This window comes from Vibrio sp. 10N.237.312.B06, assembly GCF_041464685.1.
Lineage (GTDB): Bacteria > Pseudomonadota > Gammaproteobacteria > Enterobacterales > Vibrionaceae > Vibrio > Vibrio tasmaniensis_A.
Window position 1 is genome coordinate 1 of record NZ_JBFSPI010000002.1, and the last position, 57,671, is coordinate 57,671.

48 protein-coding genes, 1 tRNA gene and 1 pseudogene (1 of these 50 running past the window's edge) are annotated in these 57,671 nt (G+C 44.8%); 31 read left to right on the forward strand and 19 right to left on the reverse strand.

Annotated features, from left to right (window positions below; genetic code table 11):
- The first annotated feature begins 93 nt into the window (after nucleotides 1-93).
- The 10 genes from AB6C75_RS00650 to luxS all read left to right on the forward strand — a co-directional run bounded on the left by AB6C75_RS00650 (nucleotide 94) and on the right by luxS (nucleotide 11,094).
- Nucleotides 94-170 (forward strand) — tRNA-Arg (locus tag AB6C75_RS00650).
- Between the two features lie 375 nt (nucleotides 171-545).
- Entirely contained in the window at nucleotides 546-803 is a 258-nt protein-coding gene (locus tag AB6C75_RS00655; RefSeq protein WP_004741884.1) for an oxaloacetate decarboxylase subunit gamma, read from the forward strand.
- Between the two features lie 31 nt (nucleotides 804-834).
- Nucleotides 835-2,619, forward strand: a complete 1,785-nt coding sequence (oadA, locus tag AB6C75_RS00660; RefSeq protein WP_009847618.1) for a sodium-extruding oxaloacetate decarboxylase subunit alpha — start codon at nucleotides 835-837, stop codon at nucleotides 2,617-2,619.
- Between the two features lie 9 nt (nucleotides 2,620-2,628).
- Complete coding sequence (locus AB6C75_RS00665) at nucleotides 2,629-3,759, forward strand: sodium ion-translocating decarboxylase subunit beta (RefSeq protein ID WP_009847617.1); 1,131 nt, start codon at nucleotides 2,629-2,631, stop codon at nucleotides 3,757-3,759.
- A 173-nt stretch (nucleotides 3,760-3,932) separates the two neighbouring features.
- A complete protein-coding gene (locus AB6C75_RS00670) occupies nucleotides 3,933-4,886 on the forward strand; it encodes an NADP-dependent oxidoreductase (protein WP_372106401.1) in 954 nt (317 codons plus the stop codon).
- A gap of 6 nt (nucleotides 4,887-4,892) precedes the next feature.
- Entirely contained in the window at nucleotides 4,893-5,354 is a 462-nt protein-coding gene (locus tag AB6C75_RS00675; RefSeq protein WP_017097357.1) for a YqaA family protein, read from the forward strand.
- A 9-nt stretch (nucleotides 5,355-5,363) separates the two neighbouring features.
- Entirely contained in the window at nucleotides 5,364-8,222 is a 2,859-nt protein-coding gene (locus AB6C75_RS00680) for a M16 family metallopeptidase (protein ID WP_372106403.1), read from the forward strand.
- Nucleotides 8,223-8,321: 99 nt separating this feature from the next.
- Entirely contained in the window at nucleotides 8,322-9,890 is a 1,569-nt protein-coding gene (gene gshA, locus AB6C75_RS00685) for a glutamate--cysteine ligase (protein ID WP_372106404.1), read from the forward strand.
- 10 nt (nucleotides 9,891-9,900) lie between these two features.
- Nucleotides 9,901-10,551: a hypothetical protein gene (locus AB6C75_RS00690; protein WP_372106406.1), complete on the forward strand. Its 651-nt coding sequence runs from the start codon at nucleotides 9,901-9,903 to the stop codon at nucleotides 10,549-10,551.
- Nucleotides 10,552-10,575: 24 nt separating this feature from the next.
- Nucleotides 10,576-11,094 carry an S-ribosylhomocysteine lyase gene (luxS, locus tag AB6C75_RS00695; RefSeq protein WP_372106408.1) on the forward strand — a complete coding sequence of 173 codons (519 nt, stop codon included), beginning with the start codon at nucleotides 10,576-10,578 and terminating at the stop codon, nucleotides 11,092-11,094.
- Between the two features lie 148 nt (nucleotides 11,095-11,242).
- Here luxS and AB6C75_RS00700 read toward each other — a convergent pair whose 3' ends face one another.
- Both AB6C75_RS00700 and AB6C75_RS00705 read right to left on the reverse strand, forming a co-directional pair.
- Entirely contained in the window at nucleotides 11,243-12,514 is a 1,272-nt protein-coding gene (locus tag AB6C75_RS00700) for an HlyC/CorC family transporter (RefSeq protein ID WP_009847611.1), read from the reverse strand.
- A gap of 127 nt (nucleotides 12,515-12,641) precedes the next feature.
- On the reverse strand, nucleotides 12,642-13,436 hold the full coding sequence (locus AB6C75_RS00705) for an inner membrane protein YpjD (RefSeq protein ID WP_065678058.1): 795 nt from the start codon (nucleotides 13,434-13,436) through the stop codon (nucleotides 12,642-12,644).
- A 200-nt stretch (nucleotides 13,437-13,636) separates the two neighbouring features.
- Here AB6C75_RS00705 and ffh point away from each other — a divergent pair, with 200 nt between their 5' ends.
- The 5 genes from ffh (at nucleotide 13,637) to rplS (ending at nucleotide 17,253) form a co-directional block, all read left to right on the forward strand.
- A complete protein-coding gene (gene ffh, locus AB6C75_RS00710) occupies nucleotides 13,637-15,031 on the forward strand; it encodes a signal recognition particle protein (protein WP_004735506.1) in 1,395 nt (464 codons plus the stop codon).
- A gap of 212 nt (nucleotides 15,032-15,243) precedes the next feature.
- Nucleotides 15,244-15,492 carry a 30S ribosomal protein S16 gene (gene rpsP / locus AB6C75_RS00715; RefSeq protein ID WP_004735508.1) on the forward strand — a complete coding sequence of 83 codons (249 nt, stop codon included), beginning with the start codon at nucleotides 15,244-15,246 and terminating at the stop codon, nucleotides 15,490-15,492.
- Between the two features lie 26 nt (nucleotides 15,493-15,518).
- Nucleotides 15,519-16,073: a ribosome maturation factor RimM gene (gene rimM, locus AB6C75_RS00720; RefSeq protein ID WP_009847609.1), complete on the forward strand. Its 555-nt coding sequence runs from the start codon at nucleotides 15,519-15,521 to the stop codon at nucleotides 16,071-16,073.
- Between the two features lie 26 nt (nucleotides 16,074-16,099).
- Nucleotides 16,100-16,840 carry a tRNA (guanosine(37)-N1)-methyltransferase TrmD gene (trmD, locus tag AB6C75_RS00725; protein ID WP_372106412.1) on the forward strand — a complete coding sequence of 247 codons (741 nt, stop codon included), beginning with the start codon at nucleotides 16,100-16,102 and terminating at the stop codon, nucleotides 16,838-16,840.
- A gap of 59 nt (nucleotides 16,841-16,899) precedes the next feature.
- Nucleotides 16,900-17,253 carry a 50S ribosomal protein L19 gene (gene rplS / locus AB6C75_RS00730; RefSeq protein WP_009847607.1) on the forward strand — a complete coding sequence of 118 codons (354 nt, stop codon included), beginning with the start codon at nucleotides 16,900-16,902 and terminating at the stop codon, nucleotides 17,251-17,253.
- Between the two features lie 312 nt (nucleotides 17,254-17,565).
- Here the strand turns inward: rplS and yacG are convergent, their stop codons facing one another.
- The 8 genes from yacG to nadC all read right to left on the reverse strand — a co-directional run bounded on the left by yacG (nucleotide 17,566) and on the right by nadC (nucleotide 24,689).
- Nucleotides 17,566-17,763: a DNA gyrase inhibitor YacG gene (gene yacG / locus AB6C75_RS00735; protein ID WP_102249162.1), complete on the reverse strand. Its 198-nt coding sequence runs from the start codon at nucleotides 17,761-17,763 to the stop codon at nucleotides 17,566-17,568.
- Nucleotides 17,764-17,843: 80 nt separating this feature from the next.
- Entirely contained in the window at nucleotides 17,844-18,584 is a 741-nt protein-coding gene (gene zapD / locus AB6C75_RS00740; protein WP_017101235.1) for a cell division protein ZapD, read from the reverse strand.
- A 26-nt stretch (nucleotides 18,585-18,610) separates the two neighbouring features.
- Nucleotides 18,611-19,225, reverse strand: coding sequence for a dephospho-CoA kinase (gene coaE / locus AB6C75_RS00745; protein ID WP_372106415.1), 615 nt, complete (start codon nucleotides 19,223-19,225; stop codon nucleotides 18,611-18,613).
- A 2-nt stretch (nucleotides 19,226-19,227) separates the two neighbouring features.
- Nucleotides 19,228-20,097 (reverse strand): A24 family peptidase, encoded by an 870-nt coding sequence (locus AB6C75_RS00750; protein WP_086048774.1) that lies wholly within the window; start codon nucleotides 20,095-20,097, stop codon nucleotides 19,228-19,230.
- 68 nt (nucleotides 20,098-20,165) lie between these two features.
- Nucleotides 20,166-21,392 carry a type II secretion system F family protein gene (locus AB6C75_RS00755; protein ID WP_372106417.1) on the reverse strand — a complete coding sequence of 409 codons (1,227 nt, stop codon included), beginning with the start codon at nucleotides 21,390-21,392 and terminating at the stop codon, nucleotides 20,166-20,168.
- A 15-nt stretch (nucleotides 21,393-21,407) separates the two neighbouring features.
- Complete coding sequence (pilB, locus tag AB6C75_RS00760; protein WP_372106419.1) at nucleotides 21,408-23,093, reverse strand: type IV-A pilus assembly ATPase PilB; 1,686 nt, start codon at nucleotides 23,091-23,093, stop codon at nucleotides 21,408-21,410.
- Nucleotide 23,094: 1 nt separating this feature from the next.
- Entirely contained in the window at nucleotides 23,095-23,544 is a 450-nt protein-coding gene (locus AB6C75_RS00765; protein ID WP_372106421.1) for a prepilin-type N-terminal cleavage/methylation domain-containing protein, read from the reverse strand.
- 254 nt (nucleotides 23,545-23,798) lie between these two features.
- On the reverse strand, nucleotides 23,799-24,689 hold the full coding sequence (nadC, locus tag AB6C75_RS00770) for a carboxylating nicotinate-nucleotide diphosphorylase (protein ID WP_102249157.1): 891 nt from the start codon (nucleotides 24,687-24,689) through the stop codon (nucleotides 23,799-23,801).
- Between the two features lie 83 nt (nucleotides 24,690-24,772).
- Between nadC and ampD the strand changes: the two are divergent.
- The 5 genes and pseudogenes from ampD (at nucleotide 24,773) to lpdA (ending at nucleotide 32,932) form a co-directional block, all read left to right on the forward strand.
- Nucleotides 24,773-25,373, forward strand: a pseudogene (gene ampD / locus AB6C75_RS00775) (1,6-anhydro-N-acetylmuramyl-L-alanine amidase AmpD).
- A 482-nt stretch (nucleotides 25,374-25,855) separates the two neighbouring features.
- The gene (gene pdhR / locus AB6C75_RS00780; protein ID WP_029225519.1) at nucleotides 25,856-26,617 is read left to right on the forward strand and encodes a pyruvate dehydrogenase complex transcriptional repressor PdhR; all 762 of its coding nucleotides are present in this window, start codon (nucleotides 25,856-25,858) and stop codon (nucleotides 26,615-26,617) included.
- A gap of 62 nt (nucleotides 26,618-26,679) precedes the next feature.
- Nucleotides 26,680-29,343, forward strand: a complete 2,664-nt coding sequence (aceE, locus tag AB6C75_RS00785; protein WP_017101226.1) for a pyruvate dehydrogenase (acetyl-transferring), homodimeric type — start codon at nucleotides 26,680-26,682, stop codon at nucleotides 29,341-29,343.
- Nucleotides 29,344-29,369: 26 nt separating this feature from the next.
- Nucleotides 29,370-31,262 (forward strand): pyruvate dehydrogenase complex dihydrolipoyllysine-residue acetyltransferase, encoded by a 1,893-nt coding sequence (gene aceF, locus AB6C75_RS00790; protein ID WP_372106423.1) that lies wholly within the window; start codon nucleotides 29,370-29,372, stop codon nucleotides 31,260-31,262.
- Between the two features lie 242 nt (nucleotides 31,263-31,504).
- A complete protein-coding gene (gene lpdA, locus AB6C75_RS00795; RefSeq protein ID WP_004735450.1) occupies nucleotides 31,505-32,932 on the forward strand; it encodes a dihydrolipoyl dehydrogenase in 1,428 nt (475 codons plus the stop codon).
- A gap of 389 nt (nucleotides 32,933-33,321) precedes the next feature.
- Here the strand turns inward: lpdA and AB6C75_RS00800 are convergent, their stop codons facing one another.
- Nucleotides 33,322-33,927, reverse strand: coding sequence for a LuxR/HapR/OpaR family quorum-sensing transcriptional regulator (locus AB6C75_RS00800; protein WP_372106425.1), 606 nt, complete (start codon nucleotides 33,925-33,927; stop codon nucleotides 33,322-33,324).
- Between the two features lie 337 nt (nucleotides 33,928-34,264).
- Here AB6C75_RS00800 and hpt point away from each other — a divergent pair, with 337 nt between their 5' ends.
- Nucleotides 34,265-34,795 carry a hypoxanthine phosphoribosyltransferase gene (hpt, locus tag AB6C75_RS00805; protein WP_009847591.1) on the forward strand — a complete coding sequence of 177 codons (531 nt, stop codon included), beginning with the start codon at nucleotides 34,265-34,267 and terminating at the stop codon, nucleotides 34,793-34,795.
- 95 nt (nucleotides 34,796-34,890) lie between these two features.
- Here the strand turns inward: hpt and can are convergent, their stop codons facing one another.
- Nucleotides 34,891-35,550, reverse strand: a complete 660-nt coding sequence (gene can / locus AB6C75_RS00810) for a carbonate dehydratase (protein ID WP_009847590.1) — start codon at nucleotides 35,548-35,550, stop codon at nucleotides 34,891-34,893.
- A gap of 286 nt (nucleotides 35,551-35,836) precedes the next feature.
- On the opposite strand from can, the gene AB6C75_RS00815 reads away from it, so the two are divergent.
- From AB6C75_RS00815 to AB6C75_RS00825, 3 genes are all read left to right on the forward strand, one after another.
- A complete protein-coding gene (locus tag AB6C75_RS00815; protein WP_372106476.1) occupies nucleotides 35,837-37,468 on the forward strand; it encodes a SulP family inorganic anion transporter in 1,632 nt (543 codons plus the stop codon).
- Between the two features lie 322 nt (nucleotides 37,469-37,790).
- A complete protein-coding gene (locus AB6C75_RS00820; protein ID WP_372106428.1) occupies nucleotides 37,791-38,708 on the forward strand; it encodes an ABC transporter ATP-binding protein in 918 nt (305 codons plus the stop codon).
- Between the two features lies 1 nt (nucleotide 38,709).
- The gene (locus tag AB6C75_RS00825) at nucleotides 38,710-39,480 is read left to right on the forward strand and encodes an ABC transporter permease (protein ID WP_009847587.1); all 771 of its coding nucleotides are present in this window, start codon (nucleotides 38,710-38,712) and stop codon (nucleotides 39,478-39,480) included.
- A gap of 152 nt (nucleotides 39,481-39,632) precedes the next feature.
- On the opposite strand, the gene panC is transcribed toward AB6C75_RS00825, so the two are convergent.
- The 7 genes from panC to sfsA form a co-directional block, all read right to left on the reverse strand.
- The gene (gene panC / locus AB6C75_RS00830) at nucleotides 39,633-40,523 is read right to left on the reverse strand and encodes a pantoate--beta-alanine ligase (protein WP_122045977.1); all 891 of its coding nucleotides are present in this window, start codon (nucleotides 40,521-40,523) and stop codon (nucleotides 39,633-39,635) included.
- 8 nt (nucleotides 40,524-40,531) lie between these two features.
- Nucleotides 40,532-41,326, reverse strand: a complete 795-nt coding sequence (panB, locus tag AB6C75_RS00835; RefSeq protein ID WP_009847585.1) for a 3-methyl-2-oxobutanoate hydroxymethyltransferase — start codon at nucleotides 41,324-41,326, stop codon at nucleotides 40,532-40,534.
- A 22-nt stretch (nucleotides 41,327-41,348) separates the two neighbouring features.
- The gene (gene folK, locus AB6C75_RS00840) at nucleotides 41,349-41,834 is read right to left on the reverse strand and encodes a 2-amino-4-hydroxy-6-hydroxymethyldihydropteridine diphosphokinase (protein WP_009847584.1); all 486 of its coding nucleotides are present in this window, start codon (nucleotides 41,832-41,834) and stop codon (nucleotides 41,349-41,351) included.
- Complete coding sequence (gene pcnB, locus AB6C75_RS00845; protein ID WP_372106431.1) at nucleotides 41,831-43,186, reverse strand: polynucleotide adenylyltransferase PcnB; 1,356 nt, start codon at nucleotides 43,184-43,186, stop codon at nucleotides 41,831-41,833. Before pcnB ends, folK begins: the two co-directional genes overlap by 4 nt.
- A gap of 156 nt (nucleotides 43,187-43,342) precedes the next feature.
- Nucleotides 43,343-44,245 carry a tRNA glutamyl-Q(34) synthetase GluQRS gene (gluQRS, locus tag AB6C75_RS00850; RefSeq protein ID WP_372106432.1) on the reverse strand — a complete coding sequence of 301 codons (903 nt, stop codon included), beginning with the start codon at nucleotides 44,243-44,245 and terminating at the stop codon, nucleotides 43,343-43,345.
- Between the two features lie 148 nt (nucleotides 44,246-44,393).
- Nucleotides 44,394-44,840 (reverse strand): RNA polymerase-binding protein DksA, encoded by a 447-nt coding sequence (dksA, locus tag AB6C75_RS00855; RefSeq protein ID WP_009847581.1) that lies wholly within the window; start codon nucleotides 44,838-44,840, stop codon nucleotides 44,394-44,396.
- 135 nt (nucleotides 44,841-44,975) lie between these two features.
- On the reverse strand, nucleotides 44,976-45,734 hold the full coding sequence (sfsA, locus tag AB6C75_RS00860) for a DNA/RNA nuclease SfsA (protein ID WP_017097331.1): 759 nt from the start codon (nucleotides 45,732-45,734) through the stop codon (nucleotides 44,976-44,978).
- 94 nt (nucleotides 45,735-45,828) lie between these two features.
- Between sfsA and hrpB the strand changes: the two genes are divergently transcribed.
- The 7 genes from hrpB to AB6C75_RS00895 form a co-directional block, all read left to right on the forward strand.
- Nucleotides 45,829-48,267: an ATP-dependent helicase HrpB gene (gene hrpB / locus AB6C75_RS00865; RefSeq protein ID WP_269335786.1), complete on the forward strand. Its 2,439-nt coding sequence runs from the start codon at nucleotides 45,829-45,831 to the stop codon at nucleotides 48,265-48,267.
- Nucleotides 48,264-50,663, forward strand: a complete 2,400-nt coding sequence (gene mrcB / locus AB6C75_RS00870) for a penicillin-binding protein 1B (RefSeq protein WP_017103851.1) — start codon at nucleotides 48,264-48,266, stop codon at nucleotides 50,661-50,663. The genes hrpB and mrcB overlap by 4 nt, the downstream gene beginning before the upstream one ends.
- A gap of 38 nt (nucleotides 50,664-50,701) precedes the next feature.
- Nucleotides 50,702-53,041, forward strand: coding sequence for a patatin-like phospholipase family protein (locus AB6C75_RS00875; protein ID WP_372106435.1), 2,340 nt, complete (start codon nucleotides 50,702-50,704; stop codon nucleotides 53,039-53,041).
- A 272-nt stretch (nucleotides 53,042-53,313) separates the two neighbouring features.
- Complete coding sequence (acnB, locus tag AB6C75_RS00880; RefSeq protein ID WP_029223086.1) at nucleotides 53,314-55,902, forward strand: bifunctional aconitate hydratase 2/2-methylisocitrate dehydratase; 2,589 nt, start codon at nucleotides 53,314-53,316, stop codon at nucleotides 55,900-55,902.
- 267 nt (nucleotides 55,903-56,169) lie between these two features.
- A complete protein-coding gene (locus AB6C75_RS00885) occupies nucleotides 56,170-56,538 on the forward strand; it encodes a YacL family protein (protein ID WP_029223087.1) in 369 nt (122 codons plus the stop codon).
- A gap of 226 nt (nucleotides 56,539-56,764) precedes the next feature.
- Entirely contained in the window at nucleotides 56,765-57,103 is a 339-nt protein-coding gene (gene glnK, locus AB6C75_RS00890; RefSeq protein ID WP_004738200.1) for a P-II family nitrogen regulator, read from the forward strand.
- Between the two features lie 27 nt (nucleotides 57,104-57,130).
- Nucleotides 57,131-57,671 carry the beginning of an ammonium transporter gene (locus AB6C75_RS00895; protein ID WP_017097325.1) on the forward strand. 689 nt of this gene lie beyond the right edge of the window, so 541 of the gene's 1,230 nt are visible here — the first part of the coding sequence; the start codon lies at nucleotides 57,131-57,133; its stop codon lies beyond the right edge, outside the window.

The window sequence follows — 57,671 nt, forward strand, 5'->3', positions numbered from 1 at the left end:
TCGAATCCTCCAGGGCGCACCACTATTTAGGGTTTTCATTAATCCTGATGTTGAATGTTTAGTTTTAACTTCATGCTCAATATCGAAACCGTTGCGCCCTTAGCTCAGCTGGATAGAGTACCTGGCTACGAACCAGGCGGTCGGAGGTTCGAATCCTCCAGGGCGCACCACATTATTAGAGAAAGCCTCGTTTTTACGAGGCTTTTTTTATGTTCGCTATAAATTTGTTGCAACAATGTTAAATTTGTGATGTTTTTAACTTGTTGTATTTAAAGTAATTCTTGATTGCTTCTTTGTTATTCTACCTTTCTCATATCAATTCTCAGAAAAGCCCCGTTTAAGTCACAGTTTAAATATCTAAAAATGACTCATTTGACAGATTTATGTGATCTGATAGGCGAATAATTAACCTTATGTGTGCGTTATCCGTAACAGAACCTTAAACAAAATTGACAAACTTTTACCAATCGAGATAATCCATGGGTCGGGATCACTATTCGCTGAAATCCTGTACGTATGTCAGGATGACGAAGAAAGGAAGCAACATGACTAATATTGGAAGCCTGCTAGGAGATGCGGCGACTCTAATGATAACGGGGATGTCCGTTGTCTTTATTTTCTTAACTATTCTAGTTTACCTCGTTCGGTTGATGTCAAAACTGGTACCAGAAGAAGTACCGGAGCCGATCGCTGCACCTAAAAAAATTCAAAAATCACAATCAAACCCTTCAGCTGTTAGTCCACAGGTAGTGGCAGCAATTTCGGCCGCGGTTCATCAATACCGTGCGTCTACTGCTAAGTAGCATTTAAAGGATTAAAAAGGAGTTTATGAGCATGTCTAAACCACTAGCTATCACAGATGTGGTACTTCGTGACGCGCACCAGTCACTATTTGCTACTCGTATGCGTATCGAAGATATGCTGCCAATTGCGGCAGAACTGGATAAAGTCGGTTACTGGTCACTTGAGACTTGGGGCGGCGCAACGTTTGATTCGTGCATCCGTTTTCTTGGAGAAGATCCGTGGGAACGTTTACGAGAGCTGAAAAAAGCGATGCCCAACACACCAATGCAGATGCTACTGCGTGGTCAAAATTTATTGGGTTACCGTCACTACGCGGATGATGTAGTAGAAAAGTTTGTTGAACGTGCCCATAGTAACGGCATGGACGTATTCCGTATTTTTGATGCGATGAATGACGTACGTAACTTTGAAACCGCAGTGAAAGCAACGATTGATGTTGGCGGCCACGCTCAAGGTACGTTGTCTTACACAACCAGTCCGGTTCACAACTCAGATACGTGGGTTGATTTGGCTAAGCGCCTAGAGGATCTAGGTTGTCATTCACTATGCATCAAAGATATGTCAGGTTTATTAAAGCCTTATGAAGCGGAAGAGCTAATCACTCGCATCAAAGCGTCTTGTGATGTGCCTCTAGCGCTGCATAGCCACGCGACAACGGGTCTATCAACCGCTACAGCCGTTAAAGCTGTTGAAGCGGGTATTGATATTCTAGACACTGCAATCTCTTCTATGAGCTGTACTTACGGCCATACACCAACCGAAACGGTTGTTGCTATGCTAGAAGGCACAGAGCGCGACACGAATCTCAAACTAGACCAAATCGAACCAATCGCGGCTTACTTCCGTGATGTACGTAAAAAGTATGCGAAATGGGAAGGCCAGCTAAAAGGTGTCGATTCTCGAATCTTGATCGCTCAAGTTCCTGGCGGCATGTTAACCAACATGGAAGGCCAGCTTAAAGAGCAAGGCGCTGCCGATCGCATGGATGAAGTTCTAGAAGAGATCCCACGCGTACGTAAAGAGTTGGGTTACATTCCTTTGGTAACACCTACTTCTCAGATTGTCGGTACTCAAGCGGTTATCAACGTTCTAACGGGTGAGCGCTACAAGAGCATCACTAAAGAGACTGCGGGTCTACTGAAAGGCGAATACGGTCAAGCTCCTGCTGAGGTTGATGCTGAACTGCAAGCGAAAGTGTTAGATGGTGCTGAGCCAATCACGTGTCGTCCTGCTGATTTACTTAAGTCTGAAATGGATACGTTAACGACTGACCTTTTAGAAAAAGCGAAATCAGATGGTATTTCACTCGCTGAAGATACCGTTGATGATGTACTGACGTACGCACTATTCCCACAAGTGGGTCTTAAGTTCCTTAAAAACCGTCACAACCCTGAAGCGTTTGAACCTGTACCAACGGCTGAAGCTGCAACTCCTGTTACGGCTGCACCACAACCTGCTGCTGGCGGCATTGAGAGCTACAGCGTGAAGGTTGATGGTCAAGTTTATGATGTTGAAGTTGGCCCTCAAGGTGAACTGACATCGGTATCTCCATCAGCGAAACCAGCACAAGCGGCTCAAGCAGCACCTGCTGCGGCTTCTGATGCAGAAGCGGTTCCAGCTCCATTAGCCGGCAACATCTTTAAAGTCATCGTTCAGGCGGGTGCTGAAGTGGCCGAAGGTGATGTTCTGCTGATCCTAGAAGCGATGAAAATGGAAACGGAAGTACGAGCTGCTCGCAGTGGTATCGTTCAAGAATTGAATGTTAAAGAAGGCGATGCAGTTACTGTAGGCGCTCCACTACTAAGCTTAGCGTAAGGGAGTACCATGGAAGGATTGATGACCTTATGGTCTGAAACAGGGATTGCTAACTTTGAGTTCGGCCAGATCTGTATGATGTTGGTTGGTTGCTCACTGTTGTTTTTGGCAATTCGCAAAGGGTTTGAACCTTTACTGCTGTTACCTATTGGTTTTGGTGCTGTATTAGCCAATATTCCAAATGCTGGATTCACGGATCCCGGCGGTTTGCTTTACTACGTTTACTACATTGGTATTGAAACTGGCATTTTCCCACTGCTGATCTTTATGGGTGTTGGAGCGATGACGGACTTTGGTGCGTTGATTGCTAACCCTAAAACACTGTGGCTCGGGGCTGCTGCTCAGTTTGGTATATTCGCAACGCTATTTGGCGCGATCTTGCTGAACTATGTACCAGGAATGGAGTTCTCAATGGCAGATGCTTCGTCAATTGCGATCATTGGTGGTGCCGATGGCCCAACCGCGATCTTTTTGGCGAGTAAGTTATCTCCTGATCTATTAGGTGCGATTGCGGTAGCGGCGTATAGCTACATGGCTTTAGTTCCTATTATTCAGCCACCAATCATGAAAGCGTTAACGTCTCCTGAAGAGCGCCAAATTAAGATGGCTCAACTTCGTCATGTAAGCAAAGCTGAGAAGATCCTTTTCCCGCTAGCTGTACTGCTGATGACGATTTTGTTCCTACCTTCAGCAACCCCTCTAGTAGGTATGTTCTGTTTGGGTAACTTAATGCGCGAAGCGGGTGTGGTTGATCGTCTTTCAAAAACAGCCCAAAACGAACTGATTAACGTTGTGACTATTTTCCTTGGCCTAGGTGTTGGCTCTAAGCTTCAAGCAGACACGTTCTTGAACTTAGAGACGTTAGGTATCCTTGGGTTAGGTGCGGTGGCGTTTAGTATTGGTACGGCTGGTGGTGTATTGATGGCGAAGCTGCTGAACCGCTTCTCGAAAGAAGACATTAACCCACTGATTGGCGCCGCTGGTGTATCAGCGGTTCCGATGGCGGCTCGTGTTGTGAATAAGGTTGGACTTGAGGCAAACCCTCAGAACTTCCTGTTGATGCATGCGATGGGTCCGAACGTAGCGGGTGTACTTGGTAGTGCCGTTGCTGCGGGTATTCTATTAGCTCTCGTAGGTTAATGAGTTACTTGGCTATGCTGCTAGTTACGTTAATTGGTCGTCAATTTACGCATGAGCGGTTAACTTCGCCTTATTAAATGGTTTATAGTCAAAGGGATGCTTTCGCATCCCTTTCTTTTTATTAATTAGGGTGCTTACTCATCAGGGCTTCTATCAATCAAGGAAATGTGGAAATGGAAAATAAACAGATTGCGATTACTCAATTCGGCGGCGTCGAAAACCTCAGTATTCAAACCAGTACTATTCCTGAGCCTAAGGCCGGAGAAGTGGTGGTTAAAGTTTCCTTTTCAGGCGTTAATCCGATTGATGTGAAAACCCGTGCTGGCCTTGGTTGGGCGGCAGCACAAAACAAAGACAACCTTCCTTGGGTTCCTGGTTACGATATTTCAGGGCAAATTGTCACGCTAGGCGAACAGGCAGAGCGTTTTACTGTTGGTGATAACGTAGCCGGCTTTATTGGTTTTCCACTGCAAGGTGGCGGTTATAGCCAGTATGTGTGTGTTCCAGAGGTCGCATTAAGTATGGTCCCAGACTCGGTTGCGTTAGAAGCGGCTGCAGCTTTACCACTCGCTAGCCAAACCGCAGCACAAGCGCTTAACAAAGCGGAAGTGAAAGAGGGCGATCGCGTACTCATCTTAGCGGGTGCTGGCGGCGTTGGTCATCTTGCGGTTCAAATCGCAGTGGCTGCAAAAGCTGAGGTCTACACGACCTGCAGCGAGGCCAACCTTGATTACCTTGCTACGTTAGGCGCTCATGCGATTAACTATAAATTTGCGCCAGCATCGGAAAGAATCTCTGATGTTGATGTACTGATTGATTTAGTGGGGGGTGATACCGCGCTTGATGCGTTGAAGTGTTTGAAAGATGGTGCGAGAGTGGTAACGGTGCCTACGCTGTCTGCTGAATTAATTTGCGAGAAAGCGACATTATTGGGTTTCACTGCTTCAGGTATGCTCGTTGAGCCAAATCCAGAGCAAATGGACACTATGCTTTACATGGTTAGCGTAGGATTGCTCAAAACAGAAATTCAAACTATCTACCCGTTAGATGAAGCACAGTCGGCGCATCTACAAGTAGAAACCGGACACACCAGAGGCAAGGTACTACTTAAAATGCAAGAAGGTTAATATGCAGTGCTAGAGTTCTTTAATTCTCTTTTTGAAAACATAGCGTTGTGGTTTTCTGACTCGGCGCTGTGGGTGCTCTTCATTAGTGGCTTCTTGAGTGCCACATTGTTACCAGGGGGCTCAGAAGCAAGCCTTGTGGCAGCATTGAGCTTAGAACAGTTCTCAACATCATCAATCATTCTTCTGGCGACACTCGGTAATACTTTAGGCGGGCTGACCAACTATTGGATTGGTTTGTGGCTGCCTAATCGAACTCAATCTGAAAAGCATGGTCATAAGGCTATGGCTTGGCTGAGCCGCTATGGCTATTGGACACTGTTATTCAGTTGGTTGCCGATCATTGGTGACCCTTTGTGTTTAGCCGCGGGTTGGTTAAGAATGAAATTTATCCCTAGCGTTATTTTGATAGCGATTGGCAAAGCCGCTCGCTACAGCTTACTTGCTGCTATCTACTTCGGTTTTTTCTAAGGAGAACCTATGAAAAAGGTTTTACTTGGTACATTTTCTCTTATCGCCATTGCAGGCTGTTCTTACAATGTACCTAGCTCAACACCCTTCTTTTCCTCGTTACCTGAAGGTGTCACTCTGTTAGAAGAGGTTAAGCCTTCTAAAGATAAAGTTGTGATCCCTTACACCAAATATCAGCTTGAAAACGGCCTGACAGTTATTCTTTCCCCTGATGATTCTGATCCTCTTGTACATGTGGATGTGACCTATCATGTCGGCTCAGCTCGTGAAGAAATAGGCAAATCGGGCTTTGCTCATTTCTTCGAACACATGATGTTCCAAGGCTCTGAGAACGTCGGTGACCAGCAGCACTTTAAGATCATTACCGAGGCGGGTGGCTCGTTAAACGGCACGACTAACCGTGATCGTACTAACTACTTTGAAACCGTTCCATCTAACCAACTTGAGAAAATGTTGTGGTTAGAATCAGACCGAATGGGTTTTTTATTGGATGCGGTTTCTCAGAAGAAATTCGAAGTTCAAAGAGGCACGGTTAAAAACGAACGTGCTCAAAGTTATGAAAACCGTCCTTATGGCTTGATGTGGGAACGCATGGGTGAAGCGCTTTACCCTGAAGGTCACCCTTACTCATGGCAACCAATCGGTTATGTGGAAGATCTAGACCGTGTTGATGTGAATGACCTTAAGGCGTTCTTCCTACGTTGGTACGGCCCAAATAATGCGGTACTGACTATCGGTGGTGATATCGACGTTGATGACACGCTAGAGTGGGTTAATCAGTACTTTGGACCAATCCCTCAAGGTTCGGAAGTTAAGGCTGCTGAGAAGCAACCAGCTGTTCTAACAGAAGATAAGTACATCACGTTAGAAGACAACGTTCGTCAGCCGATGGTGCTTGTTGGTTGGCCAACAACCTACCGGGGTGAAGATACGCAAGCTTCACTGAATGCGCTGTCTAACGTGTTAGGTTCAGGGACCAACAGTTATCTGTACCAAAACCTCGTAAAAACGCAAAAAGCGGTGAGTGCTGGCTCTTTCCACGATTGTGCTGAGCTCGCTTGTACTATGTATGTCTATGCGATGGGTGACTCAGGTGAAAAAGGGGATTTGACGGTTCTAAATAAAGAACTGCTGGAAACCCTAGAACAATTTTCGAAAGGCGGTGTGGAACAAGATCGTCTAGATCAAATTACCGGCATGGCTGAAGCGAATGCGGTGTTTGCACTGCAAAGTGTTAGAGGCAAGGTTTCACAGCTCGCGTCAAATCAAACCTTCTATGGCCAGCCTGATCGTATTGAATCACAACTCGATCAAATCCGAGCTGTTACCCCTGAAAGCGTAAGCAAGGCGTATCAAGATTTTATCGAAGGTAAGCACAAGGTTACCTTGAGTGTGGTTCCTAAGAAAAAACTCGACTTAGCGGTTCGCGAGGCTACATTTAGCACTCCTGCTCGTACCCTTCCTGAATACAGCAAAGTGACAGAAGAACAATTGGATTTCAGAAAGGCACCGAACACATTTGATCGCAGCGTGATGCCTGAAGTGAACTTTGGTGTTGAAGCGACCATGCCTGAGCTGTATCGCATGCATTTTGCTAATGGTACTGACTTGATTGGTACTGTGACTAGCGAAACGCCGACAGTGCAGCTACAAATTCAACTCCCTGCGGGTGAGCGCTATGTTGGTAAAGGTCAAGAGGGTTTGGCGAACCTAACTGCATCGATGATGGAAGAAGGTTCGACTAAACGAACGGTTGAAGAGTTGCAGGCGACCTTAGATAAGCTGGGTAGTAGCGTTAGCATTAGTGCTGGCAGCTATACCACTGATATTTCAGTCTCGACGTTAGAGAAAAACCTGCCTCAAACCTTAGCGATCGTGCAAGAAGTTCTATTTGAGCCTAAGTTTGATGTTCAAGATTTCGAACGCGTTAAGAGTCAGATGTTAGAAGGCGTAATCTACCAGCATCAACAACCGAGCTGGATGGCTTCTCAAGCAACCCGAGAAGTGTTGTTCGGTAGCAGTATTTTTGGTCGAGCGAGTGATGGCACCAAGGACTCTCTAGAATCGTTAACTCTAGACGATGTAAAACTGTTTTACAGTCAGCACTATACTCCTGAGGGAGCTAATATTGTTATTGTAGGGGACATCTCGAAGGAGGAGGTTGGAAAGCAGCTTCAGTTCTTTGAAGAATGGCAAGGTGACGCTGCACCACTCACTCGTCCACAGATCATCAAGGAGCTTTCGGGGCAGAACTTGTACTTAGTGGATAAGCCGGGAGCACCACAAAGTATTGTACGCTTAGTTCGTAAAGGGTTACCGTTTGATGCGACCGGTGAATTGTATTTAAGTCAATTGGCTAACTTTAATTTAGCCGGTAACTTCAATAGCCGTATCAACCAGAACCTGCGTGAAGACAAGGCTTACACTTACGGTGCAAGCGGTTACTTTGCGAGTACGCGTGAAACTGGTGCGGTAGTGTTTAGTGCTCAAGTTAGAGCCAATGCGACGGTTCCATCGATTCAAGAGTTTATTGCTGAGCTAAATGAATTTAGTCAGAGTGGATTAACTGACGAAGAGGTGAAATTTATGCGCCTTGCCGTCGGTCAACAAGATGCGCTTAAATACGAAACACCAAGTCAAAAGGCTGGATTGTTGAGTAATATTGTTACGCTGAGCCTTGATGAAGACTACCTACAGCAGCGCAACCAGATAGTAGAAACGGTTTCAAAAGAGACTTTAAATGAGCTCTCGAAGAAATGGTTTGACCCGAATGATTATCAAATAATTGTTGTTGGTGACGCGACTTCGCTGCGCCCTCAATTAGAAAAGTTAGATATTCCAATAGAAGAGCTTGAAATCATTCGTTAGAGTACACATTAAAGGGGGAGGGAAGAGATTCTACTTTTCTCCTCCAACCTAATTTATGATAGTTCTAATAAGAACAATATAAGATAAGTGAACAGAATTTTGACTGATTTTGCTGCGCGACTAAAGCAAGTTGCAACCAACCCTAAGACCTTCTCTCAATTTGGTCGTGGTGTTGAAAGGGAAACATTGCGCTACACGGAAGATGGGCATCTTGCTACTGGGCCGCACCCTAAGGCTTTAGGATCTGCGTTGATGAACGAATGGGTAACGACCGATTTCTCTGAGTCGCTACTGGAGTTTATCACGCCTGTTTCTAACGACGTTCCGACGCTTTTGAATCAGTTGTCTGATATCCATCACTTCACTCAAACCAAGTTAGACGGCGAAAAGCTGTGGCCACTCTCTATGCCTTGTTATGTGGGGAGTGAAGATTACATTCAGCTTGCGCAATACGGTACTTCTAACAACGGTAAGATGAAGACGCTATATCGTGAAGGCCTAAAGCGTCGCTACGGTAGTCTGATGCAGATTATTTCGGGTGTTCACTTCAACTTCTCTTTCCCAGAAAGCTTTTGGGACAGTCTGTTTGGAGAGCAAACCGAAGAAGCGCGTTGCGAAGCTAAATCAGATGCGTACTTCGGTTTGATTCGTAATTACTACCGCTTTGGTTGGTTAATCCCATACTTCTTCGGTGCTTCACCTGCGCTATGTTCTTCTTTTGTTAAAGGAAGAGAAACCAACCTACCTTTTGAAAAGGTTGGAGAAACACTGTATTTACCAAAAGCAACGGCATTGCGCTTGAGTGACCTTGGTTACACCAACAGTGCACAAAGTGTATTGAAGATTGGCTTCAACAGCCTAGACCAATACCTTGAAGGTTTGAACCAAGCGATTCGTACGCCATCGGAAGAGTTTGCTGAGATTGGCACTAAGGTTGATGGGGAATACCGTCAGCTAAATAGCAACGTACTGCAAATTGAGAATGAGCTTTATGCTCCAATCCGTCCTAAGCGTGTGGCGAAAAGTGGCGAGAAACCATCTAAAGCACTGGCTCGTGCTGGCGTTGAGTACATCGAGGTTCGCTCTTTAGACGTAAACCCATTCAGTTCAATTGGCATCAATGAACAGCAAGTTCGCTTCTTAGATTTATTCCTAACGTGGAGCGTGTTATCAGACTCTGCTGAAATGGATAACTGCGAGCTTGAATGCTGGCGCGATAACTGGAATAAGGTGATCTTAGAAGGTCGTCAGGTTGGTTTAGAGCTCAAGATTGGTTGTGATGGCGAAAGACTGTCCCTGCAAGACTGGGCTAAAAATGTATTCAAAGATCTTCGAGTTATCGCTGAGTTGATGGATGCTGAGCAAGGTGGTCGTGCATACCAAGAAACGTGCGATACGCTTGAAGCCTGGATTGATAACCCAGAGTTGACCATTTCTGGCCAGTTATTAGAAGAGACCAAGAAATTGGGTGGTTTGGGTAAAGTGGGTTGTGCGTTAGGAAAAACGTATGCTCAGCAACACAAGGCACACCAATATAAAGTTTATTCTGCTGAGTTAATGGAAGCGGAAGTTCAACGCTCTGTCATTGCTCAACAGCAAAGTGAAGAAGCGAGCACTCAAGATTTTGATAGTTTCTTAACGGACTATTTTTCATATTTAAAAGCATAGCGAGACTTTGGTGGAAAGGAAGCAAACCTTATTAGGTCAGTCTACTCATGTGGGTGGAAAATGGTTACCTGTCGTGACTGTTGGTATTGTCTCTAGCCTATTGGTTGGATGTGCGACGCCTCCTCCTAAGCAGCAAAATAATATATGCAGCATCTTCAGAGAGCACCCTTCTTGGTATGAAGATGCGGTCGATATGCAAGATGAGTGGGGCATACCGATTAACGTCGCGATGGCTTTTGTTAAACAAGAGAGCAGCTTTCGACATGATGCGCGTCCACCAAAAGATTATATTCTTGGCTTTATACCGTGGGGAAGAGTCAGTAGTGCCTACGGCTATGCACAAGCTCAAGACCCTGCTTGGGAAGACTTTCAAAAAGCGACCAATAATGGTGGTTCGAGAACCAATTTTGATGATGCATTGATGTTCATTGGTTGGTACACCAGCGAGACGCGCCGTCAGTTAGGGATCTCATTATGGGACCCGTATAACCAATATCTGGCTTATCATGAAGGCCGTGGTGGCTATAAACGCAAATCATACAACAGCAAACCATCGTTGATTAAGGTGGCTCGCAAAGTCGAACAGCAAGCAAAAGATTATGGATGGCAACTTAAACAGTGCCGAAAAGAACTAGAAGACAATCGAAGTTGGTTTTTTTAAAGCCAATCGTCATGGAGAATAGCAATGCCTTTATTAGATAGTTTTACTGTTGATCACACGCGCATGAACGCACCTGCAGTTCGTGTTGCTAAAACAATGCAAACCCCAAAAGGGGATACCATTACGGTATTTGACCTGCGTTTTACTGCGCCAAACAAAGATATCCTATCTGAGAGAGGTATTCATACTCTCGAGCACCTATACGCTGGGTTCATGCGTGCTCACCTCAATGGCTCTACGGTTGAGATCATTGATATTTCGCCTATGGGTTGTCGTACCGGTTTCTATATGAGCTTGATTGGTACGCCTTCAGAGCAGCAAGTGGCTGAAGCTTGGTTAGCGGCTATGCAAGACGTACTGAAAGTTGAGAACCAGAATAAGATCCCTGAGTTGAACGAATACCAGTGTGGTACTGCGGCAATGCATTCCTTAGATGAAGCTAAAGAGATTGCGAATGCAATCATCGCTACCGGTATTTCAGTAAACAAAAATGATGAACTGGCATTGCCAGAGTCGATGCTTCAAGAGCTTAAAATCGACTAATCACTTTTCTTTACTTTAGATGCGCTTCACTCTAGATACATTTCAATCTAGAGGCAGAGCGAGTTAGATACTAAAAGGCCCGGTTCAATGAACCGGGCCTTTTGTTGTAGAGGGACTTAGTTGGTAACTCTCATATAATGAGTCGCCTCTATCCGTTTACGATCTGCGGAAACACACGCACCAGCTTGATGCGATTCTCTTCGAGCTCAACAATTTCCATTGGATGGCTGGCAACCTGAACACTCAGGTGACTCTCTGGAATATCTTCAAGATGCTCCAGTATCAAACCATTAAGTGTTCTTGGTCCATCGGTAGGTAGTGCCCACTGCAAACCTTTATTTATATCTCGGATATTAGCGCTGCCTTCAATCAAGAAGCTACCATCGCTTTGCGGTGTGATCTCTTCAGATAAACTTGGTGCGATTGAAGTCGTAAATTCGCCCACGATCTCTTCGAGAATATCTTCGAGGGTAACCAAACCGTTAATATCGCCATACTCATCAACAATCAAACCGATACGTTGTTTGTTGCGTTGGAATTTAAGCAGTTGGGTATTAAGCGGTGTCGCTTCCGGAATAAAGTAGATCTCATCTGCAGCACGCAGCAGGGTCTCTTTATTGAATTCGTTCTTTTCGAGCATCAAGCGATAAGCTTCACGTAGCCTCAGCATGCCAACCACTTCATCTATCTGATCACGGTACAACACGATGCGACCATGAGGTGAATGAGTGAGCTGACGCACGATCGATTTCCAATCATCATTGATGTCGATGCCAGTGATCTCGTTACGTGGCACCATTATGTCATTTACGGTGACGTGTTCTAAATCGAGAATAGACACCAACATATCTTGGTGGCGCTGTGGTATTAGGCTACCCGCTTCATTTACTACGGTTCTGAGTTCTTCTGAGCTTAGATGATCGGTTGCATCATGGTTAGCTTTAACGCCTAAGATACGAATGAAGCCATTGGTAATAAAGTTGACCAAGATAACCAATGGAGATAGCACCTTCATCAGTATTATTAATAGAATACTGCTGGCGTAAGAAACTCGTTCAGGGAAAAGAGAAGCGATTGTTTTTGGTGTAACCTCAGCAAACACGAGGATCACTAGGGTCAGGGCTCCGGTTGCGATTGCAACACCGATATCGCCGTAGATACGCATACCAAGAATAGTCGCGATCGCGGATGCAAGGATATTGACGAGATTGTTACCGATGAGAATAAGGCCAATCAATCTGTCTGGGCGACTTAGAAGTTTTTCTACGCGTTTGGCACCTTTATGACCCGTATTGGCCAAGTGCTTTAAACGGTAGCGGTTCAAGGACATCATGCCCGTTTCGGAACCAGAGAAATAACCAGAAATTACAATGAGACACGCGAGTAGCGCAAATAAGATACCCGTTGATATGTCGTCCAAAACTATTCTTTTCCTTTTTGTGTATCTTGATTAATTTATGACCGAACATGGTCGAGATGTCAATTGAATGTATCGTACTCAATATTTTAAAGGCAAGGTGTGTGAGACCTTGCCTTCATTATACAGACTAATTCAGGATTATTTCCTGAACGAAGCGGCTACCGAAGTAAGCTAATGTGAGCATGGTGGCACCCGCAAGGGCAAACCATGTGACTTTTTGCCCACGCCAACCTTTCTGATAGTGACCCCAAAGAAGGATGGAATAGATAACCCAAGCTATAAAAGACAATACTGCTTTATGTGCTTTACCTTGAGCAAACATATCTTGTACGAAGATAAGTCCAGTTAATAAAGTACCTGTTAACAAACCATTACCGATTAAAATGATCTTGAAAAGCTGTCTTTCCACCATCATTAAAGGAGGTAGGTTAGGGTTTATCACTAGCGCTTTTTTCTTTTTAAGTTTGTGATCTAGCCACGCGAGTTGCATAGCGTATAGCGCACCGATGGTAAGTGTCGCGTATGAGAACAGAGCTAAAGATATGTGTAGCAACAGCTTTGGGTCATTCTCTAAGTGTTTGATGAAGGTGCTAGGAAGAAAAGTGGCAGCCATTAGATTTAGAGCAGCGAAGCTATAAACAACAGGTAAGATGAACCACAAACGTGTTTTGAGCATAGCACCGCTCATGACCACAGATATGATTAAACTGATTAAAGAAGCAACGTTTAAGATACTGAGGTTTTGACCACTGGCATTAAAGATTAAATCGCCAAGCAACCAAGCATGGAAAGCTAAAGCAAGTAATGCGCTGATAAACACCGTTTTTACACGGATTCCTGTTTGGTGCACGAGACCTGGAATGATCGTGAAAATCGCCATTGTATAAAGAAAGGCTGCTGCGATCGCAATAAGACTGTCCATGGTATCCATTTAAATGATTACTAATTGGCGAATTATACCTTGCATCGCTCTTTGGGGCTATGGTGAACCTCATTCAATTCCAAGTGAATAATGTCTCACATCACATGCGTGGATGATTAACGCTCCACAACGGGTATGACTCTAATCCGCGCTAATGTATACTCACAGTAATAGTCGCAGTTTTGAGCGAAGAGAAAACTATGTTTGATAATTTAACGGATCGTCTATCCAAAACGCTGAAAAACATCAGCGGTAAAGGTCGCCTGACCGAAGACAATATTAAAGAGACGCTGCGTGAAGTACGTATGGCGCTACTTGAAGCCGACGTTGCACTGCCAGTTGTCCGCGATTTTGTTAAGCGCGTAAAAGAAGGAGCTGTGGGTGTCGAGGTTTCTAAATCTCTAACACCTGGTCAAGAATTCATTAAGATCGTTCAAGCTGAACTTGAAGCTGTGATGGGAGAGTCTAACGAGGCTCTTGACCTAGCAGCACAACCGCCAGCAGTTATCTTAATGGCGGGTCTACAAGGTGCGGGTAAAACCACATCGGTAGGTAAGCTATCTAAGCTCCTGACTGAGCGTGATAAGAAGAAAGTTTTGGTTGTGTCTGCCGACGTTTACCGTCCAGCCGCGATCAAACAGCTTGAAACCTTAGCAAGCGATGTGGGTGTCGACTTCTTCCCATCTTCAGCTGACCAAAAGCCTCTTGATATTGCAAACGCTGCAATCGACCACGCGAAGAAGAAATTCTACGACGTGCTAATTGTCGATACTGCCGGTCGTTTGGCTATCGATGAAGAGATGATGGGCGAAATCAAAGAGCTTCATACTGCCATTAAACCAGTAGAGACGCTGTTCGTTGTTGATGCTATGACAGGTCAAGATGCTGCGAATACTGCAAAAGCCTTTGGCGATACGCTACCACTAACCGGTGTTATCTTAACGAAAGTGGATGGTGACGCGCGTGGTGGTGCTGCACTGTCTGTTCGTCACATCACAGGTAAGCCGATTAAATTCTTAGGTGTTGGTGAAAAGACTGACGCATTAGAACCATTCCACCCAGATCGTGTTGCTTCTCGCATCCTAGGTATGGGCGACGTACTGTCGCTTATTGAAGATCTACAGAAAAACGTTGATACCGAAAAAGCAGAGAAGCTGGCTAAGAAGTTCAAAGAGAAGAAAGGCTTTGACCTTGAAGACTTCCGTGAGCAACTTGGTCAGATGAAAAACATGGGCGGCATGATGGGCATGATGGATAAGCTTCCAGGCATGTCTCAGCTACCAGACAACGTTAAAGATAAAGTTGATGACAAGATGTTCAAGCAAATGGAAGCGATCATCAATTCTATGACAATGAAAGAGCGTCAGCGCCCAGACCTAATCAAAGGCTCACGCAAAAAGCGTATTGCTGCCGGTTCTGGTACGCAAGTACAAGATGTAAACCGTATGCTTAAACAGTTCACTCAAATGCAGAAGATGATGAAGAAAATGCAGAAAGGTGGAATGAAAGGCATGATGCGCAACATGCAAGGCATGATGGGCGGCGGTGGAGGCATGGGCGGAATGGGTGGTGGTTTTAACCCGTTTGGCCGATAATCTACAAATGTAAGCTTTAGCTACGTTACTTTTCATAGTGTTAGCCGTGTCACAGAAAGTGAACGGTGGCTATGTTGGTGAAAAAATAGCTAAAGCCCTTGCATTGCCCCGGAATAAGAGTAAAATTCCGGGGCTTTAATTTGGCACGAGACCCCAAGCTATTTACTTATACTTGGGGTTAATTATTTTATTAAGAAAGCAAAGAGGACGACATGGTAACCATTCGTTTGGCACGTCACGGTGCAAAGAAGCGCCCATTTTATCAAATCGTAGTTGCGGATAGCCGTAACTCTGTAACTGGCCGTTTCATCGAGAAAGTAGGTTTCTTTAACCCTACTGCTCAAGGTCAAGAAGAAGGTCTACGTCTAGACCTAGATCGTGTTAACCACTGGGTTGGTCAAGGCGCATCTCTATCTGACCGCGTAGCTAAGCTAGTTAAAGACGCTCAAAAAGCGGCTTAATTCTTTTTTAAAAAGAGAAATAGCTTATGTCGATGAAGGGTAAAGAAACGATGAGCGAGCAAAACGAAAGAATTGTTATGGGTAAACTTGGGTCTACCTATGGTATTCGTGGCTGGCTTAAAGTGTTCTCCTACACAGACAATGCTGAAAGCATATTTGATTACAGTCCTTGGTATTTAAAGCTAAAGGGCGAGTGGGTTGAGTATAAAGTTGAAAGCTGGAAACGTCATGGTCAAGGCTATGTATGTAAGCTAGCGGGATTAGATGTACGTGAAGACGCGCAACTGATGACCAACTTTGAAATTGCTATTGACCCTGCTTCATTACCTGAATTGTCAGAAGATGAATTCTACTGGCGCGAATTGTTCGGTATGCAAGTTTTTACCACTAAAGGTTACAACCTTGGTGAGGTCACTGACCTATTAGAAACTGGCTCGAACGATGTTCTAGTAATCAAAGCAAATCTTAAAGATGCTTTTGGCCAAAAGGAACGGTTAATCCCGTACCTTGAAGAGCAAGTGATCAAGAAAGTTGATCGCGAAGCTCGCCGGATCGAAGTTGACTGGGATCCTGGATTCTAACTCCAAATTACAGAGCGAGAGAACACATGTGGGTTGGCATTATTAGCCTTTTTCCTGAAATGTTCCGTTCTGTTACTGATTTTGGAGTAACAGGTCAAGCGGTTAAAAAAGGTCTTTTATCTATTGAGACATGGAATCCTCGTGATTTCACTCATGATAAACATCGCACTGTTGATGACAGACCTTACGGTGGTGGTCCTGGCATGTTAATGATGGTTCAGCCTTTGCGCGATGCTATCCAAACAGCCAAACAGGCAGCACCGGGAAAGACGAAGGTTATTTACCTTTCACCTCAAGGTCGTAAACTCGACCAACAAGGTGTTGAAGAGCTGGCAACAAACGAGAACTTGCTTCTTATTTGTGGTCGCTATGAAGGGGTAGATGAGCGCATCATTCAATCTGAAGTCGACGAAGAATGGTCGATTGGAGATTTTGTGATGACGGGTGGCGAGCTGCCAGCCATGACGTTGATTGATTCAGTCTCTCGGTTTGTTCCGGGTGTACTTGGAGATTTCGCTTCAGCAGAAGAAGATTCTTTTGCAAATGGTTTGCTAGATTGTCCCCATTATACGCGCCCTGAGGTACTAGACGATAAAGGTGTGCCATCGGTACTCAAGTCTGGAAACCATAAGGACATTCGTCGCTGGCGATTAAAACAATCGTTGGGCCGAACTTGGCTAAGAAGACCAGAACTCCTGGAAAACCTAGCTCTGACTGACGAACAGGAACAATTACTGGCTGAATTCATTAAAGAGCAACGCTCTTAACGAAAAGCAAGCAGTAACCTATTAAATTTAGTATCAGTTTATTCTAGGAATTTATACAAATGAGCAACATCATCAAGGCTCTTGAAGAAGAGCAACTAAAATCAGACCTTCCTAAATTCGCACCAGGTGACACTGTTGTAGTTAAGGTTAAGGTAAAAGAAGGTGACCGTGAGCGTCTACAGGCTTTCGAAGGCGTTGTAATCGCTATTCGTAACCGTGGTCTACACTCTGCATTCACAGTTCGTAAGATCTCGAACGGTGAAGGCGTAGAGCGTGCGTTCCAAACTCACTCTCCAATGGTTGATAGCATCGAAGTTAAACGCCGTGGTGCAGTACGTCGTGCCAAGTTGTACTACCTACGTGAGCGTTCTGGTAAGTCAGCTCGTATTAAAGAGAAGCTTACTAAGAAGTAATTCTTTTTGCATTCTATCGATAAAAGCGGAGCCACTTGGCTCCGCTTTTTTGTGTCTGTTATTTAGAGTCTCACAGGTAAGAGATCCCCAACTTGCTCGTTCCTCACTCTGAGGATGACGAATGACAAGCCTTGATACCTTGATAGGCTGTCGAACCGCTGAGGGAGTTTTTGAATCAACCGGAGCTGTCATTCCCTAGACTGACGAAGGAAGGAGTAGGGAATCCCCATTAGTGCCGTGTTATAGGCAATAAAAAAGGATTGCCGTAAAACGCCAACCCTTCAAAATTTACTCGCTACTCGCTACTCGCGCCTAGTGTGGGTCTTCCGACCAACCATCGCTATCCGACATGTCCGGTGCGCCAGCGATACTGTTCTCTTCGTCCGCCCATTCACCGAAATCAATCATCTGACATTGCTTGCTGCAAAACGGGCGATGTGGGCTTTGTTCACCCCATTCAACGTCAGTGTTACATTGAGGGCATTTAACGATGGTGATTTTGTTCGACATAGTGATTCTTAATTTGAGGAGGTAATAATAGTGAGTTTAGGCTCAAGTGACAACTCAAGCCAAACAATAAAGGAAATGAATTAGCTGCAGATAGCCAACTCAAATTCAATATCTTGAGTACAGGCTTGCCCAGTTTCAAAGCTCATAAATTTAATAGCGAAACGATTTTTATGTCCCGAGATCATCGGGTAGGCACCGTACTGCATTGGAATTGAAAGGCGAAGGATATTCGCTTCATCAGCATCGCTTTGGAAGAAACCTGTACGAGCGATCTGATCCTTAAAGTGACCTGTCTCTCTGGTGAGCTTCAACCATAGTGTTAGTGCTTCATACAGAGGCTGTAGGCTATCCATCCATGTCTTAGCATCTCTAACTCTCTTATCCAGAGGAAGATGAAGCCAATAATGTAGAGCCGGTAAATCAAAGCAACATGAGCCACCTGGCAAGTTAAAGCGTTGACGAATGGCGCTAAGGAAGCGGTCTTCCTTTAATGATTGCCCAAAACGTTCCGCCTGCATCAGTTCACGATAGATATGACTAATATCATTGAGCAATGATGTCAGCATCTCTTGATCGACACCTTCAACATCTAACCAACTTTTATAGGTTACACGCTGTTTTTCAATATCTTTTGCGAGTTCGCTCTTAAGTTGTATCTGTTCGAATATTTCAATCAGATCAAAGATAGAACGGAAAAAGAGTTGATACTGTTGAGCATCGGAAAATGCAGAAGACAAGTGTAACTGCCTCAAGAGTGATTCAACTCTTAAGTAGATGCGTGTTTTCTCATTTAGAGGATGTTCAAATTTGTGGGTGATCATCGAGCAAACCTTCATTCAACATTGTTCTATTCTGACCCATCTACTGCACTGATTGCCAGATACTTTTGATGTAAATCTGTGATTTGAGGCAAAAGTTCTTGGTTTTTAGTATGGTTTTTAATCACGTCATCTGCAACTGCTAAGCGCTGTTCTCTTGATGCCTGTGATTTTAAAATTGATTCAACTTGTTCCCTAGAAACATTATCGCGACTCATCGTACGTTCTATTTGCACTTCTACCGGCACATCAACGATTAATACGCGATCGGTCATGCCTTGCATTTGGTTTTCAACCAATAGTGGTGCGACTAATAAACCATATGGGGATGTGATTTTAGACAGGTCACTGTCAATTTTGTCGCGGATCATTGGGTGAAGCAGTTCATTGAGCCATTGTTTCTCTGTGGGATCAGAAAAGATCACTTCGCGCAATTTAGCTCGGTTCAGCGCCCCATCTTCGAGCAATACCTCTTCACCAAAATGGGTCGCAATCTGTTTTAGACCTTCACTGCCCAACGCCACCACTTCGCGTGCCACGATATCAGCATCGACAATATCAATATTGAAATGCTCATTGAACAGGTTGGCTACTGTGGTTTTACCACTGGCGATCCCACCGCTTAATCCGATAATGACTGCCATGATTAAATCCCTAGTACAGAAGTGAAATACCAACCCATGATGTCATTACCCCACATCAAACTTACCCAACCCGCAATCGCCAGGTAAGGTCCAAATGGGAACGCTTTATCTATGCCTTGCTGTTTCAAGCGAAGTTGAATCAAGCCGAAAACCAAACCGACCAGCGACGACAAAAGAATGATCATTGGTAGGTGTTGCCAGCCAAGCCATGCACCTAATGCGGCTAGGAGTTTGAAGTCTCCATATCCCATGCCTTCTTTGCCTGTTAGTAGCTTGAACAACCAATAAACAGACCACAAAGCTAGGTAGCCGGCCATTGCGCCAACTACGGAGTCTTGAAGCGATACTGGGCTGATGTTAAACAGTGCTAACGCGATACCAGACCAAACCAAAGGTAAGGTGATTTGATCAGGTAACAGCATGGTATCTAGGTCGATAAAGGTTGCGGCAATCAATGCAAAGGTGAAAAAAATCAAAGCAATGGCGTAGTAACTGAAACCAAAGTGGCTAGCCACTACGGTGCATAGTATTGCAGTCAGCAGTTCGACCAATGGATAGCGAGCACTGATTGGGTTAGCACAGCTATGACACTTCCCTTTTAAGAACAACCAGCTTAATACTGGAACATTGTCGACGATTCTTAATTGGGTTTTACATTTAGGGCAAGCCGAACGAGGGATACTGAGATTGAACTTCCCCTCTGGCGCAGGAATTTTATACTGAGAGAAATACTCCGAGCACTCTTGTTGCCACTCTCGTTCCATCATAATCGGTAAACGGTGTATGACTACGTTGAGGAAACTGCCAATAAGAAGGCTAAAAATGAAAGCTAATACGGGGAATAGCCAAGGATAGTAGTGAAATACTTCCATAGTGTCCTTTACCACTTAATCAATACAAGCAGTGGTTCTCTGCTTGAGGGGTGTTTGGTTGCTTTGAGCTATCCTAACACACTCATAAGATTAAAGAGCGGTAAGTACATCGCGACAACAAGCCCACCAATAGCGGTGCCTAAAAATACGATGATCAGTGGCTCTAGAATCTTACCTAAATTATCGACGGTGTTGTCGACTTCAAATTCATAAATAGATGCGATTTTATTGAGCATGTCATCAAGGTTACCGGACTCTTCTCCTATCATGACCATCTGTAAAACCATCTCAGGAAAAGCATCGGTATTGCGCATCGCGATATACATCGGCATGCCAGCGGCAGTTTCACGGTGAACCTCGATGATGGCCGATTCATAATGCAGGTTACCTGCGGTTTTGGCTGTGGTCTTCAGGCTGGTTAAAATAGGAATCCCTGAACTAAAACTGGTTGATAAGGTTCGGCTGAATTTGGCGATTGAGGCTTTGGCCAATACTCCGCCAAGAATAGGGAATCGCAAACCTAGACGGCTGAATGATAAACGAATGGAATAAGACCGTTGACGCAGTTGGTAGGTAAATAATGTGACTAACCCTATGCCAACGGCAGCATAAAGACTGTAAGCCTGTACCCAATGCGAAAGGGAGAGTACTTGTTGAGTAAACCAAGGGAGATCTGCCCCGAAGCCTGAAAACATCGATTCAAATTCAGGAATGACCATGGTGAGCATTAAGTAAGAGACTGTCAAAGCGACAGCGACCACCATTGTGGGGTAAATCAGTGCTTTTATGACCTTAGACTTGAGCTGCTCACTCTTTTCTCTATAGGTTGCTAAGCGCTCAAAGACTTGCGCTAGGTTTCCGGAAAGCTCGCCAGTAGCGACCAAGTCGGTGTACAGGTCGTCAAAGTGAGAGCTTGCCGTCCGCATCGCTTTTGATATAGGGGTTCCCGCTTCGACACCTCGACAGATGTGCAATAGAATTGATTTCATTTCAGCTTTACGGTGATTGTCTGACACTAGCTTAATGGCCTGAACGATAGGCACGCCAGTGGCAAGCATGGTCGCAAGTTGTCGAGTCAAAATGGTGATGTCTTTGGCTTTGACTCGGTGTGTTAAACGAGTGACTGCTGAGATGCTTTTCTTTTTGATTTTCTTAATCTGAATATGCTGATCTTTGAGCTTTTCTCGTACTTCTAATTCAGCGAGTGCCAAGGTTTGCCCTGACACCTTTTTGCCTGAGCTGTTTATGCCTTTCCAGTGGTAGTTTTTTAATTGTGACTGCAGTTTAGTGCTCATGAGTGCTCCGATGGATTATAGATACAGAACACGTTGCAGTTCTTGATAGCTGGTCGTGCCTTCAAGCAACTTATCGATACCGGATTCTTGCAGTGTTCTCATTCCTTCTCTACGCGCGAGATCTTCAATCTCTAACGCGTTAGGTTTATTGATCAGACTATTTTTTAGTTTGTCGGTAAACGGCATCACTTCGTAGATACCCACTCGACCGGAATAGCCCTGATTACACTCATTGCACCCTTGTGGGGTGGCTTTGTAGAGTGTTTGATTGTTAGGAATAGAGTGACGTAGAAATATGTCCGGCGAGTTGTCAGCTGCTTTACAGTGGTTACACAGCCGCCTTGCCAGTCGCTGCGCGATAATCAGGCTCAATGACGAAGCGAGGTTAAAGGGTTCTATCCCCATATGGGCGAGCCGAGTCACGGTTTCCGAAGCTGAGTTAGTATGGAGTGTCGAGAGGACTAAGTGACCCGTTTGCGACGCTTTGATCGCGATCTCTGCGGTTTCTAAATCACGGATCTCACCGACCATCACTACATCAGGATCTTGTCGCAAGAACGATCGTAGTGCTTCGGCAAACCCAAAACCGATCTTTGGCGTCACCTGTACCTGATTGATACCACACAGGTTGATCTCCACCGGATCTTCAGCTGTTGAGATATTACGCTCAGAGGTGTTAAGCATGCGAAGTCCAGTGTAAAGAGAGACCGTTTTGCCACTGCCTGTGGGCCCAGTCATTAAGATCATCCCTTGCGGGCGTTTTAGGGCATTGAGATAGAGCGCTTTTTGATCCTCGCTGTAACCTAATTTATCGATATCTAAATTGGCTGCGCTGCTGTCTAGAAGACGCAGTACGATCTTTTCTCCCCACAATGTCGGTAGAGTCGACACACGCATATCGATCGCCAGCTCGTCGTTCAAACGCAGCTTAATACGGCCGTCTTGAGGTAAGCGACGTTCAGCGATATCAAGTTTGGCGAGAATCTTTAAACGAGCGGATAACCGACGGCTTAAATGAGACGCGGGCTGTTGGACCTCAACAAGAATGCCATCGCAACGCAGACGCACTTGGTAGTTTTCTTCATAAGGTTCGAAGTGGATGTCTGATGCGCCTTTACGCACCGCATCAACCAGTATCTGATTGATAAATCGACTGACAGGGGAATCGTCTTGACTGAGATCTTCAATTGAACTCATTTCATCGTCAGAGACTTCAACAAGATTGGCGAGCTCATCTTGGGTGATCTCTTTGCGCTTAGAGTCTTGCCCGGAAATAGAGCGACCATACAGCTTTCGTATGGCGCCTTCTAATTCTGAATAGTTAGCGACAACGAGTTCTATCTGCAATCCAGTCGCGAATCTAAAATCGTCTTCAGCTTGCAAGTCGGTTGGATCGGCAGAGGCGAGCGTGAGAGTAGAGTTAGTGAGAACAACTGGGATAGCACGATACTTAGTGATCAATTCTCGAAGTCCCAATTGGTCACACAAGATTTCATAGTCAGTATTGGCCAGTTGCACTAACGGCAAACCGAAAATGGTTTTGATGTTATTAGCGAGGCTCTCGCCGGTGAATAAGCCCAGAGTGAGCAAAGCTTCAGGTGTAGAAATACCTGAAGCTTGTACATGTTCCGCAACGGCTTGTTCTTGAGTCAGGCTAAGTAAGTTAGCCTGACGGAGAATTCTTGGGAGGTTGTTAGACACGTTAAGGCGTTGCCAGTTTACAGCCTTTCAGGGTATCTGAAAGTAATGTAGCAGGGATGTCATGCGTGCATTTCCAACCTGAATTACTTCTCGTGTAAGTTATTTTTTTACCTGCAAGTGATGCTGAAGGTAAAAAAGTGAAATCAGCAGTTCCATTTGTGGCTGTAGTTCCATCTTTTGTAAATTTAAGAGTTCCCATAGCACTCATGTCTGTAGCTGCACCAAAATCGCTTGCTTGAGCGTCTTCTGGGAATGCCCCTTTTTCTTGTATATACATATCTATATTAGTTAATAGTGTTTTAGGTATGCTGACTCCAGTATTTGCTTCGGTTTTGATTACATAGCTCTTATAAGCAGGAACTGCGATTGCACTTAATATGCCGATAATGCCGACCACTATCATCAATTCAATCAGCGTAAAGCCTTTCTGGTTTTTTCTTTTGTTTTTCATAGTTCTATTCCATTCGTTAGTTTGTTTCAGTGCAAGCACCGGTTGATGGAAAGAATAGAAGTTGAGATTTAGAAGTGGAATGGTGTTCAGATGCAGGCGCGAGTGGTTTTGTATTTATTGGTGTGTTGTTTCATATGGAGCGCAAAATTATGCGATCAGCTTAGTTAACTGATTGATATACTGATAATAAAAGCAATAAAAAGGCATGGCTGATTGCCATGCCTAGAAGTTAAGTGATTGATAGAACTATGAGATTAAGCTTTGAATCGCATTGAAAGGTCCATTGCTTTTAGATGCTTAGTCAGTGCACCCACTGAGATGTAATCGACACCCGTTTCAGCGAACTCTGCAATCGTATCTAAAGTCACGTTACCTGAGTTTTCTAGTGCTGCACGACCTGCGTTAATTTTAACGGCTTCACGCATCATGTCAGTGGTGAAGTTATCTAGCATGATGATGTCTGCACCCGCGCTGATCGCTTGCTCTAGCTCTGCTAGGCTTTCTGTTTCCACTTCCACTGGCTTACCCGGGTTCAGCTCTTTTGCTGTCGAGATCGCTTTCTCAATGCCACCACATGCGATGATATGGTTTTCTTTGATTAGGTACGCATCGAAAACGCCAATACGGTGGTTGAAGCCACCACCACAAGCAACAGCGTATTTTAGTGCGCTACGTAGGCCAGGAATCGTTTTTCGAGTGTCTAATAGGCGGCATTCTGTGTGTTTGATTTTGTCAGCGTAGATTGCTGTCGCCGTCGCACAACCCGATAGTGTTTGAATGAAGTTCATTGCGTTACGCTCACCGGTTAAAAGTGCGCGAGCAGGGCCTGCTAGCGTGCAAAGTGTTTGGTTTGGTTCAACCTTGTCACCGTCTTCTACGTTCCACTCGATAGTGACTTCACCGCCCAATTGCTTAAACACTTCATCAGCCCAAGCTTTACCACAGAACACACCGTGCTCACGGGTAATGATGGTTGCGCTGTTGATTGCGTCTGCAGGGATTAGACTTGCCGTAATATCAGCCGCTGGATCTAACGTTCCACCTAGATCTTCTTTGATGGTCTCAGCGACTGCGCGAGTGATCTCTAGCGGCAGTTGCTCTTTTAAGTAATCAAGGCGTTGGTGGCTGTTATGTGTGTTTTTCATCGCAAATCTAATCTTGAAAGGGAGTGGGAATGGAATGATACTCTTGCTTAACTTCAAATTAAAGAGGCTAGCGCGACTGCTCTATGGGCAAAGTCACAATCTTATTGCGCTAGTAGAAAAGAAAGCGAGACTAAGATGACGATGAGCTCCAACGGATGGTACGACAATGCTCGGCATGTTCCTTCTCCGTATTTTGATGCTAGACCCAGCACCGACGATATCTCTCTGCTGGTGGTTCATAACATTAGTTTACCACCAGGCCAATTTGGCGGCCCTTACATTGAACAGTTTTTCACGGGCAAACTTGATCCGGCAGATCATCCATTTTTTAAAGTGATTCACCAAATGGGCGTTTCGGCACACTGCTTGATTCGCCGTGATGGTGAGGTGGTACAGTTTGTGTCATTTCTTGACCGAGCTTGGCACGCAGGCCAGTCGAGCTTTGCGGGGCGTAAAAGGTGTAATGATTACTCGATTGGTATTGAGCTGGAAGGAAGCGACTTTATCGCTTATACAGAACAGCAGTACCAAGCGCTTTCTCGATTAACAGAAACGATCGTATCGACTTTCCCTCAAATAACCACCGAGCGTATCACTGGTCATCAATATATAGCCCCGTTACGCAAAACTGACCCTGGTTTGGTTTTCGACTGGCAGAAGTTTAAAGGCGAGCTCAAGGTTTAAGCCTCATTATCGAAGATGCTCTTATTGTTGCTGGTGGTTGAATAGTCAACGCCTAGCATAATGACTTGTGAATTTTTGTTGTTGCGATGTAAATAAAGTGGTTAGGGGGAGGGCGTCAATAAATCGAGAGTGTGACGAGCTTATCAAACGATCTAATATTAAAACTTATGAACAGGATTTCTACCTCTAATGTGCGCTTGGTTTGATTTTTAATCAAGTGGCACTCATCTTTCTGAAACAATCCATTTTTATCCTGAAACTTTCTAGCACGGATACTCCCCAAAAGTATTACCCCTGTAAATGGTAAGACCAAATTGGTTGCTGTTTTAAATTTCATTTGTTAAATCATGGTTAATTCGTGCTGTGTTCTATGATTCAGGTCAATTTTAGTCTGGACAGTGGCGTTTTAATTATGTTAATTTCTGCCCAACTTAAAATTGGTAATACCAATTGTCAGCGAAGAAAAAGAAGAACAACAAACTATGGCTTATCAAAGGATTCGTCAGCCAAAACTCTCGGACGTTATCGAACAAGAGTTAGAAAGGTTGATAGTGGAAGGAACACTGGCTCCAGGGCAGCAACTGCCGCCTGAGCGTGAACTGGCGAAACAGTTCGATGTGTCTCGTCCTTCGATCCGAGAAGCGATACAACGTTTAGAAGCAAAACGCTTGCTTACTCGCCGTCAAGGTGGAGGTACGTTTGTTAGCGAAAATATCTGGAAAAGCTTTTCAGATCCTTTGCTTAATTTGTTGTCCTCCCATTCTGAAACCCAACTAGACTTGTTGGAATCGCGTCATGCGATGGAAGGGATTTCGGCTTACTTCGCGGCATTACGTGGTACTGATGAAGACTTTGCTCGAATTCAAGCATGCCAAGAAAAAATTCGCGGTGCGCAAGATAAGGGTGATATTGAAGCCGAGTCTGCAGCTGTGATGGCTTTTCTTATTGCTTTAACAGAGGCAGCACACAATGTGGTGTTATTGCACATTGTTCGTAGCTTGGCTCCGTTACTCGAACAAAATGTCTTAGAAAATTTAAAGCTGTTGCATCGTCGTAAAGACGTTGTGGAGAAAGTGAGTATACATCGAGCTAACATTGTAGATGCGATCGTTTCAGGGCAGCCAGAACAGGCGCGTGAAATGTCACATTCTCATTTAGCTTACATCGAAGAAACATTGCTGGATTTGACCAAAGAAGAATCGCGCCGCGAACGTTCTTTACGTCGAATTCAACAGGGTAAATAGCCGTAATACTTCGGCTTTTTACGTGTTTAGTAGAATCCAACTAACAAAAAGGATAGATCGCCATGTCTAACATGAAGCATGACGTTGATGCTCTGGAAACTCAAGATTGGTTAGAAGCTCTTGAGTCAGTAGTACGTGAAGAAGGTGTAGAACGTGCACAGTTTTTACTAGAACAAGTTCTAGATAAAGCGCGTTTAGATGGTGTTGATATGGCTACAGGCATCAACACAAACTACATCAACACAATTCCAGCAGCACAAGAGCCAGCTTACCCTGGTGACGTAACTCTTGAGCGTCGTATTCGTTCGATTATTCGCTGGAACGCAATCATGATCGTATTGCGTGCTTCTAAGAAAGACCTAGACCTTGGTGGTCACATGGCTTCTTACCAGTCAGCTGCAGCGTTCTACGAAGTATGTTTCAACCACTTCTTCCGTGCTCCAAATGAGACGGACGGTGGCGATCTAGTTTATTACCAAGGTCACATCTCTCCAGGTATCTACTCTCGAGCATTCGTTGAAGGTCGTCTAACTGAAGATCAGCTAGATAACTTCCGTCAAGAAGTTGATGGTAAAGGTATCCCTTCTTACCCGCATCCTAAACTGATGCCTGAGTTCTGGCAGTTCCCGACAGTATCTATGGGTCTAGGCCCTATCTCTGCTATCTACCAAGCGCGCTTCCTTAAGTACCTTGAAGGTCGTGGCATGAAAGATACTTCAGGTCAGCGTGTATACGCGTTCCTAGGTGACGGTGAGATGGATGAGCCAGAATCACGTGGTGCTATCTCTTTCGCTGCGCGTGAGAAGCTAGACAACCTATGTTTCCTAATCAACTGTAACCTACAGCGTCTAGACGGCCCTGTAATGGGTAACGGTAGCATCATCCAAGAACTTGAAGGCCTATTTAAAGGCGCCGGTTGGAACGTTGTTAAAGTTATCTGGGGTAGCAACTGGGATTCTCTGCTAGCTAAAGACACGACTGGTAAGCTTCTTCAACTAATGAACGAAACTATCGATGGTGACTACCAGACATTCAAATCTAAAGATGGCGCATACGTACGTGAGCACTTCTTTGGTAAGTACCCAGAAACAGCTGCACTAGTTGCAGACATGACTGATGACGAAATCTTCGCTCTTAAGCGTGGTGGTCACGAGTCTTCTAAGCTGTACGCAGCTTACACAAATGCAGCAGAAACTAAAGGTCGTCCGACAGTAATCCTAGCGAAGACTGTTAAAGGTTACGGCATGGGTGAAGCGGCTGAAGGTAAGAATATAGCGCACCAAGTTAAGAAGATGGACATGACTCACGTACTACACCTACGTGATCGCCTAGGTCTTCAAGATATCTTAACTGACGAAGCAGTAAAAGAACTTCCATACCTGAAGCTTGAAGAAGGTTCAGCTGAGTATGAATACCTACATGCACGTCGTAAAGACCTAAAAGGTTACACGCCACAGCGTTTACCTAAGTTCACTCAAGAATTCAAAACCCCTGAGCTAGAAGAGTTCGCACCTCTACTAGGTGAGCAGAAGCGTGATATCTCTACAACTATGGCTTACGTACGTACGCTAAACATCTTGCTTAAGAACAAGAACATTGGTAAGAATATCGTTCCTATCATCTGTGACGAAGCTCGTACGTTCGGTATGGAAGGTCTATTCCGTCAGATTGGTATCTACAACCCACACGGTCAAGAATACACGCCAGAAGATAAAGGCATTGTTTCTTACTACAAAGAAGCGACTTCAGGTCAGGTTCTACAAGAAGGCATCAACGAGCTAGGTTCAATGGCTTCTTGGGTTGCAGCTGCAACATCATACAGCACGAACGATCTCCCAATGATCCCGTTCTACATCTACTATTCAATGTTTGGTTTCCAACGTGTAGGCGATATGGCGTGGATGGCTGGTGACCAACAAGCTCGTGGCTTCCTACTAGGTGCTACTGCAGGTCGTACAACACTGAATGGTGAAGGTCTACAGCACGAAGATGGTCACTCGCACATTCAAGCGAACACGATCCCTAACTGTATCTCTTACGATCCAACGTTTGCTTACGAGCTAGCGGTTATCATGCAAGACGGTATCCGTCGCATGTACGGTGAGAACCAAGAGAACGTTTACTACTACCTAACAGTAATGAACGAGAACTACGCAATGCCAGCTATGCCAGAAGGCGCTGAAGAAGGCATTCGTAAGGGTATCTACAAGCTTGAGTCTCACGCTGGTGCTAAGGGCAAAGTTCAACTAATGAGCTCTGGTACTATCATGAACGAAGCGCGTAAAGCCGCTGAAATTCTAAGCGAAGAGTACGGCGTAGCATCTGACGTATTCTCTGTAACGTCGTTCAACGAACTAACTCGTGACGGCCAAGCGGTAGAGCGTGACAACATGCTTCACCCAGAAGCTGAAGAGAAAGTACCGTACATCACGACTGTTCTTGGTAAAGAACCTGCAATCGCAGTGACTGACTACATGAAGAACTACGCTGAGCAAGTACGTGCGTACATGCCAACTGAGTCTTACAAAGTACTTGGTACAGATGGTTTCGGCCGTTCTGACAGCCGTGCAAACCTACGTCGTCACTTCGAAGTTAACGCTGGCTACATCGTAGTTGCAGCTCTAACTGAACTGGCTAAACGTGGTGATATCGAGAAGTCTGTTGTTGCTGAAGCAATTGCTAAGTTCGATATCGACACTGAAAAAACTAACCCGCAATACGCATAAGACTGGCATTAAGGTAGGTAAATACAATGACAATCGAAATTAATGTACCAGACATCGGTGCTGACGAGGTTGAAGTAACTGAGATTCTTGTAAACGTTGGCGACAAGGTTGAAGAAGAGCAGTCACTGATCACTGTTGAAGGCGACAAAGCTTCAATGGAAGTTCCTGCGTCTCAAGCGGGTATCGTTAAAGAAATCAAGATTTCAGAAGGTGATTCTGTTTCTACTGGTTCTCTTATCATGATCTTCGAAGCGGAAGGTGCTGCAGCAGCACCGGCTGCTCCAGCAGTTGAAGCGGCGGCACCAGTTGCAGCTGCTCCTGCAGCAGCTGAGCTTAAAGAAGTTCACGTTCCTGATATCGGCGGTGATGAAGTTGAAGTAACTGAAATCATGGTAGCTATCGGCGACGCAGTAGAAGAAGAGCAATCTCTTCTTACTGTTGAAGGTGACAAGGCTTCAATGGAAGTACCTGCACCATTCGCTGGTATCGTTAAAGAAATCAAGATCGCTTCTGGTGATTCAGTATCGACTGGTTCTCTAGTAATGGTATTTGAAGTAGCGGGCTCTGGCGCTCCAGTTGCAGCAGCTCCTGCTCCAGCGGCGGCACCAGTTGCAGCGGCTCCAGCAGCATCAGCTGAAAAAGAAGTAAACGTTCCTGATATCGGTGGTGACGAAGTAGAAGTTACTGAAATCATGGTAGCGGTTGGCGATACAGTAGAAGAAGAGCAATCTCTAATTACTGTTGAAGGCGACAAAGCTTCAATGGAAGTTCCTGCACCATTCGCTGGTACAGTAAAAGAGATCAAGATTGCAGCTGGCGACAAAGTGTCAACTGGCTCTCTGATCATGACTTTCGTTGTTGAAGGCGCAGCGCCTGCTCCTGTTGCAGCACCTGCACAAGCAGCAGCTCCAGCGGCGGCACCTGCTCCTAAAGCAGAAGCACCTGCAGCGGCTCCAGCAGCAGCAGGCGACTTCCAAGAGAACGGTGACTACGCGCACGCTTCTCCAGTAGTTCGTCGTCTAGCTCGTGAATTTGGCGTTAACCTTTCTAAGGTTAAAGGTACTGGTCGTAAGAGCCGTATCCTTAAAGAAGACGTTCAGTCTTACGTTAAAGATGCACTTAAGCGTCTAGAGTCTGGTGCAGCGGCATCTGGCAAAGGCGGCGACGGTACTGCTCTTGGTCTACTACCATGGCCAAAAGTTGACTTCAGCAAGTTCGGCGAAACTGAAGTTCAGAAGCTTTCTAAGATTAAGAAGATCTCTGGCGCTAACCTGCACCGTAACTGGGTAATGATCCCTCACGTTACACAATGGGACAACGCAGACATCACTGAGCTAGAAGCATTCCGTAAAGAACAGAACGCAATCGAAGCGAAGAAAGACACTGGCATGAAGATCACTCCACTTGTGTTCATCATGAAAGCTGTTGCTAAAGCGCTAGAAGCATTCCCAGCGTTTAACTCTTCTCTTTCTGAAGATGGCGAAAGCATCATTCTTAAGAAGTACGTAAACGTGGGTATCGCTGTTGATACACCAAACGGTCTAGTTGTTCCTGTCTTCAAAGACGTGAACAAGAAAGGCATTTACGAGCTATCTGAAGAGCTAATGGCTATTTCTAAGAAAGCACGTTCTGGTAAGCTAACAGCGGCAGACATGCAAGGCGGTTGTTTCACAATCTCTAGCCTTGGTGGTATTGGCGGTACTGCATTTACTCCAATCGTAAATGCTCCAGAAGTAGGTATCCTAGGTGTATCTAAGTCTGAAATTAAGCCAGTTTGGAATGGTAAAGAGTTCCAACCACGTCTACAGCTTCCACTGTCTCTATCATACGACCACCGTGTGATCGATGGTGCTGAAGGTGCACGCTTCATTACTTTCCTAAACAGCGCACTATCTGACATTCGTCGTCTAGTACTGTAATTGAGAAAGTAATTATTAAGGTGACTTTCGGGTCACCTTAATTCTTTATATAAAGACTATTTTTAGAGAACAGTTTCCTGCATTTCTCATAATCTGATAGGGAATTGTTGTCTAGCTCACAGGCTAACTTAAAGCTACTTTCACACTGTTAACATCTCTGTAAAATGTTTTCTGTTTGAAAGCCCAATAATTTTAAGAACATCTACTCAGCCTGTTAGGGATAATGACTACAAGAGGTCACAATGAGCAAAGAAATTAAAGCCCAAGTTGTTGTACTTGGTTCAGGTCCTGCTGGTTACTCAGCGGCATTCCGTTGTGCGGATTTAGGTCTAGAAACAGTACTAGTTGAACGTTACAGCACTCTTGGTGGTGTATGTCTAAACGTTGGTTGTATTCCATCAAAAGCACTTCTTCACGTATCTAAAGTAATTGAAGAAGCAAAAGCGATGGCAGAGCACGGCGTTGTATTCGGCGAGCCACAAACGGACATCAACAAAGTTCGTATCTGGAAAGACAAAGTAGTTGATCAACTGACTGGCGGTCTTGGCGGTATGGCTAAGATGCGTAATGTTACTGTTGTTAACGGTTTCGGTAAGTTTACTGGTCCTAACAGCATCGAAGTTGTTGGCGAAGAAACGACAACAATTAACTTTGATAATGCAATCATTGCAGCGGGTTCTCGCCCAATCAAACTTCCGTTCATCCCACATGAAGACCCACGCATTTGGGATTCTACGGATGCACTAGAACTAAACGAAGTACCAGAAAAACTGCTTATCATGGGCGGCGGTATCATCGGTCTTGAGATGGGTACGGTTTACCACTCTCTAGGTTCTAAAGTTGAAGTTGTTGAGATGTTTGATCAAGTTATCCCAGCTGCGGATAAAGACATCGTTAAAGTCTTCACTAAACGCATCAAGAACAAGTTCAAGCTAATGCTTGAAACTAAAGTTACTGCTGTTGAAGCGAAAGAAGATGGTATCTACGTTTCAATGGAAGGCAAAAAAGCACCAGCTGAAGCTGAGCGCTACGATGCTGTTCTTGTTGCTATCGGTCGTGTTCCAAACGGTGCACTTATCGACGCTGAAAAAGCGGGTATCGAAGTTGATGAGCGTGGTTTCATCAATGTTGATAAGCAAATGCGTACTAACGTTCCTCACATCCACGCGATCGGTGACGTTGTTGGTCAACCAATGCTTGCTCACAAAGGTGTGCATGAAGGTCACGTAGCTGCTGAAGTTATCTCTGGTAAGAAGCACTACTTCGATCCTAAAGTAATTCCATCAATTGCGTACACTGAGCCAGAAGTTGCTTGGGTAGGTAAGACTGAGAAAGAAGCGAAAGCGGAAGGCCTGAACTACGAAGTTGCTACTTTCCCTTGGGCTGCTTCTGGTCGTGCAATCGCTTCAGACTGTGCTGACGGTATGACTAAGATGATCTTCGATAAAGATACTCATCGCGTAATCGGTGGTGCTGTTGTTGGTACTAACGGTGGTGAACTTCTTGGCGAAATCGGCCTAGCAATCGAAATGGGTTGTGATGCAGAAGATATCGCACTGACTATCCACGCTCACCCAACTCTACACGAGTCTGTTGGTCTAGCTGCGGAAGTATTCGAAGGTTCAATCACTGACCTTCCAAACAAAAAAGCAGTAAAAAAGAAGAAATAATTCTTCTTTAGCCACTCGCTAATGTTTTTAAAAGCCGCTGATTCGTCAGCGGTTTTTTTATGTCTGAAGAAAAGATGGTCGTCATGCTTGTAAGAGATCCCCAACTCGCTCCTCCCTCGCTCTTGAGGATGACGAAGTGAAGCGTAGTGGTTCTTTATATCCGTCATTCTCTAGAGTGACGAAGGAAGGAATAGGGAAGCTCAGGCTTTAGTGTCTGATTAATTTTTTTGTCTGTCGTTTATAGTGACGATGAAGTTAAGCGTAGTGGTTCTTTATATCCGTCATTCTTTAGAGTGACGAAGGAAGGAATAGGGAATCTGATTAGGTGAGAGGAAATAAAAAAGGGTTAGCGTAAAAGCCAACCCTTTAGTTTTGTTCGAAGATCGAATCTACTTATAAATGCACAGCATGTTCAAGTAGCTATCCGTCAAGCTTGAAAGTTCTTCTTGCGTATCTACACGTTTCGCTTGGATGAATAGCGAGTAGCAAATGCCGTGGAATAGATTTGCTAGATGTTTAGGATCGTGATCGTCACAGACTTCGCCGCGTTCAATCGCCTTGCTAAACATGTTTTGTACCAACATCTGGTTAGTGCGGTTAGTGGTTACAAACAGAGGCCATACTTCATCACGAGTCGAAGCGCTCCATTCAAACCATACATTTAACCAATTGCTATCTTGAGCCACTAACGTCACCATTTCAGTCGCAATATTATGTAGATTTTCTTTTGCGTGAATATCTAGGTCAATGTTGTCTGAAAGGAAGTTCGAGAATTGACGAACAACGTGGTTAAGTACTTCATCAACCAGATCTTCACGGGTAGGGAAGTAGTTAAATACTGTTGCTACTGACACCTGAGCGATGTCGGCAATGTCAGCGTGTCCACCGCGGCCAATGCCACGGCGAGAGAATACTTCAAGTGCGATTTCCATCAATTGAAGTTTTCTTTTTAAGGGTGAAAGCCTAGTTCTAGGTCTCTTCGTTATTGAGTCCATATTGTTTTTCCTTGCCAACGAATTTTTATATTAATGATTTTATTATTATTTAAGCCAAGATGAGTGTAATGGTGCATATGTGAATGGTCAATCCCTTGTGCTTGTTTTATAGACAGTTACATCAAACTTGATACATAAAGCGTGATCAGTGTTGATGTGAAAGGATGCGAGTATTGGATAACGCACCAATGCACATTTCATTGAGAATCTAACAGTAAATTCGAACCATAAGGTGGTGTGGGTATTTGAGCAGTGCTAGACTTACGCACAAAATTGAGCGACACAACTGACGAAAGTGTCAACATTCGTCGCAATCACCAAATAAAATGAGAGCAGTATGAAGCATACAGTTGAAGTCATGATCTCTGAGCAAGAAGTTCAGGATCGAGTGAACGAACTAGGCAAGCAGATCACGGAGCACTACCAAGGTAGCGAAGATCTAGTTTTAGTTGGCTTATTGCGCGGATCTTTTGTCTTTATGGCGGATCTTGCTCGTGCTATCGATTTAACTCACCAAGTGGATTTCATGACAGCCTCTAGCTACGGCAACGGCATGGAAAGCTCACGTGATGTTCGTATTTTGAAAGACCTTGATGATGACATCCAAGGTAAAGATGTTTTACTTGTAGAAGACATTATCGATACTGGTAACACGCTGACTAAAGTAAAAGAAATTCTGAGCCTGCGTGGTCCTAAATCTATCGAAATTTGTACGTTATTAGACAAGCCTTCTCGTCGTGAAGTCATTGTAGACACAAAGTGGATTGGTTTTGAAATCCCAGATGAATTCGTTGTTGGTGTGGGTATCGACTACGCACAAAAATATCGTCACCTACCGTACATCGGTAAAGTTGTACCTCAAGAGTAATAACGGCTCTGTTGAACACAAACAAAAAAGGCTCGCACAATGCGAGCCTTTCTTATATCTATTCTTTCTTATATCTATTGGTTAGACGTTAAGAATTAACCTAGGATTGGAGACGATAGGATTTTATCAAGTGCCGCTAAATGGCTGTTTTCTAAAGTGTCATTACTTGAGCAACGAACACCAAGATCTTGCAGTTTGCCATTACCAATACCATAAACCACACCGTGGATTTCAATATCTTGTCCACGTTCCCATGCGCTTTGCATGATGGTCGAGTTACCAAGATTGTAGACTTGTTCTGCAACGTTAATTTCGCATAACTTGTCACCCCATTGTTCACGAGGCAGAGATTCAATTTGCTTACGGTACTTAAGATAGTTATCGCGTATGTGGAGTAGCCAGTTGTTGATAAGACCCAGTTTAGGGTTATCTATCGCTGCGTTAACACCGCCACAGCCGTAGTGACCACAAACAATAACGTGTTTCACTTTGAGTACATCGACAGCGTATTGCACTACTGATAAGCAGTTTAGGTCGGTATGAACTACTTGATTAGCGACATTTCGGTGAACAAACAGTTCGCCAGAATACAAACCAGTGAGACGCTCGGCTGGAACGCGGCTATCTGAGCAGCCTATCCATAGAAAACCAGGGCTTTGACCCTCTTCAAGCGTTGTAAAATACTCTGGTCGTTGAGAGCGAATTTCTTCTGACCATTTAGAGTTGTTTTCAAAAAGCTGTTTAATCTCTGGCATTTTGCGTCTTACATCCCTTAATTAAGAACTCTAACTATACACAATGTTACAAATTCAATCTTGTAAAAACTGTGTCAAATAGTACTCATCTGACGTGTACTAGTCGTTAAAATCATTAACTTAGCGTAAAAGGCATAATCCGAATATAAGAGACGAATAGTGTGATTAAATTAACACTTTCTGAACCGTTGATACATTTGTTAAAGTGATAAGGTTTGTCATTTCATCATCAGGAAGGTGTGTTTTGTTTGGAAGTCGTTTTACGGATATCAATCTCAAAGGAGATATGTTTGGCGGTGTAACTACAGCCATCATCTCATTGCCTTTAGCGTTGGCATTTGGTGTCGCTTCTGGTGCGGGCGCGGAAGCTGGCCTTTGGGGCGCCATCATGGTGGGCCTATTTGCGGCATTGTTTGGTGGCTCAAGCAGCTTGATATCAGAGCCTACCGGGCCGATGACAGTGATCATGACGGCAGTAATGACCAGCATGGTGGCCAAGTACCCTGAAACCGGGATGGCAATGACCTTTACCGTGGTAATGATGGCGGGTGCTTTTCAGATATTACTCGGTACATTAAAGCTAGGAAAGTACGTCACTTTGATGCCATATAGCGTGATATCTGGCTTTATGTCCGGTATCGGCGTGATTCTTGTCATTCTGCAACTTTCTCCTTTGCTAGGGCACGCAGCCCCTTCTGGCGGAGTGATGGGCACACTTTCGGCACTTCCTGATACGCTAGCTAATCTGAAAGTCAGCGAGCTGTTTTTAGGGGGATTAACGCTTGGTATCCTTTTCGGTTTTCCAGCTAAATATCGTAAGTATGTGCCCGCTCAATTGGTCGCTTTAGTGGCTGTAACGCTCTTATCCGTTATTATCTTTGATACCGACTCTATTCGCCGTATTGGTGAAATTCCCGCAGGCTTACCTTCTCTTGTTATTCCGACTATCAGTTCTGAGCAATTCACCACAATGGTGATCGATGCTTTGGTGCTAGGTACTCTTGGTTGTATTGATACGCTTTTGACTGCGGTTATCGGAGATTCATTGACTCGTAAAGAGCATGATTCAGACAAAGAACTTCGTGGCCAAGGCATTGCGAATATGATTTCTGGTCTGTTTGGTGCGCTACCCGGTGCGGGCGCAACCATGGGCACCGTGACCAACATTCAGGTAGGGGCTCGTTCTCCGCTTTCTGGTGTTATTCGTGCTTTGGTGCTTGCGCTAGTGGTATTGGTTGCGGGAGGCTTAACAGAACCGATCCCTATGGCTGTGTTGGCTGGTATCGCGATGTATGTCGGTTTCAACATCCTTGATTGGAGTTTTATTCAGCGCGCACACAAGGTGAGTTATGCCGGCATGGGTGTCATGTACGGTGTGATGTTATTAACCGTATTCGTTGATCTAATTATTGCGGTCGGGCTGGGCGTTTTTATCTCAAACATTCTGATCATTGAAAGGCTGAGTCGAGAGCAAGCTAGACAAGTTAAGGCGATCAGTGATGGCGATGATGAAGACGATATCCCATTGACTGACAGTGAACGTCAGTTACTGGATAGTGCCAATGGTAAAGTGCTGTTCTTCTACCTTTCTGGGCCGATGATATTCAGTGTTTCAAAAGCGATCTCACGTCAACACTCGAGCATTTCTGATTATGAAGCGATGATCTTAGACCTAACTGATGTGCCTATGATTGATGTTACCGTTGGCTTAGCGCTAGAAAATGCGATTAAAGATGCCCTAGATGCGCAGTGTGAAGTGTACTTATTGTGTCCTAATGAGAATACTCGTCAGCAATTAGAAAAATTCCATGTGATTGACCTTGTACCTGAATCCAATACTTATCGATTCAGATATGAAGCCCTGACAGCTGCAACAAGCTATGTTGATAGAGATGAACATCAATTTGACTCGGTTTAATCTTCAGCAATAATTTCACATGAATCAGTTATAGACGGCAAATATAGTATTGGTGATTAATGCCGTTAAGTTAATAACTTAACGGCATTTTTTATGTTTACTGAACACTGAATTGCTCTTTACGTACCTAATATTCTTGTTCGCTTTCGAAAGAAAGCCTCACTCGGTATTTGTATTAATCGTTAATCAACGATAAACTTGTTTGCAAAATGGCCGAGTAAACAAGTTTGAGTTAGTTTTCTGCTAGCTCGTATTAAGCATTACTCTCTTCCTCAAATTCGGCCATCAACATCTTATCTATAGCAAATGGCAGTCTATCTCTATGTATGCATTAGAAATTGAGCAACTAAGAAAAACTTATGCAGGGGGCTTTGAGGCTCTTAAGGGCGTGAGTTTACAAGTAGAAAAAGGCGACTTTTACGCACTACTTGGCCCAAATGGTGCGGGTAAATCCACCACCATTGGTGTTATCTCTTCACTGGTTAATAAAACGTCAGGCAAGGTGAAAGTGTTTGGCTACGACATTGATACCGATCTGGAGCTAGCGAAGTTGAACTTAGGTTTAGTCCCGCAAGAGTTTAACTTTAACCCGTTCGAAACGGTTGAGCAGATCGTGCTACAACAAGCCGGTTACTACGGTGTACCGAAAGCTCTTGCTAAAGAACGCGCTAAAAAGTACTTATCTCAGCTCGATTTGTGGGAAAAGCGTGGCGAACGTGCGCGTAACTTATCTGGTGGTATGAAGCGTCGTTTGATGATCGCGCGTGCACTGATGCATGAGCCTCATTTGTTGATTCTTGATGAACCAACGGCGGGTGTTGATATTGAATTGCGTCGTTCAATGTGGGAATTCCTCAAGGAGATCAACGAGAAGCAGGGCATCACCATTATTTTGACTACGCACTATCTAGAAGAAGCGGAAATGCTGTGTCGTAACATTGGTATCATCAATCGTGGTGAGTTGATTGAGAACACCACAATGAAGTCGCTGTTGGGTAAGTTGAGTGCCGAGACCTTTATTCTTGATCTTGAAGAGGGGGCGACTGAACCTAAACTTGAAGGTGTGAATAGCCAAGTGATGGTTAATGGCTCGCTAGAAATCGAAATCGACAAGAATCGAGGTTTGAATACCATCTTTGATCAATTGAGTGAGCAGCCGGTAAAAGTTCTCTCTATGCGTAACAAAGCAAACCGCCTAGAAGAGCTATTTGTGAGTATCGTCCGTGAGGGGAATAAATAATATGTACAGCCTATATTGGACCGCTTTCTGCAGCTTGTTGACCAAAGAGATCAATCGCTTCACGCGTATCTGGGTGCAAACTCTGGTACCGCCAGCGATTACCATGACGCTTTACTTCATCATCTTCGGTAACCTGATTGGTGCGCGTATTGGTGAAATGAACGGCTTTAGCTACATGGAATACATTGTGCCCGGTCTGATCATGATGTCGGTGATCACCAACTCATATTCCAACGTTGCTTCATCGTTCTTTAGTGCCAAATTCCAGAAGAACATTGAAGAGCTGCTTGTAGCGCCTGTTCCTAACTACGTGATTATCGCCGGCTTCGTAATGGGCGGCGTGGTGCGTGGCTTGTTAGTGGGCACTATCGTCACCTTTGTATCGCTGTTCTTTGTTGACCTTCAAGTCGACCACTGGGGCGTGATCATTGCGACGGTATTTCTCACGTCGGTTGTGTTTGCTCTGGGTGGTTTGATCAACGCGGTATTCGCACGTACGTTTGATGATATTTCTATTATCCCAACCTTCATTTTAACGCCGCTGACGTATCTCGGTGGTGTTTTCTACTCGATCAGTCTATTGCCTGAATTCTGGCAAGGTGTATCGAAGTTGAACCCTATCGTGTATATGGTAAACGCGTTCAGATATGGCTTTTTGGGTGTGTCTGATGTGGGTATTGTGACGTCGTTTGGCGTACTAGGTGTGTTTATTGTCGTGCTGTATGGCATTGCACATTACTTAGTTACAAAGGGGATCGGCTTACGTAGTTAACTTTTGGTTATCCAGGAGCTATTAGTTATCCAGGAACTATTAATTATCCTGAATCGCAGGCAAAGAAAAAGGTCGATATTACATCGACCTTTTTTATGTTTTTCATTTGTGCTTTGCGGTAGAACCTGGTTTACGTAAAGAGAAGAAAGCGATTACTCAGCAGTTTCTTCTTTCACTTCTTCTTTCGTTTCCGAGACCAAATCTAAAACTTGGTTGTCGATAAGACGAGTCTTACCTAGGAAAGCCGACATTAGAATCACTGCTTGAGTCGATTCTGAAGTGATTGCTTGTAACGTTTTCACATCACAAATGAATATTTCATCCGGTTGCAGGTCTGCTGCGCGCAGTTGGTCTGTTGCATCTTCAATGACAGACGCGTAATCATCACGACCACCACGAATAGCACTGCTGATCCAACGCATAGTGCGCGCTAGAACTGGAGCTCGCTGACGTTCGTCAATCGTTAGGTTGCTATTGCGAGAGCTCATTGCTAAACCATCCATTTCACGAACAGTCGCTACGCCCACAATCTCAATGTCTAGCGCTAAGTCAGTTGTCATCTGGCGAATCACAGCAAGTTGTTGGAAATCTTTCTCACCGAAGCATGCAAAGTCTGGCTGAACGATATTAAACAGTTTCGTGACAATTGTTGATACACCGCGGAAGTGACCTGGGCGAGAGGCACCTTCAAGCATATGAGATATACCCGGGACTTCAACAAACGTCTGTTTGTCCAATCCATCTGGGTACATAACCTCTGGTGTTGGCGTAAAGACTAACTCAACACCTTCGCCTGTTAGTTTGTTTAAATCGGCTTCTAACGTACGAGGGTAGTTATTTAGGTCGTCGGCGCGATCAAACTGCATTGGGTTAACAAAAATGCTTACAACAACAATGTCAGCCAGTTCACGAGCTTTCTTGACCAGAGTTAGGTGACCTTCATGTAGGTTTCCCATTGTTGGGACAAAAGCAACCGTACGTCCATCACGCTTAAACTGTTTAATCTGCTCACGAAGAGCCGCTATTTCAGCAAAAGTTTGCATAGTTACTCCTAAGCGATTGTATGAGCATCATCAGGGAAACGTGCGCTCTCTACTTCTTCTTTGTATAGAGCAACGGCTTTACGCATATCACCTGTTTCAGCTAGGAAATTCTTAGAGAATTTCGGCATGTAGTTCGCAGAAATACCGAACATGTCATGCATAACCAAGATCTGACCATCAGTAACATTACCTGCGCCGATACCGATAACTGGTACGTCACAAGCTTCTGTAATTCTTTTTGCTAATGAAGCTGGTACACATTCAAGAAGAACGATTTGAGCACCTGCATTTTGTAGTGCTAGCGCATCAGCAACCATTTTATCGGCTTGCTCGTTGTCACGGCCTTGAACTTTGTAACCACCAAAAATGTTTACCGATTGAGGCGTTAAGCCTAAGTGTGCACATACTGGTACAGCACGTTCTGTTAGCATCTTCACAGTTTCAATCAACCAGCTTCCGCCTTCGATTTTCACCATGTTCGCACCAGCGCGCATTAAGGTTGCTGCGTTCTCACAGGCTTGCTCTGGTGTGGCGTAACTCATGAATGGCATGTCAGCCATAAGAAGACAGTTTGGGCTACCGGCACGTACTGAGCGAGTATGGTAAGCAATATCTTCAACGGTTACTGGTAATGTATCGTTACGACCTTGTAGAACCATGCCAAGTGAGTCACCGACAAGTAGAACTGGCATATCTTGGCTTTCGAATAATTGAGCAAAGCTCGCATCATAAGCTGTCGACGTCGCGAATTTACGGCCTTCTTGTTTGCACTTGATTAGGTCGTTAATGGTTACTTTTTTCATTGATTTTCCTTAATGCGCTTGGCTATTGCTGCCAAACATTGAGCCCGTTCTTATCTACTATTTTTAGTAGTTCTGTCAGCTCAGTCCCATCAGGGAGTTGTAAACTTGGTGCGATTTCAGCAAGCGGGTAGAGCACAAACTCTCTTTCTTTCATTCCGTAATGAGGAACGGTTAAGCGCTCTGAATCGATCACCTCATTGCCGTATAACACGATATCGAGATCCAAGGTTCTTGGACCCCAACGCTCGTCTTTACGGACGCGCCCTTGTTCTTGCTCGATCTTTTGAGTGCAATCAAGCAGTTCAATTGGCGTTAATTCTGTTTTAATTGCTACTACCGCGTTGATGTAGTCGGGTTGGTTTTGCGGCCCCATTGGAGTGCTACTATATAGCTGTGAGGTCGCAACAAACGTTGTTCGCGGAAGATTCTTTAGCGTTTCGATCGCCAAGTTTGCTTGGCTAACGGGGTCGGCAAGATTACTGCCGACCGCAATGTAAGCCGTTATCATTCTGATTGCTTACTCTTTTTGTTCCTGTAAGTCTTACGGCGGCGATGACCCGACTTTGATGGTGCTGCTACGTCATTAGCCATCGCTTGACGCATATTGCGTCCTGCTGTCTGATAACGCTCCCACCATTTTGCTAGTTCTTTGGTTTCGCCACCTTCAATTTCGCCACGCATTTCTAGGAAATCGTAGCCAGCACGGAACTTGTTGAGTTCCATCAGGCGAACGGCACGTTTACCGTTGCGGCGAGGCAGTCGTAGTTGCAGTTGCCAAACTTCGCGAATGGTTGCGGTATGGCGACGAGGAATCGCAATTGATTTTACTTGTCGATCAAGAATGATGTTGCTTGCTTCCATGATCGCATCGTAGTGCGCCATACCCTGTTCAGCGACAAGCTTATCTGCCAACTTGTTCATTGGGTACCAAAGCATTGCAGCAAACATAAACGCGGGGTTTACTCGCTTGCCATCTTCGATGCGAAGGTCAGTCGAGTCGAGTACCAAATCAAGCATCTGCTCGGTATGTGAGTCGTAGCCTTCTGTGAAGTGTTCCGCTACGGAAGGGAATATCTGCTGGAACAGGTTGTACTCACGCATCAAGTGGTAGGTTTCTAAACCGTGACCTGATTGCAGTAATTTTAGAGACTCTTCGTAAAGGCGCGCTGCTGGGATATCTTTTAGAAGATGTGCCAACTCTTCAATTGGGTCGGCTGTATCTTCCTCAATATCAAAATCCAGTTTAGCGGCGAAGCGCATTGCGCGTAGCATGCGTACTGGGTCTTCGCGGTAACGCGTTTCTGGGTCGCCAATCAGGCGGATCAGCTTATCTTCTAAATCTTCTACCCCACCCGCGTAATCGTGGATGCTGTAGTCTGCAATGTTGTAGTACATCGCATTGATTGTGAAGTCACGACGTTCTGCATCTTCATCAACATTGCCGTACACGTTATCGCGTAGCAACATACCTTCTTCAGATTGCGCAGAAACGTTTTTCGATGGCTCTTGGTGGTGACCACGGAAAGTTGCTACTTCAATGATGTCACGACCAAACATGATATGTGCCAAGCGAAAACGTCGACCGATAAGGCGACAGTTTCTGAATAGGTGCTTGATTTGCTCTGGCGTTGCGTTGGTCGCGATATCAAAATCTTTTGGCTGAGAGCCTAATAAGATGTCGCGTACACCACCACCGACTAGAAATGCGTCAAAACCCGCACCATTCAGGCGATATAACACTTTAAGTGCATTGTCGCTGATCTGCTTGCGTGAAATATTGTGCTCTTGACGAGTATAAATATTCAGAGCTAATTCGTGGAATCCGCGTTGTTCGCTTGGGGTATTGTCGTTTGTATTCATTAGTTTATAACAAAGTAGGTATCGCCAGCTTTGTTTTTCTCTTAGTCCAAAGTGGTAGTGCAGAGTTTAATTGCGGCTAATAATAGCTTAGCGCGAGCCATTTGAGAACATCGTCTGCTTAGTCGCAGGTATTTGTTAGGGTATTTTTATGTATCGTTATTGCGATTTGCCGTTAGTTTCGAACTCATTACTGTGCTCTTTTTGTAAACTATCAGGTAACTGAGTGACGTTCCATTGCTGGCAGCCCCACAATAAAACTTCATCCATTGACGCTTCGAAAAGAGCATTCGGGATATCAAAACCTAAGAATCGCATCGCATTGATTAACGTCGGTTTTGGGTTGTCGAGATCTATCGCGGTGGCATGATTCTGTTTTGACAGTTTATTCCCCAAGCCATCGGTTGCCAATGGTAAGTGCAAGTAACTGACGGTTTTTTGTTTGAGTGTTTTATACAAGCTGATTTGTCGACCTGTTGGTTCTATCAGATCTGCCCCTCTAACGACTTCTGTTACCCCTTGTTCGATGTCATCAAGGACAACTGCCAAGTTATAGGCAAACAACCCATCTCTGCGTTTGATAATAAAATCTTCTTCAGCCAATGCTTTGGGAATTTGAATCGTGCCGTGACGAACATCGTCAAAGGACTCGATGGGAAAGTCCATACACAAGCGCACCGCCTGTTCGCCTGAATCAACCAAACCTTTGTCCCGGCAGTGGCCACTATAAAACCCACCCAAGGACTTTATTTGCTTACGGGTACATTGACAGTAGTAGGCCTGATTGTCAGTGACCCATTGATCAATTTGAGCTTGATATAGGTCATGACGCTGGCTTTGATAAACGACTTCACCGTCCCAATACAGGTGGTAAGCCTCAAGCGTCTTAAGAATGAGGTCTGCAGCGCCAGCCATTTCTCTTGGCGGATCGAGGTCTTCCATACGAACTAACCATTGTCCTTGGTTAGATTTCGCTTGAAAGTAGCTACCAAGAGCAGCAACCAGTGAGCCAAAATGAAGAGGACCTGACGGTGATGGTGCAAAGCGTCCGATATAATTCATGAGTGAGAAACCTAATCTTGATGGTACCGCAGTAGCCGATTCTTAAGACGTTTGGTGATTAGTTTATCGCTATCAACAACGATATAAACCACTTTTTAAAACAAACAAAAAAGGGAGCCAAAGCTCCCTTTCTTTACATCCGCAAGAATTAACCTTGCATCTGTTTCTCTTTGATCTCTGCAAGTGTTTTACAGTCAATACAAAGGTCAGCAGTTGGACGAGCTTCAAGACGACGAATACCAATCTCGACACCGCAAGAGTCGCAGAAGCCGAAATCGTCTTCTTCGATCTTATCTAGTGTCTTCTCAATTTTCTTGATAAGACGGCGCTCACGGTCACGGTTACGTAACTCTAGGCTGAATTCTTCTTCTTGAGAAGCTCGGTCAACAGGATCTGGAAAATTCGCTGCTTCGTCCTGCATGTGGTGCACAGTACGATCAACTTCTTCCCTGAGCTGGTTGCGCCAAGCTGATAAAATTTTTGTAAAATGTTCCGTTTGCTCAGGTGACATGTACTCTTCACCTGTCTTTGCTTGGTACGGTTCAACACCTGCGATGGCTAGGATGCCTAGCGCTTTTTTCTTAGATTCTGGCATACAGCATCTCCTATTTACACCTAGTCAACTGCAAAGCAGCTAATTTTAAGGCGGGTATCTATAGCAGAAAGAACGAATGGTGGCAAATACTCTTGTTAAAACTTGCAATCAATGTGAATAGTTCAGCATTTTTGCTTAGCTATTGATAAATTCAACGGCTTGTTTTAGTTGTATTTGAGTACTGCTGAGCTCTGCTTTATAGCAAAGCACTTCAACTCCAGCGTCTTGTGCTTGTTTTAGTAATAACGAATATTTGGCGTCTATATGGTGTGCCGCAGACACTTTTTCAATGCCTGAATGTAAAACAGTGAATAAAAGTACGGCTCTACTTCCAGATTCGACCATTTCTGTGAGTTCTCGCAGATGTTTTTGGCCTCTAGTTGTCACTGCATCAGGGAAAAAACCTTGTCCTTCGGTCGACGCTTGTTGTTTAGTTGATATTTGTCGCTTAGTTGACACTTGTTCGTCGAGCAAAGTGACGCTTTTTACTTCGATATAGCAAGGCGGCTTTTCGTTATCTTCAAGCAGAATATCAATGCGACTATTCTCACTGCCATATTTCACTTCGGTTCGTAACGCGTTATAACCTAAGAGTTCAACTATAGTCCCATTTTCAATTGCTTCCACCGCTAGCTGGTTTGCCCGCGCAGTATTTACACAAATACGGTGACCTTTGTCTGTTTCTGAGATCTCCCAGCTGTTTGGGTACTTTCTTTTTGCATTGTCTGACGTTGAGTACCACACCGTATTGCCAGGAGTCGCACATCCTGTCATCGCTCCGGTGTTAGCGCAGTGGATAGTACGCTCGCTGCCGTCTGGAAGTTGGATGTCAGTGAGAAAGCGTTTATAGCGTTTAATAAGAGTCGCTGGCTCTAATGGAGGATTGAAGTGCATATTACTTATTTAGAGAGGTAGGTTTTTATGTACAATGTTGCCAACATTACACCACAAGGTTCACCCATTGCCACAACTGCCCATAGAAGCTGTGATGCCAGATCTGCTCGCTGGCGTACAAACACACACTCAACTTATTCTAAAGGCCGCTCCCGGTGCCGGTAAGTCAACATTCTTCCCTTTACAGTTGGTTAAAACTAATGCCGTTCAAGGCAAAATCATTATGCTTGAACCAAGGCGTTTGGCTGCAAGGAATATTGCTACTTACTTAGCGAGCCAACTAGGAGAGAAAGTGGGAGAGAGCATAGGTTTTAGGGTTCGTGGTGAATCTAAAACCAGTAGTGCGACTCGCTTGGAAATCGTGACTGAAGGGATCATGACGAGAATGATCCAAACCGACCCTGAATTGACTGGGGTTGATATGGTGATCTTTGATGAATTTCATGAACGCAGCATTCACGCAGATACTGCATTGGCGTTTAGCTTGGAGATCCAAGATGCGCTGCGTGACGATCTAAAAGTGGTGGTGATGTCGGCAACCTTAGATCAACACGCTCTGCAATCTTTGTTACCTGATGCCAAGTATGTTGAATCGCAAGGCCGAACTTTCCCTGTCGACTTCCGCTATCAGCCATTAGGCTCGAATGAATATTTAGCACCTAAGATGGCCAACGTGATTCGTTCTCTGATGGAGAAAGAATCGGGTTCACTTTTGGCTTTCTTACCGGGTGTCTCGGCGATAAAACAAGTGGAATCACAACTTGGGCAACTTGTCAGTGATATTGACGTGTGTCCGTTGTATGGCCAATTGAGTTTTGAACAGCAGCAGAGAGCGATCGCGCCATCGGTGAAAGGGCGTCGAAAAGTGGTAATAGCCACTAACATTGCGGAAACTTCTTTGACGATTGAGGGGATTCGTTTAGTGGTTGATTCGGGGTTAGAACGAGTTGCAAAGTTTGATTTGAAAACCGGTATTACCAAGCTTGAACAAGTGAAAATTTCGCAGTCTTCTGCTGAGCAAAGAGCGGGTCGTGCTGGGCGAATCGAAGAAGGCTTATGTGTTCGCTTGTACAGCGAAACTCAGCTTATGCAGCAACCTGCTGTACCAGAACCTGAAATTCTTCATTCTGATTTGTCTTCGTTGGTGTCTGAATTGACGCAATGGGGCGCTGCGAGTGCTGATGAACTGCAATGGTTAGACGTTCCACCAAAAGCTTCAACAGAACAAGGTAAGCAACTCTTACAAAACCTGGAACTGTTAGACGCTAATGGGCAGTTCACTCCGCTCGGTAAGCAAGCCCAGCGCCTAGGCATTGAGCCGCGTATCGCTAGTATGCTGATCAAAGCTCAGCAAAACAGTCCAGCCTTGTTGAATGTCGCGATTGTTGCTGCCGCTTTACTTGAAGAGCCAGAGCGCAATGTGACGGATATTCAGCATTCGTTGCATCGACTGAAGCAAAGAAAACACTCAAAAAATAGCGTGGTGATGCAGCGAGCGAAAAGTCTCGCCAGCAAACTCAATCATCACTTAGATTTGTCACAAGTTGACGAATCATTGCTACCATTAGTGCTTTGTTTTGCATTCCCAGACCGAATTGCACAAGCGAGAAGTGCGAGCAGCAGTGCTTTTCTTCTGGCGAATGGTCACGGTGCTGAAGTTCGTGATGATGATCCATTGGCGAATAATGACTATATCGTCGTGATTGATTTGATGCGCAGCACAGGGCGAGCCAGTCAAGTTTTCTTAGCTACCGCGGTTGATATTGCGCAGCTAGAAGTTGAATTTCCAAAACTGTTTTTGTGTTCCGATTACGCCGATTGGGATGAGAAACGTGGTCGCTTAGTGGCAGAGCAGCGAGTGTCTTTGGGGAAGTTGATTATCAGCACCAAAGCTTTACCAGAACCCGATGCGAATCAGGCGAGCCAAGCGCTACTGAATTATATCGCTCGCTGCGGACTGGAGCGTTTACATTGGACGTCTTCAGCTAAACAGCTCGTTGAGCGTGTACGCTGCGCACAGCTTTGGATGCCAGAGCATGATTGGCCAGCGATGGATGACGCGAGTTTGATTGAGCATCTTGATGAGTGGCTATCACCCTATCTGAATGGTATTAAGTCAGCCAAAGGGCTGTCGAATGTATCGATTGAACAAGCACTGTCGGCTTATCTTGGCTGGCCTCTGAATAAAGAAATAGATCAATGGCTACCGACTAATTACCTGATGCCAACGGGCAGTAAGAAGTCGATTCGATACCAATATCAATCTGAGCCAATGATCTCTGTTCGAATGCAGGAAGTCTTTGGTGAGCAAGATTCACCCTTGATTGCCCAAGGGCGTAAAAAGGTGGTGCTTGAGTTGCTTTCTCCTGCGCAACGACCACTGCAAATTACTCAGGATTTAGCCGGCTTTTGGGCTGGCGCGTACAAAGAAGTACAAAAAGAGATGAAAGGCCGTTACCCAAAACATCCTTGGCCGGATGACCCTGCTAATCATGTAGCAACCACTAAAACTAAACGACAGTTGAACCGATGATGACCAAAATGTTAACGCCAAAAAAGGCACCACCTAAAAAAGCGCCAGCAAAGAAGTCACCAGCGACGAAAGGTAAGCCTAGAAAGCCAAGAGCAGCAGCGAAAAAGACTAAACCTAAGGCTAAGCCGTCTGGTAAGAGAGGTTGGTTGAAGATTCTGTGGGGCATTTCTTGGAAAGCTGGCTTAGCACTTGCCGCATTGCTGTTGTTCGTCGGTATTTATCTGGATTCAGTGGTTAAGCAGCGTTTTGAAGGTCAGCTTTTTGATCTGCCAACCGTTGTTTATGCTCGTGTGTTGGATCTGTCTCCGGGGACTGCGGTGAGTTTGGTACAGGTTAAGAATGAACTGGATGTACTTAATTACCGTAAAGTGAATTCTCCTCGTCACCCAGGTGAGTACTCTTCTTCTTCAACCAAGATTGAAATGATTCGTCGTCCGTTCGAGTTTGTCGATGGACCGGAAGCGGATCGTCATGTGATGCTGCATTTCAACGGTAACGAGTTAACTCGTATACAGTCGCTAGAGAAGAAAGGCGACATGGGCTATCTACGTGTTGAACCGAAAATGCTCGGTATGCTTGAAAAAAGTAACGATGAGCAACGCCTGTTCTTAAAACGTAATCAGTTCCCAGAAGTGATGGTTGATGCCTTATTAGCAACTGAAGACCGAAGCTTCTATCAACACGATGGGGTATCGCCATTAGCAATCGCTCGTGCAATGGTCGTTAACGTCAAAGCTGGGCGAACGGTACAGGGCGGTAGCACGCTGACACAACAGTTGGCAAAAAACCTATTCCTGTCCAGTGAGCGTACATTGTGGCGTAAGGTTCGTGAAGCCTACATTGCGCTTATCTTGGACCATCGTTACAGCAAAGACCGTATTCTAGAGGCTTACTTAAACGAGGTTTACCTTGGGCAAAATGGTGGGCAAGCGATTCATGGCTTCGGTTTAGCGTCTCGTTTGTATTTCGGTCAACCTATTCAAGAGCTCCGCATCGATCAACTAGCATTGCTGGTGGGTATGGTGAAAGGACCGTCGTATTACAATCCGGTTCGTTACCCTGAGCGTGCTAAGACTCGACGCGATCTGGTTCTTCGCTTATTGATGCAGCAAGACATATTAACTCCGCGACAATACGAAGAAGCGGCGAGTCGTGATTTGGATATTCAAGACAACCCACGTATTGCTAGTCGTCAGCCAGCTTACTTCCAGCAAGTAAACATTGAGCTTAAGAAGTATGTAGGCGATCGATTTGAAGCGAAAAAAGGGATTCGAGTCTTTACCTCTCTGGATCCCGTTTCCCAAGACAAGTTAGAAAAGTCGATTGCTCGTAAAGTGCCTGATTTATCGAAAACGGCAGGTAACAAACTGGAAGCCGCAGCTATTGCCGTGGATCGCAATACTGGTGAAATTCGAGCGATGGTCGGCGGTAAACGTACCGGTTACGATGGTTTTAACCGTGCTTTGAATGCGAGTCGCCCTATTGGTTCTTTGGTTAAGCCTGCCATCTACTTAACCGCATTGGAACAACCTCAGAAGTATACGTTGGCGACAACATTGAAGGACACCCCACTGAGCTTGAAAGGCAGTAAGGGCAGCGTATGGAGCCCAAGAAACTTCGATCGTAAGTTCCGTGGCGATGTGCCCTTGTATGTGGCGCTTTCTAAGTCTTATAACGTACCTACCGTTCGTTTAGGCATGCAGTTAGGCATTGATAGCGTCTCGGACACCATTGGTAAGCTGGGTGTCGATAAAAATGAGATTCGCCCAGTACCGTCGATGTTTTTGGGTTCGTTCTCACTGACTCCGTTCCAAGTTGCTCAGATGTACCAAACCATTACCAACTCTGGTCGCATTGCGCCTTTGTCTGCACTTCGTTCTGTTGTTGATAATGATGGCGAAGTTCTGTATCAATCGATTCCTCGTGTATCGCAAAGCGTTGACCAGCAGGCAGCTTGGTTAACAACCTATGCGATGAAGCGGGGTGTATCGGAAGGTACAGGTCGTTTCTTACAAGGTCAGTTTGCATGGGCTGGGTTAGCTGGTAAAACGGGCACAAGTAATGACAGTCGAGACAGTTGGTTTGTTGGTGTTGATGGTCGTGAAGTCACGACGATTTGGTTAGGCCGAGATGATAATAAACCGACTAAACTAACCGGTTCTAGCGGTGCGTTGCGTGTCTATGCCGATTATCTGAAGCAAAGAACGCCTGAACAACTATTACTGCCTTGGCCAACAGGAATTGCGACCGCTAGCTTTACTCGAACTTCTGAAGGGGCGTTAGAGTTTGACTGTGGTGGTACAGTCAAATTGCCGGTCTGGGATGAAAGTGGCAGCATTAAAAAGGGCTGTGAAAGTCAACCAAAACAGTGGCTAAAGAAGCTTTTTCAGTGGTAAAGTCATAACAGAAAAGAATGACAAGGATAGTTTAGATAATGATTTCTCGTTGGTTAGTGAGTAGCTTGGGTATTGTCGGTACTGTGATCAGTTTTCAACTGTTTGCCGCTACTGCAGCACAGGTTGATTCATCAGAACATGTTGAACTTAAACAAGCTCATAAAAGGCCAACCGTTGCTGTCGTTCTTGCTGGTGGTGGGGCAAAAGGTGCAGCTCACATCGGTGTGCTTAAAGCCCTAGAAGAGATGCAAATTCCGGTTGATTACATTACCGGTACCAGCATGGGTGCATACGTTGGTGGTCTTTATGCGACAGGGATGAGCGCTGATGAGATCGAGAGCTTTATTTATACGGTTGATTGGAATCGTGGTTATCGCGATCGCGTTAACCGTAGTGATCGCCGTGTGCGAGACAAAGAATATGAAGACCGTTATCAACTGAATACCGATCTCGGTTTAGGTTGGGGCGAAATCAAAGCCAGAAAAGGTGTGGTTCAAGGTCAGAATATGTTGCGTATTCTGCGCGAGACCACTGGTAATTTATCTCCCCTCGATTCTTTCGACAGCCTCGCTATTCCATATCGCTCTGTCGCAACCGATATTATCGACCTTGAAGAAGTCGTGATCGATCATGGTCACCTTGTTGATGCGATGATGGCGAGTATGTCAGTACCTGGAGCACTTCCTCCTTATGAAGTTGATGGGCGAATGTTGGTCGATGGTGGTGTCACCAATAACATGCCTGTTGATGTTGCTAGAGCGATGGGTGCTGACATAGTTATTGCGATTGATATCAGTACTAACTACAAAAGCAAAGAAGACTTCACTAACTTTTTAGCCGCAGCAGACCAACTCTCTAATTACCTTGTTCAACGCAGCACTCAAGAGCAAGCCGCGACGTTAACAGACGATGATTTTTTCCTACGTCCTGATGTTGGGCAAATGGAGACCACCGAGTTCGATAAAATGCCGACGGCTTATCATGCTGGATACGAAGCAACAAGGCAGTATACGGAGCAGCTTTCTAAGTTGGCGCTCTCTAACGCAGACTATCAAAAGTATATTGATCAGAAACAGCAAGCTCGAAAGCAGCTAAAACATGGCGACCAGACTGTCGTTGATAGAGTTATTATTAACAACAACACCCACTATTCAGATAAGTTAATCGAAAATCGTTTAAACCTCGATTCTGGTCAGGTTATTAAAACCAGTGAAATCGAATCTAAAGTGAAAGATCTTTATGCCTTAGATCGGTTCGAGTTGGTTACTTATGAATTTGAAAATGTTGATGGTGAGGATCAACTGCTGGTCGATGTGAACGAAAAATCTTGGGGTCCAAACTACCTCAATTTTCGATTCTTTCTTGAAGATGATTTCTCTACAACCAGCCAGTACTCGCTCGGTGTCTCTGCCAACTTTACCGATATTAATAAGCATGGTGCAGAGCTAAGAACTAATATCGAGATGGGAACGGACAAACGCATTGAGGCGGAACTCTTCTCACCATTCTTTTCGAGTCAAAAGTTGTTCACATCTGTGTCTATTGCTTACAGCAACCAGAATCGAAACCTGCCAGCAGGAATCGGCGAGATTGGAGAACCTACACTGGATGCAACCAAAGACTACTTACCAATGTCTTATCAAGAGTATCTGAGTGAATTTGCATTGGGCTATCAACCGACATTGTGGCAAGAGCTGAAATTTGGTGCACGTTATACCGATGGCAGTATTGAGGTGGCATCATTACCTTCACTAGGAAGTGGTGGCTATAAACGTATTGGTGCCTTTGCCAGTTATAGATTGGATACTTTGGATAACTTCAGTCTTCCTACCGAAGGTTATTTTGTCGATTTAGAATACCTTATCTCTCATGACGATTTTGAGAATGAGAGCTCTAATGGTGGTTCAGATTTCTCTTCTGAGAGTGATACAGTCTTTGAACTTTCGGCCAATTTTATGGCAGCACAAAGCATTGAAAAGCATACTTTAGTAGCAAAGGTTGATTACGGCATCGTAGAAAGTAAAAACTCAGTCTTTCCGATTGATCCGAAAGAGTTAGGAGGGTTCCTCAATCTATCCGGTATTCCAAGAAATAGTTTGATCGGTCAGAACTTAGCTTACACCAGTTTGATCTACCGTTATAAGTGGTTTGAAAATGACTTCGGCCTCTTTGAATCACCGTTCTACGTGGGTGCCTCTATTGAACATGGTGGTGTTTGGTCGAACAATGACTTAAAACTGGATGAAGCTCCAATGTATACTGCAGGCTCTGTTTTTGCGGGTGTCGACTCACCCATCGGGCCGATCATATTAGCTTATGGTCGAACCGAAGATAACTTTGATTCGGTGTATCTGATTGTCGGTACTTCCTACAAATAATCATGCGTAGAGTCACCGTTTAACTGCGTAAATAGGCAAAAATAGTGGGACTTTCGTCTTAACTTGCTATGTTGGTCAAAATGATAAGATTTTAATTTAACGTTAAATTTGCTATTCTACCGCCCACAGTTTGGCCTCTATGATGCCGCTCATCAATACAAATTGAATGACAAAAATGGCAATGGAGAGCCAAGTTTCCAAGGATGTTCGCTTCTTTATTTTACTAATAATTATGAAGGTAAGAAGTGAACCGCAATGAGAGGAAAAAAGTCGTGCTTGAAGCCTACCGTAAACACGTCGAAGAACGTGCTGCCGAGGGAGTTGTCCCAAGACCACTAGATGCTGAGCAAGTCGCTGGCCTAGTTGAACTTCTAAAGAATCCACCTCAAGGTGAAGAAGAAATCATTCTTGACCTACTAGAAAATCGCATTCCACCGGGTGTAGATGAAGCTGCTTACGTAAAAGCTGGCTTCCTTACGGCTATCACTAAAGGTGAAGTAGCTTCTCCACTAGTAAGCAAAGCAAAAGCTGCACAACTGCTTGGTACTATGCAAGGTGGTTACAACATCGAGTCTCTAGTGTCTCTGTTAGACGATGCTGAGCTTGCTCCAATCGCAGTTAAAGCCCTGTCTCATACTCTACTGATGTTCGATGCGTTTTACGATGTAGAAGATAAAGCGAAAGCAGGTAATGCTTCAGCACAACAAGTACTTCAATCTTGGGCTGATGCTGAATGGTTTACAGCGAAAAACAAAGTAGCGGAAAAGATCACCGTTAAAGTATTTAAAGTTACCGGTGAAACTAACACTGATGACTTATCACCAGCGCCTGATGCATGGTCACGTCCTGATATCCCAGTGCACGCGAAAGCGATGCTGAAGATGGAACGTGATGGCATTACTCCTGATGAACAGGGTAGCGTTGGTCCAATCAATCAAATTGAAGAAATGCAAAAAGACGGCATTCCACTGGCTTACGTTGGTGATGTTGTTGGTACAGGTTCTTCACGTAAATCGGCAACAAACTCAGTACTTTGGTTTATGGGTGAAGATATCCCATTCGTACCAAACAAGCGTACTGGCGGTGTTTGTCTGGGTGGTAAAATTGCACCAATCTTCTACAACACAATGGAAGATTCAGGCGCACTACCCATTGAACTGAACGTACAAGACATGAACATGGGCGATGTCATTGATATCTACCCGTACGAAGGTGTTGTTCACAAGAACGGTTCTGTGATTTCAAACTTTGAGCTAAGCAAAGTACTTCTTGATGAAGTGCGTGCTGGTGGCCGTATTCCACTGATCATTGGTCGTGGCCTAACGGGTCGTGCTCGTGATGCTCTAGGCCTAGCTGAAACCGATCTGTTTGCTAAACCAATCGATCCTTCTGCTTCTGATAAAGGCTACACATTAGCTCAGAAGATGGTAGGTAAAGCGTGTGGCGTTGAAGGTGTGCGTGCGGGTCAGTACTGCGAACCTAAAATGACGACAGTGGGTTCTCAAGATACTACGGGTCCTATGACGCGTGATGAGCTGAAAGATCTGGCTTGTCTTGGCTTCTCTGCGGATCTTGTGATGCAGTCTTTCTGTCACACATCTGCATACCCGAAACCAGTTGATGTAAACACTCACCATACACTGCCTGATTTCATCATGAACCGTGCAGGTGTTTCACTTCGTCCGGGTGATGGTGTTATCCACTCATGGTTAAACCGTATGCTTCTTCCTGATACTGTAGGTACAGGTGGTGACTCGCATACTCGTTTCCCTCTAGGTATTTCATTCCCTGCTGGTTCTGGTTTGGTAGCATTTGCTGCGGCAACAGGCGTTATGCCTCTTGATATGCCTGAATCTATCTTGGTTCGCTTTAAAGGCGAAATGCAACCGGGTATCACACTACGTGACCTAGTACATGCAATTCCGCTTTACGGTATCAAGCAAGGTCTACTAACGGTAGAGAAAGCAGGAAAGATCAATGAGTTCTCTGGTCGTGTACTAGAAATTGAAGGTGTTGAGCACCTATCTGTTGAGCAAGCATTTGAACTTTCAGATGCATCTGCTGAGCGCTCTGCAGCGGGCTGTACGGTTAAGCTGTCTCAAGAGTCTATCGATGAGTACCTGAACTCGAATATCGTTATGCTTAAGTGGATGATTGCTGAAGGTTATGGTGATGTTCGTACGATTGAGCGTCGTATCACGGCAATGGAAGAGTGGTTAGCGAACCCTGAGTTGCTATCTGCTGATTCAGATGCGGAATACGCGCACGTTATCGAGATTGATCTTGCTGACATCGATCAACCAATCCTATGTGCGCCAAACGATCCAGATGATGCTCGTCTTCTTTCTGACGTTCAAGGCACTGAGATTCAAGAAGTGTTCATCGGTTCTTGTATGACCAACATCGGTCACTTCCGTGCTGCAGGTAAGATGCTAGAAGAGTTTAATGGCTCTTTGAATACTCGCCTATGGGTTGCTCCGCCAACTAAGATGGATAAAGACCAACTGACAGAAGAAGGCTACTACGGCATCTTCGGTCGTGCTGGGGTTCGTATTGAAACTCCGGGTTGTTCATTATGTATGGGTAACCAAGCGCGTGTTGCTGACGCTTCGACAGTAATGTCGACGTCTACTCGTAACTTCCCGAACCGTTTGGGTAATGGTGCGAACGTTTATCTAGCTTCTGCGGAGCTTTCTGCAGTTGGTGCGATTCTTGGTCGTATCCCAACTAAAGAAGAGTACTTAGCGTACGCTGAGAAGATCAATGCAACCGCTGCCGATACTTACCGTTACCTGAACTTCCATAAAATGGGTCAGTACACGGACAAAGCAGACACGGTTATCTTCCAAGAACCAGCTTAGTTCCTCGTTCTATTTGCAGCTGCAGCGTTGTTGACTGCGTACGTTCACCCTAATTACATAGAGCTTCTATGCTCATAGGGATGAACGTACTTGTCGCCTAGCTGCAACTCCAACTATTTAGAGGAACCCAAATGATAGAGCGTCTACTTCGGTAGGCGTTTTTTTATGTCTGAATGTTAGTTTACGAGCGACTCGATCTCTTGATGACTTCGCTATATACTCTCGCCTCATTTTTTACCCTATCTGTCATTAGTGCGCGGAGCCTTTATGGAATTTGAATTTACACGAAACACTTTAATGGGCGAGTACTATGTAAAGTGCAGCATGGGTCATGAAATTGTTGGCCGCTGGCTTCAAGAAGAGATCGGGAAAGATAAGCAGAAATTGGATCATGTGATGGCGTTGATTGAGCAATCTCGACAAGATCTGAGCAATGAAGTGACGCTACTAGGCAAAGAGATCAGCCTAGCGATCAATGAAGACGACGTAACGATTCAAGAAAATGTGCTAGGGCACGAACAAGAGATGGAAGAGGGCAGTGAGTTCGATTTCTATAATTGTGAAAGCGAAGCAAGCTGCGGAATTGACGATTTCGAGTTGCTCATTGAACGTTGGATTGATTTTTTAGGTTACTAGTTGCTAATGATTTTGCATCGTGAAAGTTTCGTTGCCCAAAACTAGAGCAACGACAGTGCAACGCATTAAGATAGTGAAAAGGCCGCACCACATTGGTGCGGCCTTTTTCGTTTCTAAAACGGTATTGTTTCTATTTTATTTAAAATCAACAACTTAAATTTATGGCACGCTACTTGGATTGTAATAAGAGTATTAACGGATTAAGTGAAGAATTTAAGGAAAGAATATGAAATTAATAAATGCCATTGTAAAGCCATTCAAATTAGACGATGTACGCGAAGCGCTCTCTGATGTGGGTATTGAAGGTATGACGGTTTCTGAAGTGAAAGGCTTTGGTCGTCAGAAGGGGCACACTGAATTGTATCGTGGTGCAGAGTACCAGGTGGACTTCCTACCCAAGGTAAAGCTAGAGATTGCAACCCAAGCTGAAAATGTTGACCGAGTTGTTGAAGCGATTAGCCAAGCGGCGCACACCGGAAAAATCGGCGATGGCAAAATTTTTGTGTATGACCTAAGCCAAGCCGTACGAATTCGTACTGGTGAAATGGATGCTGAAGCACTTTAAAGAATTACAAGGACTGGAGACTTTAATATGGAACTTACAACAACAGTAACGGAACTACGTTACGCACTAGACACTTTTTTCTTCCTCATATCAGGTGCGTTGGTCATGTGGATGGCTGCAGGCTTCGCAATGCTTGAAGCTGGTCTAGTTCGTTCAAAGAACACCACAGAAATTTTAACTAAGAACATTTGTTTGTACGCGATTGCTTGTACGACTTTCTTAGTCGTTGGTTACAACATTATGTATGTCGATAACGGCGAAGGTGGCTGGTTACCGTCATTTGGTACTCTGATTGGTACTCAAGGTGAAGGTGCAGACCACTCATTAGAATCAGACTTCTTCTTCCAAGTCGTTTTCGTTGCAACAGCAATGTCTGTGGTATCTGGCGCGGTTGCTGAGCGAATGAAACTTTGGTCATTCCTTATCTTCTCTGTCGTGCTAACAGCATTCATCTACCCAATGGAAGGTTACTGGACTTGGGGCGGTGGTTTCCTATCAGAAGCCGGCTTCAGTGACTTTGCTGGTTCAGGTATCGTACATATGGCTGGTGCTTCAGCAGCCTTAGCGG

Bases quoted from the DNA above. Each gene is read 5' to 3' on its own strand.
- AB6C75_RS00655 (WP_004741884.1), top strand. From the start codon at position 546: ATGACTAATATTGGAAGCCTGCTAGGAGATGCGGCGACTCTAATGATA.
- oadA (WP_009847618.1), top strand. From the start codon at position 835: ATGTCTAAACCACTAGCTATCACAGATGTGGTACTTCGTGACGCGCAC.
- AB6C75_RS00665 (WP_009847617.1), top strand. From the start codon at position 2,629: ATGGAAGGATTGATGACCTTATGGTCTGAAACAGGGATTGCTAACTTT.
- AB6C75_RS00670 (WP_372106401.1), top strand. From the start codon at position 3,933: ATGGAAAATAAACAGATTGCGATTACTCAATTCGGCGGCGTCGAAAAC.
- AB6C75_RS00680 (WP_372106403.1), top strand. From the start codon at position 5,364: ATGAAAAAGGTTTTACTTGGTACATTTTCTCTTATCGCCATTGCAGGC.
- luxS (WP_372106408.1), top strand. From the start codon at position 10,576: ATGCCTTTATTAGATAGTTTTACTGTTGATCACACGCGCATGAACGCA.
- AB6C75_RS00705 (WP_065678058.1), bottom strand. From the start codon at position 13,436: ATGGACAGTCTTATTGCGATCGCAGCAGCCTTTCTTTATACAATGGCG.
- ffh (WP_004735506.1), top strand. From the start codon at position 13,637: ATGTTTGATAATTTAACGGATCGTCTATCCAAAACGCTGAAAAACATC.
- rpsP (WP_004735508.1), top strand. From the start codon at position 15,244: ATGGTAACCATTCGTTTGGCACGTCACGGTGCAAAGAAGCGCCCATTT.
- rimM (WP_009847609.1), top strand. From the start codon at position 15,519: ATGTCGATGAAGGGTAAAGAAACGATGAGCGAGCAAAACGAAAGAATT.
- trmD (WP_372106412.1), top strand. From the start codon at position 16,100: ATGTGGGTTGGCATTATTAGCCTTTTTCCTGAAATGTTCCGTTCTGTT.
- rplS (WP_009847607.1), top strand. From the start codon at position 16,900: ATGAGCAACATCATCAAGGCTCTTGAAGAAGAGCAACTAAAATCAGAC.
- yacG (WP_102249162.1), bottom strand. From the start codon at position 17,763: ATGTCGAACAAAATCACCATCGTTAAATGCCCTCAATGTAACACTGAC.
- zapD (WP_017101235.1), bottom strand. From the start codon at position 18,584: ATGATCACCCACAAATTTGAACATCCTCTAAATGAGAAAACACGCATC.
- coaE (WP_372106415.1), bottom strand. From the start codon at position 19,225: ATGGCAGTCATTATCGGATTAAGCGGTGGGATCGCCAGTGGTAAAACC.
- AB6C75_RS00750 (WP_086048774.1), bottom strand. From the start codon at position 20,097: ATGGAAGTATTTCACTACTATCCTTGGCTATTCCCCGTATTAGCTTTC.
- AB6C75_RS00755 (WP_372106417.1), bottom strand. From the start codon at position 21,392: ATGAGCACTAAACTGCAGTCACAATTAAAAAACTACCACTGGAAAGGC.
- AB6C75_RS00765 (WP_372106421.1), bottom strand. From the start codon at position 23,544: ATGAAAAACAAAAGAAAAAACCAGAAAGGCTTTACGCTGATTGAATTG.
- nadC (WP_102249157.1), bottom strand. From the start codon at position 24,689: ATGAAAAACACACATAACAGCCACCAACGCCTTGATTACTTAAAAGAG.
- pdhR (WP_029225519.1), top strand. From the start codon at position 25,856: ATGGCTTATCAAAGGATTCGTCAGCCAAAACTCTCGGACGTTATCGAA.
- aceE (WP_017101226.1), top strand. From the start codon at position 26,680: ATGTCTAACATGAAGCATGACGTTGATGCTCTGGAAACTCAAGATTGG.
- aceF (WP_372106423.1), top strand. From the start codon at position 29,370: ATGACAATCGAAATTAATGTACCAGACATCGGTGCTGACGAGGTTGAA.
- lpdA (WP_004735450.1), top strand. From the start codon at position 31,505: ATGAGCAAAGAAATTAAAGCCCAAGTTGTTGTACTTGGTTCAGGTCCT.
- AB6C75_RS00800 (WP_372106425.1), bottom strand. From the start codon at position 33,927: ATGGACTCAATAACGAAGAGACCTAGAACTAGGCTTTCACCCTTAAAA.
- hpt (WP_009847591.1), top strand. From the start codon at position 34,265: ATGAAGCATACAGTTGAAGTCATGATCTCTGAGCAAGAAGTTCAGGAT.
- can (WP_009847590.1), bottom strand. From the start codon at position 35,550: ATGCCAGAGATTAAACAGCTTTTTGAAAACAACTCTAAATGGTCAGAA.
- AB6C75_RS00815 (WP_372106476.1), top strand. From the start codon at position 35,837: ATGTTTGGCGGTGTAACTACAGCCATCATCTCATTGCCTTTAGCGTTG.
- AB6C75_RS00820 (WP_372106428.1), top strand. From the start codon at position 37,791: ATGTATGCATTAGAAATTGAGCAACTAAGAAAAACTTATGCAGGGGGC.
- AB6C75_RS00825 (WP_009847587.1), top strand. From the start codon at position 38,710: ATGTACAGCCTATATTGGACCGCTTTCTGCAGCTTGTTGACCAAAGAG.
- panC (WP_122045977.1), bottom strand. From the start codon at position 40,523: ATGCAAACTTTTGCTGAAATAGCGGCTCTTCGTGAGCAGATTAAACAG.
- panB (WP_009847585.1), bottom strand. From the start codon at position 41,326: ATGAAAAAAGTAACCATTAACGACCTAATCAAGTGCAAACAAGAAGGC.
- folK (WP_009847584.1), bottom strand. From the start codon at position 41,834: ATGATAACGGCTTACATTGCGGTCGGCAGTAATCTTGCCGACCCCGTT.
- pcnB (WP_372106431.1), bottom strand. From the start codon at position 43,186: ATGAATACAAACGACAATACCCCAAGCGAACAACGCGGATTCCACGAA.
- gluQRS (WP_372106432.1), bottom strand. From the start codon at position 44,245: ATGAATTATATCGGACGCTTTGCACCATCACCGTCAGGTCCTCTTCAT.
- dksA (WP_009847581.1), bottom strand. From the start codon at position 44,840: ATGCCAGAATCTAAGAAAAAAGCGCTAGGCATCCTAGCCATCGCAGGT.
- sfsA (WP_017097331.1), bottom strand. From the start codon at position 45,734: ATGCACTTCAATCCTCCATTAGAGCCAGCGACTCTTATTAAACGCTAT.
- hrpB (WP_269335786.1), top strand. From the start codon at position 45,829: ATGCCAGATCTGCTCGCTGGCGTACAAACACACACTCAACTTATTCTA.
- mrcB (WP_017103851.1), top strand. From the start codon at position 48,264: ATGATGACCAAAATGTTAACGCCAAAAAAGGCACCACCTAAAAAAGCG.
- AB6C75_RS00875 (WP_372106435.1), top strand. From the start codon at position 50,702: ATGATTTCTCGTTGGTTAGTGAGTAGCTTGGGTATTGTCGGTACTGTG.
- AB6C75_RS00885 (WP_029223087.1), top strand. From the start codon at position 56,170: ATGGAATTTGAATTTACACGAAACACTTTAATGGGCGAGTACTATGTA.
- glnK (WP_004738200.1), top strand. From the start codon at position 56,765: ATGAAATTAATAAATGCCATTGTAAAGCCATTCAAATTAGACGATGTA.